The 57671-nt window shown below is 61.1% G+C and carries 47 protein-coding genes (1 of these 47 running past the window's edge); 14 read left to right on the top strand and 33 right to left on the bottom strand.

The window, feature by feature from the left end:
- From OHD58_RS21190 to OHD58_RS21140, 11 genes are all read right to left on the bottom strand, one after another.
- A protein-coding gene (locus OHD58_RS21190; RefSeq protein ID WP_263805427.1) for an NAD(P)-binding domain-containing protein crosses the window boundary here: on the bottom strand, window positions 1-1223 show its 5' portion. It extends 274 nt beyond the left edge of the window; 1223 of the gene's 1497 nt are visible here — the first part of the coding sequence; the start codon lies at window positions 1221-1223; its stop codon lies off the left edge, out of view.
- A complete protein-coding gene (locus OHD58_RS21185; protein WP_263805426.1) occupies window positions 1223-2197 on the bottom strand; it encodes a LysR family transcriptional regulator in 975 nt (324 codons plus the stop codon). Before OHD58_RS21185 ends, OHD58_RS21190 begins: the two co-directional genes overlap by 1 nt.
- Window positions 2198-2397: 200 nt before the next feature.
- Entirely contained in the window at window positions 2398-3561 is a 1164-nt protein-coding gene (locus OHD58_RS21180; protein ID WP_263805425.1) for an acyl-CoA dehydrogenase family protein, read from the bottom strand.
- 79 nt (window positions 3562-3640) lie between these two features.
- Window positions 3641-4498, bottom strand: coding sequence for a MaoC family dehydratase N-terminal domain-containing protein (locus OHD58_RS21175; protein ID WP_263805424.1), 858 nt, complete (start codon window positions 4496-4498; stop codon window positions 3641-3643).
- A gap of 212 nt (window positions 4499-4710) precedes the next feature.
- Window positions 4711-6537, bottom strand: coding sequence for an ABC transporter ATP-binding protein (locus tag OHD58_RS21170; RefSeq protein ID WP_263805423.1), 1827 nt, complete (start codon window positions 6535-6537; stop codon window positions 4711-4713).
- 6 nt (window positions 6538-6543) lie between these two features.
- Complete coding sequence (locus OHD58_RS21165) at window positions 6544-7299, bottom strand: DUF1028 domain-containing protein (RefSeq protein WP_263805422.1); 756 nt, start codon at window positions 7297-7299, stop codon at window positions 6544-6546.
- Window positions 7300-7303: 4 nt separating this feature from the next.
- A complete protein-coding gene (locus OHD58_RS21160; protein ID WP_263805421.1) occupies window positions 7304-9088 on the bottom strand; it encodes a gamma-glutamyltransferase family protein in 1785 nt (594 codons plus the stop codon).
- Window positions 9089-9109: 21 nt separating this feature from the next.
- Window positions 9110-9988 carry an ABC transporter permease gene (locus OHD58_RS21155; protein WP_263805420.1) on the bottom strand — a complete coding sequence of 293 codons (879 nt, stop codon included), beginning with the start codon at window positions 9986-9988 and terminating at the stop codon, window positions 9110-9112.
- A complete protein-coding gene (locus OHD58_RS21150) occupies window positions 9985-10932 on the bottom strand; it encodes an ABC transporter permease (RefSeq protein WP_263805419.1) in 948 nt (315 codons plus the stop codon). Before OHD58_RS21150 ends, OHD58_RS21155 begins: the two co-directional genes overlap by 4 nt.
- A gap of 56 nt (window positions 10933-10988) precedes the next feature.
- Window positions 10989-12503 carry an ABC transporter substrate-binding protein gene (locus tag OHD58_RS21145; protein WP_263805418.1) on the bottom strand — a complete coding sequence of 505 codons (1515 nt, stop codon included), beginning with the start codon at window positions 12501-12503 and terminating at the stop codon, window positions 10989-10991.
- A gap of 25 nt (window positions 12504-12528) precedes the next feature.
- On the bottom strand, window positions 12529-13284 hold the full coding sequence (locus OHD58_RS21140) for a FadR/GntR family transcriptional regulator (protein ID WP_263805417.1): 756 nt from the start codon (window positions 13282-13284) through the stop codon (window positions 12529-12531).
- A 352-nt stretch (window positions 13285-13636) separates the two neighbouring features.
- On the opposite strand from OHD58_RS21140, the gene OHD58_RS21135 reads away from it, so the two are divergent.
- A complete protein-coding gene (locus tag OHD58_RS21135) occupies window positions 13637-13975 on the top strand; it encodes a hypothetical protein (RefSeq protein WP_263805416.1) in 339 nt (112 codons plus the stop codon).
- A gap of 37 nt (window positions 13976-14012) precedes the next feature.
- Here OHD58_RS21135 and OHD58_RS21130 read toward each other — a convergent pair whose 3' ends face one another.
- The 12 genes from OHD58_RS21130 to OHD58_RS21075 form a co-directional block, all read right to left on the bottom strand.
- Window positions 14013-15050 (bottom strand): AI-2E family transporter, encoded by a 1038-nt coding sequence (locus OHD58_RS21130; RefSeq protein WP_263805415.1) that lies wholly within the window; start codon window positions 15048-15050, stop codon window positions 14013-14015.
- Window positions 15051-15175: 125 nt separating this feature from the next.
- Window positions 15176-17011 carry an SLC13 family permease gene (locus OHD58_RS21125; protein WP_263805414.1) on the bottom strand — a complete coding sequence of 612 codons (1836 nt, stop codon included), beginning with the start codon at window positions 17009-17011 and terminating at the stop codon, window positions 15176-15178.
- Window positions 17012-17100: 89 nt separating this feature from the next.
- Window positions 17101-18303: a M20/M25/M40 family metallo-hydrolase gene (locus OHD58_RS21120; RefSeq protein WP_412177265.1), complete on the bottom strand. Its 1203-nt coding sequence runs from the start codon at window positions 18301-18303 to the stop codon at window positions 17101-17103.
- 53 nt (window positions 18304-18356) lie between these two features.
- The gene (locus OHD58_RS21115) at window positions 18357-19907 is read right to left on the bottom strand and encodes an AbgT family transporter (protein WP_263805412.1); all 1551 of its coding nucleotides are present in this window, start codon (window positions 19905-19907) and stop codon (window positions 18357-18359) included.
- Window positions 19908-20350: 443 nt separating this feature from the next.
- Complete coding sequence (locus tag OHD58_RS21110; RefSeq protein ID WP_263805411.1) at window positions 20351-21628, bottom strand: TRAP transporter large permease; 1278 nt, start codon at window positions 21626-21628, stop codon at window positions 20351-20353.
- A 7-nt stretch (window positions 21629-21635) separates the two neighbouring features.
- A complete protein-coding gene (locus tag OHD58_RS21105; RefSeq protein WP_263805410.1) occupies window positions 21636-22157 on the bottom strand; it encodes a TRAP transporter small permease in 522 nt (173 codons plus the stop codon).
- The gene (locus OHD58_RS21100; RefSeq protein ID WP_263805409.1) at window positions 22157-23182 is read right to left on the bottom strand and encodes a TRAP transporter substrate-binding protein; all 1026 of its coding nucleotides are present in this window, start codon (window positions 23180-23182) and stop codon (window positions 22157-22159) included. The genes OHD58_RS21105 and OHD58_RS21100 overlap by 1 nt, the downstream gene beginning before the upstream one ends.
- 96 nt (window positions 23183-23278) lie before the next feature.
- Entirely contained in the window at window positions 23279-23647 is a 369-nt protein-coding gene (locus OHD58_RS21095; protein WP_263805408.1) for a hypothetical protein, read from the bottom strand.
- 9 nt (window positions 23648-23656) lie between these two features.
- On the bottom strand, window positions 23657-24754 hold the full coding sequence (pyrC, locus tag OHD58_RS21090) for a dihydroorotase (protein ID WP_263805407.1): 1098 nt from the start codon (window positions 24752-24754) through the stop codon (window positions 23657-23659).
- Window positions 24751-26040 (bottom strand): Zn-dependent hydrolase, encoded by a 1290-nt coding sequence (locus OHD58_RS21085; RefSeq protein ID WP_263805406.1) that lies wholly within the window; start codon window positions 26038-26040, stop codon window positions 24751-24753. The genes pyrC and OHD58_RS21085 overlap by 4 nt, the downstream gene beginning before the upstream one ends.
- The gene (locus OHD58_RS21080) at window positions 26037-26987 is read right to left on the bottom strand and encodes a dihydroorotate dehydrogenase (RefSeq protein WP_263805405.1); all 951 of its coding nucleotides are present in this window, start codon (window positions 26985-26987) and stop codon (window positions 26037-26039) included. The genes OHD58_RS21085 and OHD58_RS21080 overlap by 4 nt, the downstream gene beginning before the upstream one ends.
- Window positions 26984-27829, bottom strand: a complete 846-nt coding sequence (locus OHD58_RS21075; protein WP_263805404.1) for a dihydroorotate dehydrogenase electron transfer subunit — start codon at window positions 27827-27829, stop codon at window positions 26984-26986. Before OHD58_RS21075 ends, OHD58_RS21080 begins: the two co-directional genes overlap by 4 nt.
- A gap of 265 nt (window positions 27830-28094) precedes the next feature.
- Here OHD58_RS21075 and OHD58_RS21070 point away from each other — a divergent pair, with 265 nt between their 5' ends.
- Window positions 28095-28799 carry an orotate phosphoribosyltransferase gene (locus tag OHD58_RS21070; protein ID WP_263805402.1) on the top strand — a complete coding sequence of 235 codons (705 nt, stop codon included), beginning with the start codon at window positions 28095-28097 and terminating at the stop codon, window positions 28797-28799.
- Between the two features lie 9 nt (window positions 28800-28808).
- On the opposite strand, the gene OHD58_RS21065 is transcribed toward OHD58_RS21070, so the two are convergent.
- From OHD58_RS21065 to OHD58_RS30785, 8 genes are all read right to left on the bottom strand, one after another.
- Complete coding sequence (locus OHD58_RS21065; RefSeq protein WP_263805400.1) at window positions 28809-29738, bottom strand: helix-turn-helix domain-containing protein; 930 nt, start codon at window positions 29736-29738, stop codon at window positions 28809-28811.
- An 83-nt stretch (window positions 29739-29821) separates the two neighbouring features.
- Window positions 29822-30586, bottom strand: a complete 765-nt coding sequence (locus OHD58_RS21060; RefSeq protein ID WP_263805399.1) for an ABC transporter permease — start codon at window positions 30584-30586, stop codon at window positions 29822-29824.
- Window positions 30587-30633: 47 nt separating this feature from the next.
- Window positions 30634-31638 (bottom strand): ABC transporter substrate-binding protein, encoded by a 1005-nt coding sequence (locus tag OHD58_RS21055; RefSeq protein ID WP_263805398.1) that lies wholly within the window; start codon window positions 31636-31638, stop codon window positions 30634-30636.
- A 22-nt stretch (window positions 31639-31660) separates the two neighbouring features.
- Complete coding sequence (locus tag OHD58_RS21050; protein WP_263805396.1) at window positions 31661-32449, bottom strand: nucleoside phosphorylase; 789 nt, start codon at window positions 32447-32449, stop codon at window positions 31661-31663.
- Window positions 32440-33192: an ABC transporter permease gene (locus OHD58_RS21045; RefSeq protein WP_263805395.1), complete on the bottom strand. Its 753-nt coding sequence runs from the start codon at window positions 33190-33192 to the stop codon at window positions 32440-32442. The genes OHD58_RS21050 and OHD58_RS21045 overlap by 10 nt, the downstream gene beginning before the upstream one ends.
- Window positions 33189-34100 carry an ABC transporter ATP-binding protein gene (locus OHD58_RS21040; protein WP_263805393.1) on the bottom strand — a complete coding sequence of 304 codons (912 nt, stop codon included), beginning with the start codon at window positions 34098-34100 and terminating at the stop codon, window positions 33189-33191. Before OHD58_RS21040 ends, OHD58_RS21045 begins: the two co-directional genes overlap by 4 nt.
- Before the next feature lie 100 nt (window positions 34101-34200).
- Window positions 34201-36687, bottom strand: coding sequence for an SH3 domain-containing protein (locus OHD58_RS21035; RefSeq protein ID WP_263805392.1), 2487 nt, complete (start codon window positions 36685-36687; stop codon window positions 34201-34203).
- A gap of 192 nt (window positions 36688-36879) precedes the next feature.
- Entirely contained in the window at window positions 36880-36996 is a 117-nt protein-coding gene (locus tag OHD58_RS30785; protein WP_412177264.1) for a hypothetical protein, read from the bottom strand.
- 405 nt (window positions 36997-37401) lie between these two features.
- On the opposite strand from OHD58_RS30785, the gene OHD58_RS21030 reads away from it, so the two are divergent.
- The 3 genes from OHD58_RS21030 (at window position 37402) to OHD58_RS21020 (ending at window position 39530) form a co-directional block, all read left to right on the top strand.
- Window positions 37402-37710, top strand: coding sequence for a glutathione peroxidase (locus OHD58_RS21030; protein WP_318528278.1), 309 nt, complete (start codon window positions 37402-37404; stop codon window positions 37708-37710).
- Window positions 37711-37787: 77 nt separating this feature from the next.
- Window positions 37788-38792, top strand: a complete 1005-nt coding sequence (locus OHD58_RS21025) for a D-cysteine desulfhydrase (RefSeq protein WP_263805605.1) — start codon at window positions 37788-37790, stop codon at window positions 38790-38792.
- A gap of 15 nt (window positions 38793-38807) precedes the next feature.
- Window positions 38808-39530 (top strand): aspartate/glutamate racemase family protein, encoded by a 723-nt coding sequence (locus OHD58_RS21020; protein ID WP_263805391.1) that lies wholly within the window; start codon window positions 38808-38810, stop codon window positions 39528-39530.
- 70 nt (window positions 39531-39600) lie between these two features.
- On the opposite strand, the gene OHD58_RS21015 is transcribed toward OHD58_RS21020, so the two are convergent.
- Window positions 39601-41109 carry an ABC transporter substrate-binding protein gene (locus tag OHD58_RS21015; protein WP_263805390.1) on the bottom strand — a complete coding sequence of 503 codons (1509 nt, stop codon included), beginning with the start codon at window positions 41107-41109 and terminating at the stop codon, window positions 39601-39603.
- Window positions 41110-41424: 315 nt separating this feature from the next.
- Between OHD58_RS21015 and OHD58_RS21010 the strand changes: the two genes are divergently transcribed.
- From OHD58_RS21010 to OHD58_RS20970, 9 genes are read left to right on the top strand one after another with little or no spacing between them, the layout of a single operon-like run.
- Window positions 41425-42216 carry a GntR family transcriptional regulator gene (locus tag OHD58_RS21010; RefSeq protein WP_263805389.1) on the top strand — a complete coding sequence of 264 codons (792 nt, stop codon included), beginning with the start codon at window positions 41425-41427 and terminating at the stop codon, window positions 42214-42216.
- A complete protein-coding gene (locus OHD58_RS21005; RefSeq protein ID WP_263805388.1) occupies window positions 42209-43717 on the top strand; it encodes an ABC transporter substrate-binding protein in 1509 nt (502 codons plus the stop codon). The genes OHD58_RS21010 and OHD58_RS21005 overlap by 8 nt, the downstream gene beginning before the upstream one ends.
- A 27-nt stretch (window positions 43718-43744) precedes the next feature.
- The gene (locus OHD58_RS21000; RefSeq protein ID WP_263805387.1) at window positions 43745-44674 is read left to right on the top strand and encodes an ABC transporter permease; all 930 of its coding nucleotides are present in this window, start codon (window positions 43745-43747) and stop codon (window positions 44672-44674) included.
- Entirely contained in the window at window positions 44671-45534 is an 864-nt protein-coding gene (locus tag OHD58_RS20995) for an ABC transporter permease (RefSeq protein WP_263805386.1), read from the top strand. The genes OHD58_RS21000 and OHD58_RS20995 overlap by 4 nt, the downstream gene beginning before the upstream one ends.
- 5 nt (window positions 45535-45539) lie before the next feature.
- A complete protein-coding gene (locus tag OHD58_RS20990) occupies window positions 45540-46331 on the top strand; it encodes an SDR family NAD(P)-dependent oxidoreductase (protein WP_263805385.1) in 792 nt (263 codons plus the stop codon).
- Window positions 46332-46371: 40 nt separating this feature from the next.
- The gene (locus OHD58_RS20985; protein WP_263805383.1) at window positions 46372-47295 is read left to right on the top strand and encodes a polysaccharide deacetylase family protein; all 924 of its coding nucleotides are present in this window, start codon (window positions 46372-46374) and stop codon (window positions 47293-47295) included.
- On the top strand, window positions 47288-48832 hold the full coding sequence (locus tag OHD58_RS20980) for a gamma-glutamyltransferase family protein (RefSeq protein WP_263805382.1): 1545 nt from the start codon (window positions 47288-47290) through the stop codon (window positions 48830-48832). The genes OHD58_RS20985 and OHD58_RS20980 overlap by 8 nt, the downstream gene beginning before the upstream one ends.
- Window positions 48829-49803: an ABC transporter ATP-binding protein gene (locus OHD58_RS20975; protein WP_263805381.1), complete on the top strand. Its 975-nt coding sequence runs from the start codon at window positions 48829-48831 to the stop codon at window positions 49801-49803. Before OHD58_RS20980 ends, OHD58_RS20975 begins: the two co-directional genes overlap by 4 nt.
- Complete coding sequence (locus tag OHD58_RS20970; RefSeq protein WP_263805380.1) at window positions 49800-50846, top strand: ABC transporter ATP-binding protein; 1047 nt, start codon at window positions 49800-49802, stop codon at window positions 50844-50846. The genes OHD58_RS20975 and OHD58_RS20970 overlap by 4 nt, the downstream gene beginning before the upstream one ends.
- Before the next feature lie 223 nt (window positions 50847-51069).
- Here OHD58_RS20970 and OHD58_RS20965 read toward each other — a convergent pair whose 3' ends face one another.
- Complete coding sequence (locus OHD58_RS20965) at window positions 51070-57606, bottom strand: hypothetical protein (RefSeq protein ID WP_263805379.1); 6537 nt, start codon at window positions 57604-57606, stop codon at window positions 51070-51072.
- Between the last annotated feature and the right edge of the window lie 65 nt (window positions 57607-57671).

The following is a 57671-nucleotide window of genomic DNA, read 5'->3' as shown; positions in this document are numbered from 1 at the left end:
CCCGGCGTTCTTTCCTGGAATGCGAAATCAGCGTCCAGATATGGAAAATTCGCGAGTTCGCGGTTTTGCGTATCTTCTGGCGGCGTGTAGCGATCCTTCCACAGCAGGATCTCGCCGGCATAACCTGGCATCTCGGAGCGGGCGAGCGGATCGACCATGAAGCCGGTGCCGAGAATGAGGAAATCCGTTGCCAGGCGACTCCCATCGCTGGTTTCAATCAGGAGTTCGCCGCCCGATCTCTCGACCCGTCCTATAGCTTTGCCAAAATGGAAGTACGCGTTCTTGTGGCGGCTGACGCGCAGCGTCGAACCGCGCGGCGACGGCGTTTGCGTGACGAAAGAGTAGTGCATGAAACGCCAGCGCCACTCATCCGGCAGTTCCGGGAAGCCGCTGAGAAATCCGAACGAGCCGATGCCCATCATCTTGTTGATGGTCGGCATTTCCTTGCGACGGATGAGATGACGGACCTCCGCAGCCCCCGCCTCGAGCGCCTCGGCCGAATTGTCGACAGCGGACGCACCGACGCCGATCACCAAAACGCGCTTACCCTTGAGAGCGCTGAAATCGATATCCTCGGACGAATGCGCCCAGCACGATTTCGGCAAACCGTCGACGAAGGAAGGAATGTTGGGAGTGCCGGTACCCTCCCGGCCGGTGGCCATGATCACCTTGCGGGCGAGAATCGACGCCTCCTTCGCGCCGCTGCCGGAAAGGGCGAGGCGCAGATAGTCACCTTCGGGCAGGATCGAAGCGACCTCCACCTCATTCTCGACCGGTATGCCAAGCACTTTGCGGTACCACCGCAGATAATCCATCCACATCGGGCGGGGAATCTTGTCGAGTGCGTCCCAGGCGGCCTCGCCGAACTGCGCGGTGAACCAGGCACGGAAGGTCAATGCTCCAATACCGAAGGCGGGGCCGGCAAGTTGCTTCGGCGAGCGCAGCGTCTCCATGCGCGCATAGGTGATCCACGGCCCTTCGCGTCCCTCCGGATTGCGATCGAAGATGCGCACATTGCGCATGCCGCCGCACTGGAGCGCGAAATGGGCGACCAGTCCGCACATGCCGCCGCCGACGATGACGATGTCATGGACACGCTCGCCGTTCGCCGCACGAGGCGGCATCCACGCCTTGCCGGGCAATTCCAGCAGACTGAGGTCGTTTTGAAGCCGTTCGCGCAACGCAGTCAGTCCAGCGGCTCTGTCCGTGGCGACGACGCTCATCAAGTCACCCCTGCCCTGTGCCGGGTACCGCCGAAGATTGCCTCCGTCACCAGGTCAGTCCTGCGCGGATCGTGCTGAACCAGACCGGGGATCGCCGAAACGGTCGTCTTGATGAATTGATCGATAAAGGCCCGCGCGGTTTCCGGGAGCGGACGCGAGACCGCAGAGAATACCCCCCACAGAAATGGAATATCGACGTCGAGTGGGCGGATTTCCACCCCCTTCAGCGACACTCCATAGGCAGTCACCGGTTCGATGATGGCGACCCCCGCACCGCAGGCGGTCAATTGCATCGCGACCACGGCTGCATTGGTATCGATCACCCTTGCCGCGTTGACGCTATGCGCCTCGATGGCTTGGTCGACGCGGCGCCGAAGGCGGAACGGATTGGCCATGGTGATCAGGCTCCGTCCCTCCAGATCAGTGATGGCGATGACATCCTTCCTGGCCAGAGGATCAGAAGTTGCGAGCGCCACGACGCAGGGCGCCTGAGCGAGGAGATGCGTTTCCAGTCCTGGCTGCTCGGCCGGCAGCGATACGACACAGAGATCGGCCGTGCGGGCGAGAACCGACTGGATGCCGGACTCGGCCGGTGCGCTCCGCACGTGAAGCCGTGACGGCAAAGCGTGCTGCGGCATGCTGGTGAGCGCTTTCGGCACGAAGCCGGCAGCGAAGGCGGGAATGGCGACGATCTCGATCGGCACGGCCTCTTCGGTCGCAATAGCCCTGGCACGTTCGTGCAGCCGGCCGATTCCGGTGAGGAGGCGCTCGGCCTCCTCGTGGAAGCGGATGCCGCGCTCGGTCGGGGTTATGCGGGGGCCGTTCCGGTGTAGCAGTTCGAAGCCGATGTCGCTTTCAAGTTCCTGGATCAATCGGCTCACCGCCGGTTGCGAGCGGTCGAGCAGGCGGGCTGCTGCGGTGATGCTGCCCGCGGAAAAAACGGCAAGAAATGCTTCAAGCTGCTTTAGCTCCATCTTATAAGTTAATCATGCAATTTTTGAATGAGCAATGGAATACAATCCAAAATAAGCATGAAAGGCGGAAGGATATTCCACGCGGCTTGAACACTCGCATAGCTTGCAGTCGCTTTATTGGGGAAAGGGCAAGCCGGATGTGTCAAAGATACAGAACCGGCTTTTGGCTCTGTACGCACTACGGCGTTTGACGATCGCCATCAGAACGACCGTGGCAGCCCAAGGACATGCTCGGCGACATAGCTCAGAATGAGGTTCGTGGAGATCGGCGCGACCTGGTACAGGCGGGTCTCGCGGAATTTGCGCTCGATATCGTAGTCGCAAGCAAACCCAAAACCGCCATGGAACTGGATGCATGCGTTTGCCGCCTCCCACGAGGCCTTGGCAGCAAGATATTTCGCCATGTTGGCCTGCGCGCCACAAGGTTCCCCCGCGTCGTAGAGACGACAGGCCTCGTAGCGCATCAGATTGGCGGCCTCGATCTCCACATAGCTTTCGGCGATGGGGAACTGTACACCTTGGTTTTGGCCTATTGGCCGGCCGAAGACGGTGCGTTCCTTGACGTAATCCGACACTTTCTCGATGAACCAATATCCATCGCCGATACATTCCGCTGCGATCAACGTACGCTCGGCGTTCAGGCCTGTCAGGATATATTTGAACCCTTGGCCTTCCTCGCCGATCAGGTTCTCCTCGGGAATCTCCAGGTCGTCGAAGAACAGCTCATTCGTCTCATGATTGACCATGTTGCGAATAGGCCGAACTGTCATGCCCTTCCCCGCCGCCTCCTTGAGATCGACGATAAAGATCGACATGCCTTCCGTTTTTTTCTTGACCTGATCAAGCGGCGTCGTGCGGGCGAGCAGGACCATCAAATCCGAGTGTTGGATGCGGGAAATCCATACTTTCTGGCCATTGATAACGTAGCGATCCCCCTTCTTCCGGGCTGTGGTCTTGATGCCGGTCGTATCGGTGCCGGTGGTAGGCTCGGTAACACCCATTGACTGCAGGCGAAGCTCACCGCTCGCGATTTTCGGCAAATAGCGTTGCCGCTGCTCTTCCGAGCCATGGCGAACCAAGGTATTCATGTTGTACATCTGGCCATGGCAGGCACCCGAATTGCCGCCGGACCGGTTGATCTCTTCCATGATGACCGAAGCTTCCGTCAATCCGAGACCGGAGCCACCGTATTGCTCCGGGATGAGCGCAGCCATCCACCCCGCTCGTGTCAGGGCGTCGACGAATTCGTCGGGATAGCCTCGAGCCTCGTCGACCTTGCGGTGGTACTCCGCCGGGAATTCCGCGCAAAGCACACGAATGGCGTCGCGTATCTCAAGGTAATTGTCACCGCCGGTGGTCTGCATCTATGCCTGCTTTCGATGGCGCGGTTAACGCGCGCACGTAGTATGGCGCGGCATCAAGGATGTAGTCCAAGGGACCCGCTCACGCCAGTTGCGCTTCCGCTTGCATCGCAAGACCGTTCTCCGCGTTGGCCGCCCAAAGCTTGGCCCTGCCCTCCGCGTCCGGCACGGTGCCGCGAACGAACATCCGGGCGCCATCGAAAACAGGTGAAACCGCACGGAAAGAGAAGGCCTTCAACGCCGAGTTTGAACTGTTGGCCCGAAGAAGGTTGACGAGCAGCGTGGCGATCAGTGGCCCGTGCACGACCAACCCCGGATAACCCTCGACGGTCGTCACATATCTCCGGTCGTAGTGGATGCGGTGGCCGTTAAATGTCAGCGCGGAATAGCGGAATAGCAACGTTTCATCCGGCACTATCGAACTTTCCCAATCCGCCTTGGTCTCGGCTGGCGTCAACCGCTTGGCGGCAAACGCCTCGGCACCCCGATAGACGATGTCGTGGTCTTCGACGAGCAAGGGTTCAGATCCGCCCTCCTCCCGGATTTCATGACGGAGAGTCACGAAGATCAGTGGCCCGAGGCTTCCATCGCGCTCCTTCACACTCATGATCTCCGAGTGACGGACCACCGACATTCCTACCCGCAGCGGAGAGAAGAAATCGATCCGTCCCCCCGCCCACATGCGTCGCGGGAGGTGGTTGACTGGTGGAAGAAAACCCCCGCGTTTGGCATGGCCGTCCTCGCCCAGTTCCGATTGACGCGCGGTCGGCAGAAATAGGGTCCAGTGCGAGAGCGGAGGTGCCGTGTTTCCGAAGTCCGGAATAGCCGGATCCTCGTCAAATATCGCGGAGAACCTGCGGAGTCGCTCGACAGACACGACGTCGCGACACTCCTCAACTCTTCCGATCCAGTCGGCAAACCGGTTTTCGGATCGATCCAAACTCATCAGAATATCTCCTGTACTGTCCATCGCACGACGGGATGATTTTTATCATCGTATTTTGTCGAAGCAGACATCTGGAAATCCAGGACGAATGCGATGCCGGAGTTGCCCCCGTAACTGTAAGCGGCGGGTCAGAGTTTGGTTCGCTCGCAGCTTCGATTCAGTTCATATTCTCAGGAAAGGGCAAACCACATCTCAATCCTTGAACTTCAGTTCCTCATCACGAGATGGCCTGCGGCCACCTCGCGATATTCCCGTACGGGTGCCACATAACCCACTGGTCGAACGGGATTGCTTAATTCTTCGACGGCCGCATTCCTGCGGATGCCGCGGCGTGAGGGGTCGGGAACGGGAACCGCGGATAGCAGCTTTTTTGTATAATCATGTCGAGGATCCTCAAGGATGGCCTGGCGCGGCCCGATCTCGACGATTTCGCCAAGATACATCACCGCAACGCGGTGGCTGATGCGTTCGACCACCGCCATGTCATGTGAGATGAAGACGAAGGCGAGCCGCAAGCTCTCCTGTATGTCCATGAGCAGATTGCAAATCTGAGCCTTGATCGAAACATCCAGCGCGGACACGCTTTCGTCGGCGACGATGACCTTGGGGTCGAGTGCCAGCGCGCGGGCAATGGCGATGCGTTGGCGCTGGCCACCGGAGAATTCATGCGGATAGCGGGCTACCATGTCCGGGGTAAGCCCGACGCGCTGCAGCAGCGCGGCAACGCGCTCCTGCGCCTCGCCGCGTTCAACGATACCGTGTTCCAGCAGCGGCTCCGCTATGGTGGCGCCGATGGTCATGCGCGGATTGAGGCTGGCGAACGGATCCTGGAAGACCATTTGGATGCTGCTGCGCCTGGCACGCAGCGAAGCCGGATCGAGTGCCAAGAAATCGTCGCCCTCGAGGTGGACACTACCGGAATCAGGTTCGACCAGGCGGGTGATGGCTCGGCCTGTCGTCGACTTGCCGCAGCCGGATTCACCCACGATGGCCAGCGTCTCGCCTTGCAACAGATCGAAGGAAACATTCTCGACGGCATGCACCGCGCCGGCTTTGCCACCGAAAATTCCGCGACGAAAATCGAACCGTTTGCAGAGATTGCGTACTGCCAGGATCGGTGAGTGCTCCCTTTCGACCGTTTCACTGATTTCGCGCGGTTCGCTGATGCTGCCGGTCGCCATGTCGACGACGGGAAAGGGCAGCGGCCTTTTGCAATTGGTCATCGACCCCAGGCGTGGCACCGCGGACAGAAGCGCACGCGTATAAGGGTGTTTGCCGCGATGAAAAATTTCCTCGGTCGCACCGGCTTCGACAGCTTCGCCGCGGTACATGACGATGGTTCGGTCGGCGATCTCGGCGACCACCCCCATGTCGTGGGTGATAAAGAGAACCGACATTCCCTCTTCATCCTGCAGCGTCTTGATAAGGTCGAGAATCTGACCCTGGATGGTCACGTCGAGCGCCGTGGTCGGCTCGTCGGCGATGAGCAGTTTCGGTCGGCATGCCAACGCCATCGCGATCATCACCCTCTGACGCATACCGCCCGAAAATTGATGCGGATATTCATCGAAACGCGAGGCGGCGTTGGGAATGCGGACCTTTTCCAGAAGCCGGATCGTCTCGGTTCGAGCCTCCGATTTGGCGATGCGGCGATGCCAGATCAGCGCTTCGGAGATCTGCCTACCGATCGTGAAGACCGGATTGAGGCTGGTCATCGGCTCCTGGAAGATCATCGCGGCGTCATTGCCGCGCACCCGACGCATGTCCGCGTCGCTGAGCCTCAGCACATCCTTGCCGTTGAGCAGAACCTTGCCTTCGATGCGGCTCGATCCTTTGGCGAGTAGCCGCATGACCGACAGCGAAGTAACACTCTTGCCTGAACCGCTTTCGCCAACGATAGCCACGGTCTCACGTGGAAAGACCTCAAAGCCGACGTCGTGAAGAACCGGCTTCCATTGGCCATCGACGAGGAAGGATGTCGTCAACCCACTGACTGAAAGGACCGGCCCTGCCGGCTGCTCGCCCACCTTCATGCTACCTCATATCTTCAGCGGAGTGCCGAACGATGCCGATGGGCGGCCTTCGGCGATGCGCGCCTTTTCAAGCGCCGCAATCTTCTCGTCGATCTCGCGACGGTCCAGCATGCCGTTCGGATTGGCGCGCGTCGCCATCGTTTCAGCGACGTAGAGGTATCGTTCGCCAGCAACAGCATAGAGCCGGCGCAATTCCGCCAACGGATCGGCGTGATCGTCGGAACGGATGCTGAGCCATGGATAGTCCTGGTCCCGAAAGATCGCCAACGCAGCCGACTGCTTTCCGCGTTTGTCGCCTCCCGCATCCTCACCGGCTTGCATGGCGTCGAGAAGCCGCTTGGCAAAGGGTTTGTCTGAACCAGCCTGATAGGCTGCCAGCGTGTCGGCGATGACGGCTTCGCCTGTCAACATATTGCCGGCAACGGATACACCCTCACCGATCAGGTGCCCGGCCCAATCGATGCATTTCTCGCCCGTGAACGCCGCATTGCGACCTTCGGCGTCGATCAGATGGAATTGACGGTTGCCATGGCCTTCGTCCCCGGTGGTCAGTTCGGTCACGATGTCGGCGGGAGCGCGGCCTTCGGCCAGCAAGGCGAGACCGTCGATGCCATAAAGCGGATTGACGAATGCCTGCGTGGCGACGGCGCCGACGCCACCGCGCATATGCGGCACGAGACCGCCGACGGCAAAGAAACGGCTCGCGACGGCGATGCCCAAATGCCCTGTCTGCGGGTCGCGGGCGACAATCGAATAGGTCATCGGCTCATCGTCCCACCGCATAAGCCTGCATAAGCCGCGGCGTCGCGGCGGCGCGCAGCAGTCCGTCAGCATCCCGGCCGGCGGCAGTGAGACGGCCAACCGACCATGGCTCGGCCACTGTGAGCCGATGGCCGCGTGCGCGCAGTGCCTCCAGCACCCGAGGGTCGAAATTTTCTTCTGCCATCAAGCTGCCCGGCTCGCGGCTGCGCGGGTGGAACGAGCTCGGGAAATGCGACGTGTGAAAGAGCGGCGCATCGATCGCAGCCTGCAGGTTCGACACGTGGTGAACCCGCCGCAGGAAAAAGGAGAGCTGCCACTGGTCCTGCTGATCGCCTCCCGGCGTACCGAACGCGAGGCGGGTACCGTCCTCATGAAACGCCAATGACGGCGTAAGCGTCGTACGAGGGCGCTTTCCCGGAGCGAGCGATGTCGGCAGACCGGGCTCGAGCCAGAACATCTGGGCACGCGAATTCAGGCAGAAGCCAAGCCCGGGAATGGTTGGCGACGACTGCAACCAGCCGCCGGACGGGGTCACGGAAATCATGTTGCCATGACGGTCGATGACGTCGATGTGGACCGTGTCACCGCGCTTTTCCGACAGGTGTGCCATGGTCGGTTCATAGACGGCGCCGGTGGCGGATGATGCATCGAGCAGCCGCATGGTCCGATCCACCTGATCCTCGAAACCGGAAAGCTTGCCGGGGCGAAGATCGTAGGAAGCGTTGCCACCAATCAGCTTGCGGCGCTCGCTGGCATAAGCGGGCGACAACAGCAGTTCGATTGGAATCTCGCCGAAATTCGGATCACCGTAATAAACCTCGCGGTCCGCGAAGGCTAATTTCATGGCCTCGGTGACGACGTGCACGAATTCGTCACCGCAAGGGTCCATGGACCCGATATCCATTCCTTCGAGAATCGCCAGCGACTGAAGGAGCACAGGTCCTTGCCCCCAAGGCCCCGTCTTGGCGACTGTCCAGCCGTGATAATCGACGACCGAGGGCTTCTCGACCGTTGCCGACCAGTTGGCCATGTCGGTCGCCGTGAGGACACCCTTGTGGCGTTGCCCGCTGGCATCCTTCACTGCGGTATTCGTCACGTAACGATCGATCGCCTCGCTGACGAAGCCGCGATAGAATGCGTCCCGGGCTTTTTCTATCTGCCGCTCGCGTCCACTAACGGATTCAGCCTCGGCGACGATGCGTCTCCAGGTTTCGCCGAGTGTCGGGTTACGCAGGTTGCCGTACGGTTGCGGCGCAACGCTACCCGGCAGCCAGGTTTCGAAAGATGTCGGCCATTCCTCGCGGAAGAAATCGGCCAAGCCGCCGATCGTGTTGGCGACACGCGGCAAGGCGGGATGACCTTGCTCGCAGTAATGGATCGCCGGTTCCAGCACGTCGCGAACGCTCATCGTGCCATAATCGCGCAGCAACAGCATCCAGCCGTCGAATGCGCCGGGGATGACCGTGGCAAGCAATCCGTCGCCGGGGATAAGAGAAAGCCCCTCGGTGCGATAATGATCGATCGTCGCGCCGGCCGGTGCCGGCCCCTGGGCACAAATCACCTCAATCTTATCATTGCGCTTGGAATAGATCAGTGCGGGCAAATCGCCGCCCGGTCCGCATAGATGCGGCTCCACGACTTGCAAGACAAAACCGGTCGCGACGGCAGCGTCGAACGCATTGCCGCCACGCTCCAGAATGCTCATGCCGACCGCGGACGCGATCCAATGAGTGGAGGCGACGACACCGAACGTGCCAAGGATTTCCGGACGGGTTGTGAATGCGGTCATCTGATGTCCAACTGCAGGTTTCTAACTTTCGCGAGGGTCGAGCGCATCGCGCAGGCCGTCGCCCAACAAATTGAAGCCCATGACAACCAGGAAGATGGCGGCGCCGGGCCACCACGCCATCCAGGGTGCCTGAGACATGAAGTTCTTGGCAACGTTGAGCATGGCTCCCCAACTCGGCGCCGGAGGCTGCTGGCCAAGACCGAGGAAGGAGAGACTGGCCTCGGCTATGATGGCCGTAGCCACCGTAAGTGTCGCCTGCACGAGGATCGGCGCGAAGACATTGGGCAGGATGTAGCGCAGGAGAATGCGGGAATGACGCAGGCCGATGGCACGTGCGCCTTCGACATAGTCTTCCGTCTTGACGGCCAGCACCTGGCCTCGCGTCAACCGCACGAAGATCGGCATGGCCGAGAAACCTATCGCGATCATTGCATTGGTCAGGCTCGGTCCAAGAAATGCGGCAAGCGCTATTGCCGTGATCAGGAACGGCATTGCAAGGAAAGCTTCGGTTATCCGGGAAATCACCATGTCCGCCCAGCCGCCAAAATAACCCGCGACCAGCCCGAACGGGACGCCTGCCAACACGGCGATAGCCACCGAGAAAGCACCAGCCATGAGGGATGCTCGCGTACCCCAGATCATGCGCGACAGCAGATCGCGGCCGATTTCATCTGTGCCGAGCCAATGTGCGGGCGAAGGAGGCTGACGGACCGCCGCCCAGTCCGTCGCGTTGGGATCGACAATCGGCAAAGCCGGCGCAGCGATGGCGAGCAATGCGAAGAACAGGATAATGCCGAGACCTGCCAGCGCACCCTTGTTCGCCCTGAACTTGCGCCATGCACGGCTGTGCGAACGTTGCGCCGCACCGGCGATCGGGACAGTTTGATCGAGGGCCGTCACAGCGCGGCCCTCATACGCGGATTCAGGAGCACGTAAAGAATGTCGGCGATGAGGTTCATGAGGATGAAGCCGACGGCAGTGCACAGAACGACACCCTGAACGACGGCATAGTCGCGGTTGAATACAGCGTCGACAATCAGCTTGCCGAAGCCGGGTATCGTGAAAATCTGTTCCGTCAGAACCGCGCCTGCCAGCAATTCGCCGAACAGCAGCGCACCCAGGGTGATGATTGGCAGCAGCGCGTTGCGGAAACTGTGCTCAAGCACCACCGCGCGCTCGGGAAGGCCTTTTGCACGGGCAGTCCGGATGTAGTCCGAAGTCAGCACGCCGATCATCGCCGAGCGGGTATGGCGCATCAGCGTGGCCGCCAGGCCCGTGCCGAGCACGAAGGATGGCATGAGCATGGTCTTGATGGACTTCACCGGATCGACAAAGATGGATTCATAGCCCGAAGCCGGCAGCCATCCGAGTTGCACGGATACGAGCAAGATCAGCATGATCCCGAGCCAGAAATTGGGTATCGAGAGACCTGACAACGCGACAATGCTGGCGACGTAGTCGAACACCGTGTTCTTGCGCGTCGCCGCCAGAATGCCCATAGGCACCCCCACCAATATGGCGAAGACCATCGACATCACCGCGAGTTGGATCGTTGGCGGCAATTTCTGCGCGATAAGATGGAGCACGGGCTGATTGGTGCGCAACGATATGCCCAGATCGCCCTGCAGCGCGGAACCGAGCCAGGCGACATACTGATACGCTACCGGGTCGTTCAGCCGATATTTCTCGCGCAGATATTCGAGCACCTGCGGATCACGTTCCTCGCCGGCCATCGCCAAAATGGGATCACCCGGCAACAGCTTTTGCAGCGAAAAGACGAATATCGAGATGATCAGCAGGGTCGGCACAGCGACCAGCAGTCGTTTGGCGATAAAGGCGTACATGGGCTTTCCGATCCGGGACGGCCGCGCAGGCGATTTCGCCGCGCGGCCGCTGTCCGTCAGCCGGCGTTCTTGACGCCAACCAGGCGGATCATCCCGTCAGGCGACGGCACGAAACCCGTCACGCTTTTCTTGAAGGCCCAGATCCAGCTCTGATGGCCGAAGTAAATGATCGGCAGTTCATCGTTCAGGATCGCTGTCGCGGCATCGTATTTCTGTTTGCGAACCGCCTCGTCGGTGCTCTGACGCGCCTCGTCGAGCAGTTTGTCGACTTCTGGGTTGCAATATTTCGTGTCGTTGATGCCGCCCTTGCAGGTTACGAACTGGTGAATATTGCCATCCGGGTCGACGCGCCCCGACCAATCGGTTCGGGCAGCTTGGTAATTCCCCGCGGTCTGTTCGTCGAGCAGCGTGGCGAATTCGGTTGTTTTCAGGCTGACGTCAAACCCGGCTTCGGAGACCATCGCCTGTATCATCTGCATCACCTGCATGACGATGGGGCTGTTCGAGGCGCCGAGTTCGACCGGCAGACGGTCGACCCCCGCCTCCTTCATGAGCGCCTTGGCCTTCTCGACATCGCGCCCCAACACCGGAAGGGATTTGTTGAACCATGGGCTACTGGGCGGGAAGGGCTGGTTGCCGGCCACTGCCGTACCCTCAAAAGCGACCTTGGCGATGGCTTCGCGGTCTATCGCCAGCGAAAAGGCCTGACGCAGACGTTTGTCCTTGCCGAGCGGATTGTCGGCGCGCGGACCGTTGCCGACATTGATGTACATCGACATGTAGCCGAGGTTGACCACGTCGGCGTAGGTCAGGTTAGCGTCCGCCTTTGCGGTGCCCGCATCGCTCGGCGCCAGCCGTTCCACAAAATCGAGATCGCCGGATTGCAGATTTGCCAGACGAACGGTCGAGTCCGGGATCGGCAAATAGGTTACCTTGTCGAGGAAGATGTTGTCCTTGTCCCAGTAGTCGGCGAATTTTTCCAAGACGATCTTATCGTTCTGGACACGCTCGACGAATTTGAACGGGCCAGCGCAGACAGGCTTGCTGCCGAAATCGGCGCCGAGTTCTTTCGCCGCGGTGGGCGAAACGATCATGCCCGCGCGATCCGACAACTGGGCGACCAAGGTCGCATCCGCACTCTTCAGAGTGAATTTGACCTCGAGAGGGCCTGTGGCTTCGATCTTTTCTACAGAAGCGAGCTCGCTTTTCCGCCGCGATTCCGGAAGCGTCAAATTTCGCTCGATCGTGGCGACGACCGCGTCGGCATTGAAATCGGTGCCGTCGTGAAACTTTACGCCCTCGCGCAATTTCATGGTCAATTGCTTGCCGTCGTCCGACCATGTCCATTCGGTGGCAAGCTGCGGCACGAGCTTCAGGTCCGGGCTGACATCAACCAGCTTGTCGCACATCGCGGTGTAGACGATGCGCCCCACGAAGGTGCGCGACTGTGCCGGGTCGAGCACATCGGGATCGTCCTGCAGGCCTATCTTCAACTCAGCGGCAAAAGCAGGAAAAGCCAGGACAACTCCGGCAACTACGCTGGCGACAAGTGGCATGGTGATGCGTTTCATATCGAATTCCCCTTTTTGTTGTTTTTCAGGCATTTGACATTTCATCCAAGCAATGGGCGGAGACTGACGCTCCCACGTCCGGTCCGTCCTGATGATCGAGCGAGGTCACACGGACCAAGCTCTCCTGCAACGTCAGCAGATGCCGGCGCATTGCTTCCCCAGCACGCATCGGATCGCGGGCAGCGATGGCGTCAACGATCGCCTTGTGCTGATCGTGACTGACGCGATGTGTGTGGCTGAGCTCGCGGGCGAGCTCGCGGATCGACCGCCACAGATCGTCCTGGCGCACCCGATTGATGACGTCGAATATATTCAGGAAAAACTGGTTGCCGGCACTTTGTGCAATGAGCCTATGCAATGCACCGTCCCAGAGTTCCTGGCCATCGGCATCGACGCTGTTGGAAATCCTGGCAGCGAGATCGTACATGCGCCCGACATCGTCGGCATTGGCGCGTACCGCAGCGAGTTGCGCCAGTTGAGGCTCGACGCGCAAGCGAACCTCCATGATCTCCATGAGGTTGGTGCCGGAAGCGATCGCTTCGAACTGGCTCCAGCTCTGCGGCCTTGGTCCGGCGTAGGTGCCCGAGCCCTGGCGGCGCCACACCATGCCTTCCGCCTCGAGGACATCCAAGGCCCGGCGAACCGCGCGACGGCTTACACCCAGCCTGTCCGAAAGCGCACGCTCGGTGGGAAGGCGGCCATCCGTGCTCAGTTTTTCAGAGCGCAATAGCGCCCTCAATTGCTCCAACGCGAAATTCGAATTGTCTTGAGTTCGATCCATCGAAGTTTAATTGGTTTGGGCCAATTTGATATTGGTTCAATCCATCGCAATTTGATGCTCGCGTCAAGACCGGGGTCGAAACGGTTGACGGGTTTCTAAGGCGTTCCGGAAAACCAGCGGCCGGTCTCATCGGGCGGCATCACCGTCGCCAGAGTTGCAACGGGGTCAAGGGTCAGCCAATCAACTCCCAGACCCACCGGAAAAAGGGACACGCGGCACAACAGCTGGATTCCTTGCCCGTTTCTTCAAGCAATGGACACCATAAAGTGCAGAGGCGGCTCACGTCGTAGCTTACCGCTGCGGGAGTCCTGGTGATTGTTTCCGCTCGTCCGATTCTGGGAGAAAGTGGCGGATGTCCCCGACCGAAACCGTTATCGCAATCGCCATCGAAATGCTTTGCGGGGCGGCGGGCGCACTCGCTGTACGGTGGTGGTGGTCCGGCCTTGGACTTGCCAAGATCACAAGCGTCCTGGCCGGGATGGTCGGAGGTTTTGCCTTGACCTTCGCCGCGGCGCAAATCCCCGGCATTGGTCACCTGGTGGGACACGTTGAAACTGCCGCCGATTCAGTTATGCACGGGATCGGCGGACTTACACCAACCGTGCTGATCGGGGTCGGCGTGTCGGGGCTGCTCGGCGGCGCCATCCTGACGGCCGTTCTCGGCCTAATCCGGAACGGCTCTAAGGGTTGATTATCGGAGCCGGTTACCGTCGCCCGTTCCCAACCTACTACCGACGGTCTTTCACTTCATCCTCCGGCGCCCCCAACAGCTGGGCAAGCCATTTGGTCGCGGGAGACTGGGCGCAGAAGGTCAGCACGGCGATCGCTATCGGAACTCCGATAAAGGCACCGAACAGCCCCCAGAGGAACATCCACAGGAAGACAGAGAACAGCACGAGAAAGGGCGACATCGCCAACGCCTTGCCCGCCACGCGCGGCTCCACATAACTGCCGATCGCGAACTGGATGAGATTGAGACAGGCAAAAACGAACAGGGCGGAATATAGGGATTCGAACTGCGCCAGCGCGTAGAAGGTCGGCAGCAGCGTTGCGATGAACGGGCCGACGAAGGGGATGAAATTCAAAGTAAAGGCGATGACGCCCCACTCCGCCGCAAGCTGCAGACCGAGCGCCAGGGCAAACACGTAGACCATACCGCCCGTTGCAACACTCATGATCGTCCTGATCCACAAATACCGGCGCAGCTTGGCGGCGGTCTGCTCGCCGCCAGCGATCAAGACGCGCGCGGCCTCGCTGCTGACGATGCCGGGAATCTTGCGTGCCAGCGGGCCGACCTCGAGCAGGCCGAGCAGCACGTAGATCAGCACCACGATCCAGAATGAGATCATCGTATTCAGCCGGGCCGAAACGCCCTGCATCGCTCCCACGATCCAGCGCATGTTGAAGTGCTCGGCCCACAGGCCGGCAACGGCGATCCCATGCGTCTCCAGCCAGGCGGTCGCCTGTTCGTAGAGTCCTTGCAGCCGAGGCGTCTCCGCGATGAGCGAACGTCCGATCCGACCGAAGCCCCATGCGACGACGGACGCGAACACGATGAAGACCAGCACGATCAGTGCTACGACAATGGCCAATGCCAGAAGTTGCGGCAGACGCGTCTGCAGTCGCTCCTGAAGAGGCCAGACGATTGCGATGATGAAGAGAGCACAGGCAACTGGCGCAAAGATCGCATCCGCGAAATAGAGACCGGCCAGCAGTAGAATTGCGCAGATGATGCCTAGCGGCACCGAAACCGTGCGGGCGTTCATTGGTATGGCCGCCGTTGCAGGCAAATACCGGACATCGCTACCTCTGGCCGTTAATTTTCATTTTCAAAGCCAAAGCGATTGCCCGATCGTTAACCGTCAGTTCTATCCAAGCGTGTCGTGCCAGCTCAGAATCGCCAGATCAACGGCACTATGAACACAGCCACGACAAAGAACCAGAGCAGCAACGGTAGACCAAGCTTCCAATAATCGCCGAAGGCGTAACCGCCGGGTCCCATGACCATCAGGTTGGTTGGGGTTGCAATGGGAGTAAGGAAAGCCGCCGCCGCGGCGACCGCCGTGCTCATAAGCACCGGGCGGGGCGAAATACCCATGGTTGCCGCAGCCGCCACCCCGATCGGGATGACGATGAGAGCGGTCGCGGTGTTGCTGATGAGTTGCCCCATTATGGCAGTCAACACGAACAGGCCGGCGAGCAGGGCGATAGGCCCGGCGTCGCCGACAAGCGACACCAACTGCTCCGCCATCAGTTTCGCGGCGCCCGTTTGGACCATGGCGGTGGACAGCGGCATCATCGCTCCGACCAGGATCACCGTCGTCCAATCGATGGCGCGGTAGGATTGCTCGACGCTCATGATCCTCGACAGGACGATCGCTCCGGCAGCGAGCAGGCCGGCTACCGCCGGCGGAACGATGCCCGTGGCGAGGAGCACGACCATCGCCACCAGAATGGCAACGGCCTGGCGGGCACCCGGCCCCATCGGCACCGCCTGACGACGCACCAGTTCGGGCGAATTGACAACCAGGACATCCGGGTCCTGGAGGCGTTGGTCGAGAGCTTTCCACGTTCCCTGCAAGAGCATCGTGTCGCCGGCCTGCAACACAATACCTCCTGCATCACGTGTTGCGTTGGTGGCGGCAATCTCCGCTCCGGCGCGCTGCACCGCAAGGACGATCAGGTCACCGCTCTCGGTGACCATTCCAGGGAAAACGTTCTGGCCGATAAGGCCGGAGCGTGGCGGGATCACCACCTCCGCGAGACCCGAACTGCGGTTGAACAGCGTGCCCTCTCCGTGGCCGGGCGCCGCCGCCTCGCTGAACGCAAGGTGTTTGTCCGCAGCGAACGCGGCGGCCGACTCCGCGTCGCCGCGCAGCAGAAGGTGATCGCCCTCGGCGATGGCAGGTCTGCGCAGGGGGCTGGCCGTTTCGCCCTCCTGAACGGCGACGAGGCGCAGTTCGGGATAGGCGGCCAACTCGATCGCGGATGCGGGCACACCGATAAAGGGCGAACTTGCGCGCACCCGCATCTGGTAGACGCCACTGGCAAGGCCGTATTGTTCGACGAGCGTCTTCGCATGGCGGCTGAAGTCCGCAGGCATGGTCGCGCCATTGCGTTCGGGCAGGAGCCGCTTTCCGAACAATATGATGATCGCCATCGTTCCTGCCAGCAGTGGCAGGCCAACAAGCGCGAATTCGAAGAAGCCGAAGCCGCCCACGCCAGCGTCGCTGCCCGCATCCGAGGCCAAGACGTTCACTGGCGAACCCGTCAGGGCGAGCTTCGAACCGGCATGCGCGGAAAAAACGAGCGGCATGAGCAACTGCGCCGAATTTCGCTTCAGACGGACGGCGATGACGACCACCACCGGCAGGAGTGCTGCAACGGCACCATTGACGCTGATCAGCGCCGTAAGGACCGCGACCATGCTCATCGTTAGCATCAGCAGGCGAGTGCGGCTCTCTTCGCCCGCGCCACGGATCAGAAGCTGCCCAGCCCAGGCGGTGACGCCGGTCACGTCGAGTCCCGCGCTGACAATGAAGAGGGAGGCTATGAAGAGTACCGCGGGATCACCAAAGCCCCCGAGGGCCTGATCAATCGTAAGCACGCCGGTTGCCCACAACGCCGTCGCGGTCGCCATCGCGACAACGACGACAGGCAACCTGTTCCAGACGAAGAGGACGACGACGGCCGCGATGATGATGGCGGTGTATGCTATGGGGCTCAATCGCTTCGTTCCTCACCGGCCCTTGTTCGAGCCACCCAGATTTTATCGCCGACATCCGAACCGACTGCCGCCGGGCCGCGGCATGACTGCTAGTCTTCCAATGTTGCCATAAGTATGCCGAGACGGCAGCCTTTCTCGTACTCGGCAAGGTTCACATATTCCTTGATCGTATGGATCTCGGCCTGGCCCGCACCGATGGTGATGGTGGGGATGCCATGTTTGTCGAGCCAGTTGGCGTCGAGGCCGCCATTCGAGAATAAGGTCTTCGGCTCGATACCGAGAATGCCCAGCGCCTTGATCGCGCGCTTCACTACCGGGCTGTTTTCGTCGAGCTTGAACGGCGGATAGGACGTAACGTGGCTGTATTTGACCTGAGCCGTGTCACCTTCATGGTCGGTGACCGCAGCTTTTGCCTTTGTGAACGCCTCTTCATATCCTTTGGCAATTGCCTTGGCGAACGATGCTTCAGGGCTACGTGCCTCTCCCTTGATGAAGGCGTAGTCGGTGACGACGTTGGTTGCATCGCCTGCAGGCTTTCCGTCCTTTCCGCCAAAAATCCCGACATTGCTGGTTCCGCGGCCGTCAGGCTTGACGACTTTGCCGAACCAGCCCGCGTTCTGCGCCTCCGCCAGGGCAATGGCTCCGACCAGCGTTGCCGATATGCCCTTCTCGGGCGCAACGCCGGCATGAGAAGCACGGCCCTTGATCTCAACTTCCCAGTTTTCCTGCCCAACCGCGCCTATGATCAGGTCCGAAGCGAGCTGGCCATCGACATTGATGCACATGGTCGGGCCGCCGAGTTCGGCGGGATTCAGCTCGCGCGCTCCATGAAGCCCACTCTCCTCCCGTACCGTGAAAAGCAGCGTGATCGGCGGATGCGGCAGTTTGTGCTTGATAAGCGTCTCGGCAAGCACCACCAGAAGGGCAACTCCAGTGCGGGCGTCGCCTCCAAGTGCTGTCGTGCCGTCGGAGACGATGCGATCGCCTTCTTTTCGAGGCTTCGCCCCGGCACACAGCGGCACGGTGTCCAGGTGGGTCGAGAAGAGCAGCCTCGGTCCGTTGCGCGTTCCGGGCAGATCCACGATGAGATTGCCGGTCTCGGTCGGCAATGGGATGCGCGTATTGGCGTCATCGAAGCGGATTGCCGAAGCCGGCACGCCCACGGCTTTCAACGCGTCACTGACGGCCGCCGCGATATTGGCCTCGGAGCCGGTGACGCCCTCGACCGAAAGGAACTGCATCAGGTGCGCTTCCGCACCGGCTACGTCGAGGGGAATAGAGGAGGTGCTCATCATATTCATCCTGTCAGTTGAACGTTGATCGCTTCAGCTTGCCGCACGGACTCTCACAGCCCCCAGGGCAGGCCGAGCATCTGCCAGACCGCGAACAATACCGTCCACAGAACGAACATCCACACGACATAGGGCAGCATCAGCGCCACTACGGTGCCGACGCCAGCGTTCCTGTCGTATCTTTGCATGAAGCCAACGACGAGCGCGAAATAGGCATTCAGCGGGGTGATCGCGTTCATCGGCGAATCGCCGACGCGATAGGCCGCCAGCACCGCCTCCGGCTCGACACCGAGCTTCATCAGAAGCGGGACGAAGACGGGCGCGAAGATCGCCCACTTTGCAATGGCGCCGGTCAGCAGCAGATCGATGATCGCCACCACGACGATGAAGCCGAGCAGCAGCGGCAACGCGCCGATATTGGCCGCCTGCAGGGCACCCGACAGGCTCAGCGCCATCACCGTGCCGATATTGGTATAGGTGAAATAGGCAACGAACTGGCTCAGCACGAAGAACAGGAAGATCGTGCCGCCCATGTTCTTGATCGACTTCTCGATCGCCCCGATGACTTCCGTCAAAGTGCGCAGCGTGCCGGCGCCGATGCCGTAGCACCAGCCGGTCACCAGGAAGATCAGCATGATCAGCGCGATCAGGCCGTTCATGAACGGCGAGTTGCCGATTAATTCGCCGGTATCGGGGTTGCGCAGCGGCCCCCATGACGGGATCGTCAGGAAGCAGAAGACGATGATCAGGCCGATTAGGCCGAGCCCAGCGTAGCGCAGGCCGCGAGATTCCAGCTCGGAGAGCGTTGCGCCCTGTTCGGTGGTCGTGCCTTCGGCTGCCAATGCGGGATCGTAGGCGCCCAGGCGGGGCGCAATCATGCGATCGGTGATGAACGCCACAACCACGGTCAGGAAGATAACCGATACGATCGAGAACCAGATATTCGAGGCGAGTCCGATCGAACTGTCGGGGTCGACGAGACGGGCGGCGTCGTTGGTGAATTCGACGAGGACCGCATCGAGCGGCTTGATCAGCATGTTGACGGTGAAGGCGCCGGCCACGGCGGCAAAGCCCAGAGCCAGGCCCGCGAGCGGATTACGCCCGACCGCCAGGTAGGCGACACCGGCAAGAGGGATCAGCACCAGATAGCCCGCATCCGCAGCGATGCTCGAGAGGATACCGACAAAGGACAGGATGTAGGTGAGCGCCCAGGCCGGAGACACGATCACGAGCTTTCGGATCAGCGCCGTGACCAGCCCCGATTCCTCCGCCACGCCGGCTCCGATCATCGCTGCGATCATCAGTCCGACCGCCGTAAAGCTCATGAAGTTTGGAATGAGCGACGCATACAGGAAGCGTATGCCATCCGCATTCAGTAGACTGCGGATCTCGGTGGTCGCGGTTTCAATCTCATGTGTCTCCGCATTGATGCGCTCGAACGTCACCGCGGCGCCGAAAGCGCTTAACAAAGCTGATAGCGCGATGACGATTGCAATCAGGATCAGAAAGATGACAACCGGGTGGGGAACCATGTTCCCGACTTTCTCGACGCCGTCGAGAAATCTTTGCATCGCCGTTTTTGGGGCCGCATTCACGGTGGACATCTCTGCCTTCCCTTCCAGTTGGACCGGCTGCAGCGCGTCATGGCGCCAGAATCGCCCAGGGCAATGCTCAGATTAAACGACTTTTGAGCTTAACCCTCTATGGCAGCGAGTCATGAGCACAGAATCCAAAGCCTTGGCGCTCTGTCCCGAAATTGGTCGACAATAATGGGAACAGGTCAAAGCCGAAGACTGCAAAGGCCGCTTCTACGACCCGGACAAACCGTGGGGCCTCCACACGCGTCAGGCGTATCTCTTGAGGGCCTGGCAGATGCGTTCCAACTCGCCGCCGATGAGGGAGACGCCAATCGCGCCCAGGCTTACGCACTGGTGACAAAACGTGCCCTGCGCGATGTGTTGCGGCTGCAACTCCGCACCGACGTCGACCTGTTCTACATCAGCAAGCGAAAGCCCGTGGTCGGCGCCGCTGACTCTCGTCTTCCTCGCTAAAACATCAGATTTGGAAGGAAGGTCGACAACCAGGGAACATAGCTGACAAGGATCAGCACCAGGATATTGACGGTGATGAAGGGGCCGATTCCTCTGACCACATCTTCCACCGGCCGATTGAGCGTAGCCGACGTCACTGCCAGATCCAATCCGATGGGCGGCATAATCATTCCGGTACAGACGTTCAACGTCACGACCATACCAAAATGGATGGGATCGATCCCCAAGGCGGTTGCGACGGGGAACAAGGTCGGCAGGAAGATCACCATGATCGAATTCGGATCCAGAAACATCCCACACAATAGGAACAGAACGTTGACCCCCATCATGAACACGACCCAGTTCACGTTGTTTTCTTGGATTAACGCCAGCAATGTCCGGTCAAAGCCCGCGAGCGTGATGAAGTAAGCAAGCAGCGCACCCATGGCGAGCAAGATGAAAATGACGCCGGTTGAGATCGAGCTATCTCGCGCAACAGAGAAGACGTCGCGCCAGGAAAGCGAACGGAAGATAAAAACCTCTACTATGACCGCATAAACGGCGGAAACAGCCGCGGCTTCGGTCGCCGTGAATACTCCGCTGAAAATGCCAACGAGGATAATGACCTGCATCAGCAGGGCCCAGAAGGCGTCGACGAAGGCAGACCAACGTTCGTTCCACGCCAGCCTCGGCGCCCCCGGAATTCCCTGTCGGTAGGCCGTCAGCGCAACAAGCACCATGAACCCCAAGCCGAGCACGATGCCGACTACCATGCCTGCGGCAAAGAGTGCCGCGATCGATGTGCCGGTAAGCCAGCTATAGACGACGAAGGTGATTGAAGGGGGGATTAGGAGCGCACATTCCGCACTTGACGCGATGAGCCCCAGGCTGAAGCGGTCGCTGAAGCCGGACCGCCGTAATTCAGGAAAGGCAACGCGGCCCATGGCTGCGACGGTGGCCGGCGCTGAACCGGCAGCAGCTCCGAACACCATGCAAGTGACGACGGTTGAATGCCCAAGGCCGCCCTGTCTGTGTCCGACCAGCGCGCGAAACAACCCTGCGAGTTGGGCTGCCATACGGCCCCTCGCCATCAGATCCGCGGCGAAGATGAAAAACGGGATCGCCAGCAACGTGACCACCTCCACGCCGCCCACCAGGCGCTGTCCGATGATCAGATCGGGCATGGTAGGATAGAAGAGGTACTTCGTCAGGATTGCTGGAGCGCCGAGAACGAGGAATATCTCGGCGCCAATGGCCAGCAGCATGACCGCAAGAAGAAAAAGCAGGACTACCATGTGACCATTACAGGTGATGCATGGGATCGATCTCGCGCTCGAAGCGATCTGACCAGCCCAGCAGTTCAACAAAATACTGCAGCGCCAGCAGCATGAACCCAACCGGAACGACCCAGTAGAGCCAAGCCACTGAGATGCCGAGTGTCGGGCTTGCCTGGCCGCTGCGGGCGACGAACAACGTGATCTCGAGACCGACCTTCACCATGTACACGCTGATGAGGAGGCCGAGCATGTTGATGGCGGCCTTAGCGATCCTGCGCGTTGGAGATGGCATGCGCGACAGAAGCATTCGCATGCCGATGTGGCGACCCGACTCAAGGCCGAGACCAAGCGCCAGAAAAACGATCCAAACCAGGCCAAACAGTGAGATCTCGTCGATCCAGGCGAGACGGGGAGCAAGTGATGGTATGACCTCGCGCACCAGAACGTTCGCAGTGTAACCGAACGTCATGGATAGCATCAGCAGACCGAGCAATACCCCCTGCAAAGTCTGCACCCGCCTCAGGAGAGCGACGATCCGGCCTCCCATCAGCCGGCGAGCTTCTTGATCTCGGAATCGTAGATCTTCAGCACCTGTTCGCCTTCGACGCCGGCAAGGGCCTGATAGGCATCGCGAGCCTTGGCCACCGTCGCGTCGCGCAGTTTTTTGCGCTCGGCTTCATCCGTAATGCGCACGTTGACATTTGCACCTTTGATGATTTCGAGAGACTTCTCCATCGCCTCTTCCTTCATCTTCTCGACTTCGGGCCGAACCTCATCGAAGGTTTTTGCAATGATCGCCTTGTGACCATCGGGCAGCGTCGTCCACCAAGCTGGATTGAACAGGACGAAATCCTCCATCGCGCCGTGTTCGGTGACTACGAGGTTCTTCTGGACCTCGTGGAATTTCATGGTCGTAATGGTGTCCAGCGGGTTTTCCTGACCATCCACGAGGCCGGTCTGCAGGGATGTGTAGAGCTCACTGAAGTTGATTGCGACCGCAGTCGCGCCGACGGCGGCAAACTGGTCGATCAGAATCTTTGAATCCATGACGCGGAATTTCTGACCTGCCAGATCCTCGAGATTGTCGAGCGGCTTGTTCGATGTCAGGCTCTTGCGTCCATTCGGCCACTCAGTGAGGGCGTGCAGACCGCGGCTGTCGAAGCTGTCAAGCAGGGCTTGGCCAAATGGTCCGTCTCGCAGCTTCTGGGAAATTAGGCGATCCGACGGAAAGAGATAAGGAACGTCGAGGACCGAAACGACGGGATTGAACCCACCAAGAAACGCAGCAGGCTGAACGGTGCATTCAATCGCCCCGAACTGAGTCCCCTCAATCATCTGCCGCGCATTGCCCAACTGTGAAAGCGGATAGATCGTAAATTCCACCTCACCATCCGTACGCTCTTTCACTAGCGCACTGACCTTCTCCAGGCCTTTGTGACGAGGCTGTGTTGGCGCCTCCAGATGCGCGATCTTGGCGGCGTATTTGGCCGCTTGGCCGAAAGCGATATTCGGCATCAGCCCGGCGGCCGCTGCTGTGGCAGCCGATTTCAGAATTTTTCTACGGGATATCATCAGTTCGCCCTCTTATCATTGTCTATTTTTTGAGATTAATCCACAATAAGATTACCGAGTCAATCGTGTCTGCCCGGCCCCCGGCAGACACGCAGTTCAACAGTCAGGGACGAGTTCTGTGATCCCGACCAAGTTGAGCAGCCCTAGATAATCCTCCCACAAATCAGGCTTCAAAGCGGCTACCCGTCTCAAGTGGCTAGCCAACGTTTCGAGAGCATCGCTTGCAACGGAAACGTCCAGCGGCTCGCCATCAAATGTATCGGCAAACCGCCCAGCCATATCGCCAAGAAGCCTGAGGAGCGCTGCGTGACCTTGATGTTCCAACCGCAACGCCGAGGTTCTTCGCTGAAACTCATAAAAGGTCCCGACACCTCCCTTCTGGGTGGCCAACCAATCGCCAAGTTTAGCGAGATCACGCTGCCATCTGGCATCGCTCAGGGGAAGAACGGGTCGGTTGTTACTCATATACGACTCCTAAGTGTTGTCTGGCCTGGCAACTTCCTTAATCGACCATGCGAGCCTTTCGCCGCCGCGAAATGTGACAACGTCGCTTCCACCTATCTCGATCGCGCAATCCACAACATCGTCCGACCGCTCGAGCGTGATTGTGCCAGCATTGAGCGGCAACCCGTAAAACTGCGGACCGTTGACCGTAGCGAAGGCTTCCAACTGATCCAGGGCGTCCTCTTCCTCGAACACCTGCGCGTAGGTCTGAAGTGCGGTCGCGCCACAGAATATGCCTGCAGAACAGCACTCGGCCTGCTTTGCCTCCCGCAGATGCGGGGCAGAGTCGGTGCCCAGGAAGAAGCATGCGTCTCCCGACGTGGCGGCCTTTCTGAGAGCCTGGCGATGGCGTTCACGCTTGGCGACAGGCAGGCAGTAGTAATGGGGGCGCAGGCCGCCTTGGAAGAGCGATGTGCGATTCAGCAAAAGGTGATGCGGCGTTATGGTAGCCGCAAGCCGGGGGGCGTTCTCACGCACGGCTGCGATGCCTTCCTCCGTCGTCACGTGTTCGAGAACAATCTTCAGGCCGGGGTGCCGCCTCATGAGCGGGATCAGGACCTTATCGATGAAGACGCTCTCGCGGTCGAAGATATCGATATCCGGATCAGTCACCTCGCCATGGACGAGGAGCGGCATGCCGATCCTTTCCATTCGCTCCAGCACCGGTGCGATCCTGGCAAGATCCGTGACCCCATGGGCGGCATTTGTCGTGGCCCCCGCTGGATAGAGCTTGCACGCCACCCAGATCTCACGACGAAAACCGTCTTCGACATCGTCCAGCAGCGTCGCATCCGTGAGATAGCACGTCATCAACGGCTGGAAATCCAAGCCTGCCGGCCTCGCCATCAGTATCCTCTCCCGGTAAGCCTCGGCGGCGGCGGTGGTAACGATCGGCGGCATAAGGTTGGGCATGACGATTGCGCGAGCGAACTGTGCGGTTGTGAAGGGCAGGATCGCTTTCATCATGTCGCCGTCGCGCAGGTGAACATGCCAGTCGTCGGGGCGCCTCATCGTGAGGCTCCGGATGGCCGGTATCTCAAGCTGGCCGAAGATGCTTTCCGGGCTCATTGCATCGCTGCCTCGCGGATTGCTGCGTGCATCACATCCACACCAGCGATCAGGTCCGATATTTCCATCGCTTCGCGCGGGTTGTGGGAACCATTCTGGTTGCGCACAAAGATCATGGCGCTAGGAACACCGGCGTTCGCGAACACCGCCGCGTCATGGCCGGCACCGCTCGGAATGGTTTCCGACGGCAGACCGAGTGCTGCTGCCGCCGTGGTTAACCGCTCCACCCAACCCTTGTCCATCGCTGCCCCGGCCGCCTCGACCCTTTCGTCAAAGCGAAATGCAACACCGCGCTCCTTGGAGACAGCGGCGCACTCGGACAAAAACAGATTGTAAGCCGCCTCCAAGGTGGCCCTGCTCTGGCTGCGTATCTCGAACGCAAATCGGACGATCTCGGGAATACGGGCTATGGCGTTCACCTCCGAGTCGGTTGATACGATGCCGGAGGTGAGCACGAGGTCATGACCGCGTTCGAGTAGCGTACGCCAATGCGAATCAAGATTCGCGATCAGATCGCACATGCCAAAGACTGCATCATGACGTAGCCAGCGCGGCACCGCGCCCGAATGGCCCGCCTCGCCGACGCACTCGACCGCGCGGTGCCGGATATTGCCGCGAATGCCAGTTACGATGCCAACGGGCAGATTGCGTGCGATGAGGACCGGGCCCTGTTCGATATGGAGCTCGATCCAGGCAGCGATCGAACTTGGCTCGAGAAGGGCTTCCCCACGGGCGATTCTGTCGACTTCAACGCCGACCGTGCGCATACAGTCCCCGAGCAAACGACTATCATTCTGCGCCGCGATCCGCAGGTCGGAAGGCTTTAGCGCTCCAAACAGGCAGCTCGAGCCGAGATAAGGTTTGCCAAACCGGGCACTCTCCTCGCCGCGAAGAGCAAACAGTTTAACGGTCCGGCGCGGGCGGATGTTCTCCTGCTTCATCCGGGCGAGCACCATGAGTGCGGCCACGACGCCGGCGGCGCCGTCATAATTTCCTCCCTGCGGCACCGAATCGAGATGGGAACCGCATGCAATGAACGGCAGGTTTTCGTTCGTACCGGGCAACGTGGCAACGAGATTGGCGGCAGCGTCCCGCTCGGTGGTCAGCCCTATCTGCAAAGCTTCGGCCTCAATGATGTCCAGCGCTTCGGATTCCTTGTCACTGTAGGCAAGCCGGCTGATGCCAATACCGTCGAATGCCGAGCGCTTCAGTCGTTCGAACAACTGCGTAAGCCTGGCGAATTCTGCCGGCCTGGCGTGCGGCTCGCGGATTGCGGACGCGGTCATTGCGCCGGCTCCATCCAGGCCATGTCCGGCTCGTCGCTCTCCTCCACGACCAGTCCGCCAACGAGATCACTTGCTCTCGGGATGTCCCGGTGCAGACAGAACTGCTTTATTCCATCGATTATCCGAACCATGGCATCAGGCTGGATGAATGTGGCGGTACCCACCTGCACCGCTGTCGCGCCAGCCAGCATAAATTCCGCCGCATCCTTGGCAGTGGCGATGCCGCCGCATCCTATGACCGGTATCGCGACAACCTTTGCGCACTGATAGACTTGTCGAAGGATGATCGGCTTCACTGCCGGCCCTGACAGGCCTCCCAGAATGTTGCCGAGGCTTGGCCTGAAGGTCTTCAGGTCGATTGCCATCGCAAGGATCGTGTTCGCGACCACCAGGGCGTTCGCTCCTGCCCTTTCGGCTGAACGAGCGACAGCAGCGATATCGCCGGTATTGGGTGTGAGTTTCACCCATAGCGGAAGTCCGGTTGAGCTCCTTAACGCCGACGTCACGCGCTCCGTCGATTCCGGTGTCATCGCAAAAGCTTTCCCATCCTCTTCGATATTGGGGCAGGAGATGTTCGCTTCGATGGCGGCAACACCAGGGATGGAGACTGCCCTGGCAAGGTTGGCGAAACCCTCCACGGTCGGAGCCGAAATGCTGACAACAAGCGGCGTGGAATAGCGCGCGTAAAGCGGCAGCATATGTTCCACAAAGTGATCGAGCCCCTTTGACGGAATCCCGATCGAGTTGATCAGCCCGCTAGGCTGCTCGACAACCCTGGGCAGCGGGTTGCCCGTTCGCAGTTCGTGCGTAATGGTCTTTGTGACAAGCGCACCCAGCTTCTCGAAGTCGACGACATTATCGAGGCCTTCAGCGAATGTGCCTGATGCCGGCATGACCGGGTTGCGTAACCTCAGCGTTCCGACAGTGACGGACAGGTCGACGCTCACGGCATAGCCTCCGCGAGGTCGAAGACCGGGCCGTCCCAGCAGACGCGGCGGCTGACGATGTCACCGTTCATGTTGAAGTCGCGCACGCAGCAATGGCAAAGCCCGATACCGCAGGCCATCTGCTGCTCCATCGCGATCTGACCGACGAGGCCGAATTCCGCTGCGAGCCGCTGCAGGACCCGCATCAGGCGGCTGGAGCCGCAGGTGAAAAAGGCATCGCAGCCCCGGCCGGCGATCAGCCCGCGAAGGATCTTCTCGACGTTCGCTGGACCGCTGGTGGCTTCTGAATCCGTCACGCCAACGACATCGGCGCCGCAGTTCCGAAACAGATCGGCGGAAACCAAAAGGTCCGGGCGTCGCGCGCTCAGGATCGCGGTGACATGAATGCCGGCTTGGGCGGCCATTGATGCGAGCGGTGCCAGTGTCGCCAGCCCGGCTCCGCGGCCGACAAGCGCGATGCTGCGCCATGACAGGTCGAGTTTGAAACCGACACCGAGAGGGCCGAAGATATCGAGAGGATCGCCCTGAACCAGGGTTTCAAGTCCGCGCGTGCCTGCCCCAGTCACCTTGTACAGGAATTCGACTTCCGGCGGTGCCTTTCGCATTCCGTACACGCTCATGGGCCGGCGCAAAAACGGCTTTTCGCCGGCAGATTCCGGACAAAGAAGCTGGAAGAATTGGCCCGGCTCGGCCGAGGCGGCGAGCGCGCTGCAGGACATCACCAGCCGCCGATATTCACCGTTGACTGCCTTGTTGCTGAGCACAACAGCAGTTTCGGTCGAGACAGTGGGCCGCCAGTCCTCTTGTGCATCGTGGTTAGTCAGCGTCAAATTCTGGAGCATCCTGCGACCGTCGCGAAAAAAGACAGCCTTACACAAGGCAATCTCAATTGCAAGACTTAGTCTCTTTTTTGCGACAGTTGTCGCAATGATGAGGATTTGAATCGAAACGGGCATCTTTTACGGTGGAGAATTCTGTACCGCGGGATAACAAGGATTGACGAGCAGGCCCATCACCGACAGAAGGGGCCGTTTGCATCCGACAAGCGCCCAAACTCGACACCACCATGCCGGTGGTCGCCGACGCACACCTGGTGGAGAACGACCGATGCCCAGCCTCTATACGCCTGTCGACAAAGAGACGATCGCCAAGGAGGCAGCCAAGATGCTGCTCGAAATCAAGGCCGTCCACTTCTATGACGAGAAGCCATTTTTCTTCACATCCGGCTGGGCGAGCCCGGTCTACATCGATTGCCGAAAGATCATTTCCTACCCGCGGCTGAGATCATCGCTGATCGACTTTGCGGCTGCCACCATTGTGCGGGACATCGGCTATGAATCTATCGACAGCGTCGCGGGAGGTGAAACCGCTGGCATCCCGTTCGCCGCCTGGATTTCCGATCGGCTTATGCTGCCGATGCAATATGTAAGGAAAAAGGCCAAGGGGTTTGGCCGCAACGCCCAGATCGAGGGCGAAGTCGCAGCTGGCGCACGCACCCTGCTGGTCGAGGACCTGGCCACCGACGGACGTAGCAAGATCAATTTCTGCCAAGCTCTACGCAACGCAGGCGCCAACGTCGACCATTGCTTCGTACTGTTCTACTACGACATCTTCCCCAAGAGCCGCGAACTGATGGACGAGCTTGGCGTTCACCTCCATTATCTTACCACGTGGTGGCATGTACTGGAGGTCGCGAAATCGAGCGGTCACTTCGAGCCGAAGATTCTGGCTGAGGTTGAGCAGTTTCTCAACGAACCTGCCAAATGGTCAGCTGCCCATGGCGGAATTTCGGATTTCGGCAACGAAGCCTGAGTGGACAGCTTAGGCTGTCCTTGAACTCCGTCGCTTGGTCGACCTAGCCGTAGCGGCAATGCCTGATCGATCCAGCACGGTGTGCAACAGGGTGGCGGCTTCCCTGCCCTTGCGCGCACGTCGCCACAAATTCTCGACGAGTGTCTCGTAGAGCCGCACCGGCTCGATGTCGGCAGTCATCATCGCGACGCCCGAGCGGATATTGGGCAGATCGCCGCCTAGACGGAATGGACTGACGCCCAGATAGGTCTTATCCGCGGTGCGGAACAGCTGGAAGGCGGTATTCGGAAGAACCTCCTCGATCAATCCGATCTGAATGCCCATCGGCTCGCTTTCAATCAAAGTGATCAGGTGCTCTACCTCGAGGCGGGCGGCCTTGCGACGCTCGCCAAGTTCTGTGCCGGACAAGTCGAACCGGCCAACGATTCCAAGTTTCAGCCAGCGCTCGATCTCCAGCAAATTGACGAAATTCACGACGCTCAACCGCCGCCGCTGGCTTGCTTGCTTGCGCTCGTCAAGGATGGAAATGATGGTGTCTATCTCCTGCTCAGCGCTCTTGGCAGAGATGTGGGGGGGCAGGGATTCCAGAAGCGTCCGCTTGAGGTATTTCGGAAACGCGTCCGAGGTCAGCAGGTAGGACAAGGGAGGGAAATGCGCCACCACCTGGTCAGCTTCACCCTCGACCTGACGCATGCGCTCGAAATAGCTGATCGGATTGGCATAATATTCCACGCCCGCACCAAGCAGGGACGCCACGGTCGTATTGAGCACATTGGCCAGCCTTTCGAGCGTCTCGATCTTGACCACGCCGCCGGTTTCGATGCGATAGACTGCGGCGCGCGAGATACCCAACTCGTCGGCGATCGCATCCGCGGTGAGGTCCCGACCCATTCTGTATGCTTTCAGACGTCGACCGATTTCCTCGAACTGGCTTGTCATCGTAGCTCTCCGGCGCGGTTAACCGTCTCATTATTTAGACGATTATCGCAGTTGCAGAAGTATGCAAAGTGCCGTGCGGACTCCTATTCGAGCAAAAGGCGATCGCGCGCAACGGCGCTTTCATGCCATCTCAACATTCTGCGCTCTGCCTGATCGACAGCCAGGAAGAGCCCATAGCCAAGCAATGACAACAGAAGAACGCTGACAAGCACGAGCCCGATGTCGGCGGTTTCTTGCCCAAGGCTGAGCAGATAGCCAAGCCCGGCGCGTGCGCCCATGAGTTCGCCGATGACTGCCGCAGTGACAGCCAGCGTGACGCCTACTTTCATGCCTGTGAACAGCAGTGGCAGCGATTGCGGGAGTTCGATCCGCCAGAGCCGCCTCCATCCATTCAAGCGCAGTATCTTCGCCAGCGCGAGCATATTGGGGTCGATCGAGCGCAACGCGCTCAGCATGTTGGACAGCACTGGGAAGAAGGTGACAATGGCCACCAGAACGATCTTCGGCGACGCCCCGAGCCCTAGCCAGAGCAGGAGCAGCGGAGCAATAGCGATCTTGGGGGCCGTCTGGACAAAAATAATGACAGGATCGAGAACAATTTCGAACATTGGCAGCCGGACGAACAGTACCGCGATTGCGATGCCAGCCGCCGTCCCGATGACAAATCCGATCACGATCTCCATCAATGTTACTGGAATGTGGCTAAACAGGCCTGCCTGCGTTGTCAGGAACCAGAATTTCGCTGCGAGTGCCGGAGGCGACGGCACGAGATATTCCGGTACTCCGAGCAGTGCCACCGCCAGCCACCACAGTGCAACAAATATCGCGAATGAAATGACGGCGCGCATCCGGTGTCTCCGGGCGCTCCGGTCTTGAGATCGGAGCGCCATGCAAATCAGAGGTCTGAGGGCTTTTCGACCACGAGGTCGGCGGCCGGAAACGATTCCGGTATTGCTTTGTATTCGGCGGCGACATCGATCGTCTTCTGCCACGATTCGACATTTCCGTAGCCGAACCCGTTCTTCTCGGTATCTGTGCTCTGCCAGAGGGTCTTAATGAAGACCTCCTTGATGATTTCGGTTACCACCTTCTCCTGCGGCGCAAAGGTTGGCGCGTAGTCCCTTATCGCCATCTGGACTTCCTTTCCGGCATCACCCTCGACAATATGCTTCAGCGCCTTGTCGAGGGCGGTGACAAAACCCTTCACTTGCTGGGAATTAGAGGCGAGATAATCTTCCGAAGTGACGAGCACGTTACCGTGGCTCGGAAGAAAATCGTCTGCGGCGATCATACCAACGTCCAAGCCTTCGGCCTTCAACGCATAGTAGCGTAGCATCGAGAAGACGATGGCATCCACCTGGTCGGACTTCAGCGCATCGAGGATCGCCCCGGTTCCAACGATCTCGACTTTCACATCATCAATCGACTTGCCGGCCTGGCTCATCATGACCTGAAGCTGGATATAGTTCGGGCTTCCATAGCTGGTCACGGCCACCTTCTTGCCGACGAGGTCGGCCGGAGACTTGATGCCGCTTGCATCCTTGAACAGCACTGCACCGATCCCGCGCTGATAAGTCGAGTGGACAACCTTCACGGGAATGCCGTTGGCGCGGGCAGAGATGACCGCATCACCGTTCGGAAAGCCAAACTGGACATTTCCTGCCGCGACATTGTTCAGGATGTCGGCGGCATTGGCATAGAGGAATTCAACCTCCAATCCCTGTTCCTTGAAGTAGCCTTCCTTCTGGGCGACGTACAACGGCAGATAATAGGGTACTGCCGCGCCGTCGATCTGTATGGTCACCTTCTCGTCGGCCCTGGCGGTGATGGCGCCAACGAACAACGTCATCATTAGCAGCGGGACGATCCATACTACGTTGAGCCTTCCGTGGATCTGCATGACTTTCTCCTCTGTCGGTTTGTTATGGGTTCGGCGCCTTGATCAGGTGCGCCGCACTTTGCGCACCGATGCTGATTAGGTCGTGCTGTGTCTTCTCATAATCTTCGAGCCAGCCATCGCTTCGCCGATGCGCATGAACCGCAAGAACCGCCCCGGCCCGTACGCCGCAGACCGCAGCAACTGCGAGGATCACCTCGGACTCCATCTCAACGGCATCGGCACCCGCGGCCGCGAACTCGTCCAGCAGGGACGAATTTCCCTGCCCTGCTGCGAAAACCGGCCGGCCCTGCGCGCGGTAATAGCCGTCCGCCGTCAGGCACCGGCCGCGCCGGGCCGGAACTCCAAGAAAGCCGCATGCCTGAACCAGGGCTTCACTGATCTCGGTGTCGGCGCAGACCGGCATATCCGCATCCGGCGCATAGATAGCGGCTACGCCACTGTTGCGTACTGCCTCATCGATGATGAGAAAATCCCCGAGAGCGAGATCTTCCGACAACGCGCCGCAACCGCCAGTGCGGATCAGGAATTTCGCCCCCATGCCGGCAAGTTCGACCGTGGCGATTTCTGCCGATGCCCCGCCAATGCCCGTGGAGCAGACGCCTATGAGAACATCGCCAAGATAACCGCAGCCCATGCGGAACTCCCGATTCTGGCCCACGATGACGAAGTCGTGGAGCACCGAGGATGCGAAGTCGACGCGTGCGGGATCGCCGGGCAGCAGAAACGCTTTCGGCACCGTCTCTGGACGCGGCAGATGTGGAGGCCGCCCCCCGCGCCACGGCCAAGCTGCGGATCTGTCCATCATCGCCATGAAAGCAGCCATTTCTCCAGTCCGGCCACAGTCTGGTAGATAAGAATCCCAAGAAGCGATGTGATCAGGACCATCGCGAAGAGCATCGGCGCTTTATAGGTTGTACCGGCGAACACCATGAGATAGCCGAGCCCCTGGGCGCCAGACAGCCATTCGGCAAGGATCGCGCCAATCGTTGCCTGCACCGCGCCTACCTTCAATCCAGCGAAAATCTCCGGAACTGCCGAAGGCAACTCGATCCGCACCAAGCGATCCCGCTTTGAGAGATTGAGGACGTCACCGAGGAACCCGAAATTGACTGGTACGGAGCGAAGTCCGAGGATCGTGCCTGCCATGACGGGGAAGAAGACCAAGGATACGACGAGCACGATCTGGGAGGTAAGCCCGAGGCCGAACCAGAGAATGAACAGGGGCGCCAGGGCGATCTTGGGAGCCGTCTGGAAGAAGAACAGATACGGTCCCACAATCCGCTCGAGGCGTGGGCTCTTGCCAAGCACGAAGCCGAGCGCGAAACCAAGGGCTGATCCAATGCCGAAACCGGCCGCAATGATACCGAGCGTGTGTGCCAAATGCGGCCAGATCGTCCCGTCGCGGAAAAGTGCAAAAGACGCCCACCAAACATCCGACGGGGCCGGAAGCACGAAACGGGGAACGTCGAAAAGACGAACGTAACTCCACCATATCGCAATGAGCAGCAACGGCGTTGCAAGCATGAAGAGCGCACGCAGTGAACGAGTGCTCATCTCAGTTCCCGCCGCAGAAGAGACAGCCAACGGTGGAAATCGGGGGTGTCCTTGAGCATCTCGCTGCGGTCGGAGCCAAGATCGAGCGTGTGGAGCGCGCTGATCCGGCCGGGGCGGGGGGACATGACAGCGACGCGGTCGGATAGATAAACCGCTTCGTCGATCGAATGCGTGACGAAGACGACCGTGGCGGATGTCTCGGCCTTGATCCGGAGCAACTCATCGTTCATCCGGTCCCGGGTCAGAAGATCGAGAGCGCCGAATGGTTCGTCCATGAGCACCAGTCGGGGGCGATAGACCAGAGCGCGAGCAATCGAAGCCCTCTGGCGCATGCCTCCCGAGAGTTCCTTGGGAAGAGCTCTGCCGAAGTCCTTTAACCCGACCAGTGCCAGCATGTCTGTTGCGCGTGCGTTCGCCTCGGCCCTGGCGACGCCGAACACGTCGAGCGGAAAGCGCACGTTGTCGTGGATGCTAAGCCAGGGAAGAAGAACCGGCTCCTGGAAAACGAAGCCGATATCCGTTCCCCGCGACGGCGCACCGTCCCGCCAGCGGATCGTTCCATCGGTTGGTTCCTCGAGTCCGGCGAGCAACCTGAGCAGCGTCGACTTGCCGCAGCCGGACGGACCGATCAAGCTGAGGAATTCGCCGTAGTGCACGTCGAGTGTCACCGGCGAGAGAGCCTCGACCTTCGAGCCTTCTCGCGTTCGATAGACTTTCGTCAGCGAATCCACGCCAACAAGAGCCGATGGTTCAGATTGCTGTTTCAAATTTCTTGACTGCACGCCGATTTGTCTCATTATTGAGACATCAAACTTGCAAGTATTCCGGCCGGAGTCAAACGGAAACGGATGCGACCGCCCGGTGCTGTCACCTTGTTTGACTCTGCCCTGCACGGGACGATCGATCAACTATCGACGGCGGCTGTGTCAGCGCTGGACGTAACGGCTCATTCCCTGCAACGATCGAAACATTCTTGCCGAAACAACGTGACAGCTCCAGAGAAACGCCTCAACGGCGGCGCAAACCGCCACCTCCCCCAAAATTGCCACCACCGTGAAACTCGGGGATGCGTCTGACCGGCGAACGTTCCATCGTGCGGCGTTCGAGCGCCCGCTGATTGCCGATCTGGCGACCTGCCCGATCGATACCCAGATGTTCGGGCGCCTGCTGGCGAGCCCGCGCTTCGTTGCGTTGCGGCAATATTTGGCTTGTCTCGGGCCGTTCATTGGCCTTGTTGGCGGCATCGGGGCGATTGTCGGTAAAATGCCCGCCGGTCTTCTTGAGGTTGTCGTTCGAGGGGCTTTCGACCGGCGACCAATCGCCGCCGTTGTGCCTCTGCCACTGGTCATCCTGGCGGCGGTAGACGTTGCCGTCGCGACCGGCATAGATGTCGCCGCCCTTGCCCTGCGTGACGAAGCCGTGGTCCCCGTCCGAGGTGCGCCAGCGGACGCCTTCGCCGCCCGCGGTAGTCATTCCGCCACGGACGCGCGCCCAGTCGGAGCCATGCTTGACCCCCGCCGTGCCCCACGAGCCATAGACATTGTGACCCCCGCGAGCCACCGCGGCGTTGCCGGTGCGCGGGTTGTAGGCGGCAATGAAGCCGCGCTCGCCTCGTGGGCCTTCCGCGACGCCGCCGCGAATATAGGTTCCGGTGCGTGGGTTGTAGGCAGCGCCGCCGGCCACCCCGCGATAGGGGCCGTAGGCATAACCGTAGCGGCCAAACGTGCCGCGGACCGGATTGTAGAAAGCGCCGACGCCGTAGGTCACCGGTCGTGGATAATAAGGCCAGTATCCGTGATGCCAGCCATAGTCCCAATAGTCGACATAATTCCAGCCGGTGCCATAGACGAGCGCATCCCAGGCAAGATAGGCGCCCAGGTAGCCCATCGTGTAGCCCAACCAGACGGCATCCTTCTCGGTCCTGTAAACGCGAACGTAGGTGACATTGTAGACGGGCGAAGACGGCGGGATCTTGTAGACCTCGTCAGGTACGGCGGTCGCCACTACGAACGGACCAGCGGGAGAGCCCCCGACAAACCAGACGCCGTCCTTCAGAACATAATATTTGGCTCCGACCTGGATGACCTGTTCATTGGTGTTGACCGCATAGCGCAGCGAGGTGTCCTCGATCGGTTCGAATTTGGGGGCGCCGCTGTAGACGACATCGACCTTGACCGAACCATCCGTCGAGACACGTGCCATCTCCGGGATACTCGCCTTCAGACGGGCTTCGGCGTTCTCCGACGTTCCCGGGACTGACGAGCGGACGGTGTAATACGGGGCATCCTCAGGGATATTCTGGAAATCCTCGGGCAAGTTTGGCGTCGCGAAGACCCATGGGCCGTCAAGCGAGGCGGATGAAAACCAGCGCCCAGAGAGAAGCGTGTACCATTTTCCGTCCGCCTTCCGGTAGAAAACGTCGCTTTCGCTATTGGACGCCCATTCGAGATCCGTGCCCGGGACCGGCTTCAGGACCGGCTCGCCGTCGAATTGGATGAGTTCGGCCGGCCTGTCCGAATAGATCACTTCCGGCGTCTTGCCTCCTTCCGGAACCGTAGGCGGAATGGCTGCCCGGGCATCTTTCCAGTTCTCGTCGTCCGGCAGTTTCGAAAATGCGTTGGGCAGGTTCATGACAGGCTGCCACGCGGCGTCGAGGCTCTTTGCTGTCAGCCAGGATTTTTCGTCGCGCAGGTAATAGCTGCCCTCGGCGTCGAGCTTGAAGAGGTCCCAGTTAGTGTTCACCACGAAGGATAGCCCTTCGACACCCTTGACCGGAGCGGCGACTGCCTTCCCGTCGGTCTGGACCAGGATCGCTGCGGTCTTGCTGACGAAAATCGGGGGCGGATCGGATTTCAGCCCCGAGACGTCATTCATCCGCTTGTAGTCGGCCAGGCTTGCGGTCATCCTTTCCTCGGTCAGCGTGATGGGTCCGGTCGGCAGCAGCTTGCCGACATCGAGCGCAAGATCGGTGATCTGGTTTCGGTCCAGCGCCGAGAAATTCAATTCGGTGGTCTTAATATTGCTGACGACGACCTCGCCGGATTGCTTGTCGACAACGGTGTCTCCGGTCAGGCCGATGACGCCGAAGATGGGCTTGCTGTCTTTAGCCGTCTTGTATTCCGTCGCAACCAGGGCCGTCAGGGCCATGAAATTTTTCCAGTCCGTGACCTGCGGTTGATAAAGAACGATCTCAGCGCCTTCGTCGGTGGTATAGCTCCGGGGCCAGCCTGGCCTCTCCGTATCGGCCTCGCTCAGATATTTGCCGCTGACGAAGCCGTTTTTGCCGCCGTAAGCGATGGCGCACCAAGTGCCGCCGGCGTCGCATTCGCTGAGTTCGACCTGCGAGCCATTGGGAATGGTGCCCAGACTCTTGTAGCTGGTGCCCGGCCCTTCCCGAAAGTTGACGTTTTCGGTCGTGACTGCGGCACCGGCCCATGCCGGGGTGGCAGCGACCGTTACCGTGAACAACAAGACACCCAGTTTGTTCATATCCATGGCTTTCGGCTTTGTTGGTCCTCAGCGGCCGTGTTGTACGGCCACTGCGAGCTTTAATGACAGCTTCGAGCGGGTCAGTGGGACAGTCACCAAACACCCTGAGCCGCCATACGCAATTTCCAACGCATCCTTGCGCCTGGAGGAAACCGGCGGCGAGTACGTTACCGTAACATTTGCAGAGGGCAGAAGCAGCTAAGCTTGCCATCCAGCGCCGTGGTTGAAGACGCTGGCATGGCCAGTCGACGCGCCCGACAGCGGCATCATGGATTCATAGGCAGCCTGCGCATCCGGCACGTTCAAGGCGTTCACATTGGATGAGCGTCATGGCAAGCCGTGGCGGCGCGCCATCTGTCCTGGGCTCGCGCGCCGAGCGTGAATTCGGCCGGCGATCCGGTCTTTATGTCGGCATTGCAGATGAAGACCCCGTATGGGCAGCCCGGAGGACGATCTGGGTCGGCGAGCAGCAGGCTAGCGTCTCGGCATTCTGCATGACAACCCGGCAGAACGGTTCAAGGCGGGCTGTCAAAGCGGCGACTGACGACTAACCCGGGACGCAATGGTGATGTGTAGAGATCCGGCCTGGGACGCGCAGTTCCACGTCGAGGTCAACCAATTGGGTCATACAGATTTGCCGCCGCGGAAATAGCTTTCCTTGACGGGAACGACGAAGCCACCAATGTACGGAGGTGATCCTGCCCGCAAGGAATTTTGCTTATGACAGCCTCGATATGTGACATTCCGTTCAACTGCGCCGACGGCTTGACCATAAGCCTTGGTGAATGTGCCGACGAGGTACCGCTAATCGTCAACGTCGCCTCCAAATGCGGCTTCACCAAGCAGTATGATGGGTTGGAGGCGCTCGACCGGTCGTATCGCGACCGGGGCCTCATGGTGCTCGGTTTTCCGGCCAATGACTTCGCCGATCAGGAACCTGGCACAGATGCCGAAATCCAAGAATTCTGCCGGCTGACCTATGGTGTCGAACTCCCGGTGTTCGCCAAGACCGCGGTGACGGACCCCTGAAGCACCCGCTCTAGCGGCGACCCGCCAGTCGTTCCGGCCGCCCAGACTTCCACAGGACAGAAAGACCCAGCCCGATGATGAACCTCGCCCGTTATCCCCGCGTCACACTCGGCCACCTGCCGACGCCTCTCGAAAAGCTCGACAATTTGACGAAGGAACTGAACGGCCCGGAAATCTGGATCAAGCGCGACGACTGCACCGGCCTTTCGACCGGTGGCAACAAGACGCGCAAGCTGGAGTTTCTGATGGCGGAAGCCATCGCCGAGGGTGCGGACACCGTCATTACGCAAGGTGCCACGCAGTCGAATCATGCGCGCCAGACCGCGGCGGCGGCGGCGAAGCTTGGGCTCGCCTGCCATCTCCTGTTGGAGGATCGCACCGGCAAGACCGACTTCGATTACAAGGAGAATGGCAACGTACTGCTCGACCGCCTGCACGGTGCGAAGCTGGAACGCTCTCCGGCCAATCCCGACATGAATGGCGAAATGGAAAAGCTCGCGGAGCGGCTGCGCGCCGAAGGCCACAAGGTTTACACGATACCGGGCGGTGGCTCGAACCCGACCGGCGCGCTGGGTTATGTCAACGCCGCCATCGAGCTGATCTACCAGGCGAACACCATAGGCCTCAAGATCGACCACGTCGTGCATGCCACCGGTAGTGCCGGAACCCAGGCCGGACTGGTAGCCGGCTTGGCCGGCATCAACAGCGGCGTGCCGGTGCTCGGCATCGGCGTGCGCGCGCCGAAAGCCAAGCAGGAAGAGAACGTGTTCGCGCTGGCCTCGCGGACCGCCGAGAAACTTGGCATTCCCGGCACCGTCAAGCGCGCGGACATCGTCGCCAATTGCGACTACATCGGTGAAGGCTACGGATTCCCCGCCGCAAACACGATCGAGGCAATCCGCACTCTGGCGCGCACCGATGCCATTCTGCTCGACCCGGTCTATTCCGGCAAAGGCATGGCCGGACTGATCGATCTGGTGAAGAAGGGTTTCTTCAAAAAGGGCGAGACGATCGTTTTCCTCCATACCGGCGGATCGGCCGGGCTGTTCGGCTACCCGACGGATTTCCTGACCAACGCTTGACAGGCATTGAGGAACATGAGCTCCCATTTCCCGCCTGCCCATCCAGTCGTCGGTATACTCGGCGGCATGGGGCCGGCGGCAACAATCGATCTGATGCGTCGCGTCATGGAAGCGACACCGGCCATCGACGACGCCGATCACATCCATATGCTCATCGACCAGAACCCGAAGGTTCCGTCGCGCATCCAGGCCCTGATCGAACGCACCGGCCCGAGCCCCGTGGACGAACTGGTGCGCATGGCCAGAAACCTGGAAGCGGCGGGCGCCACCTTGCTTGCAATCGCCTGCAATACCGCCCATGCGTATGCCGGCGACATCGAGGCGTCCATCACCATCCCCTTGCTCGACATGGTCACGCTCACCGCCGGAGAAACCGCAAGCAGACCGTTGAAGCATCGGCGCGTTGGCATGCTGGCCTCCACGGCCGTCCTTCAGCTTGGGCTCTATGAGCGCGCTTTCGAAGCTTATGGTATCGAAACGCGCTATCCTCGGCGCGCGGAGCAGGAACAGGTCCTGCGCCTCATCAAGGCGGTCAAGGCCGGTCGCGATCTGGATTTGCACGATGACTTCAATCGTCTTGCCCGGCAGCTTCTGTCCGTCGATCTCGACCTGCTGGTCGTCGCCTGCACCGAACTTTCCCTGCTCGTCAACGGTTTAGACGCCGATATCGAAGTGATTGATTCCCTCGACGTGCTCGTCTCGGCGATCGCACGGCAGGCTTCGACACAGGCCGGCTGAGGAATGGCATGGAGCCGTGGACACCTGCGCAAGAGCCAGGCAACTGCCCGGCTCTTGCGCACTCTCTTGGCTATTCGCCGGACCAGCCGATACGGTTGACGAAGATGTTCTCGTTCGGCGTCGGCGTGAATTCGACGCCCTTGGCAGCGCCGTAGATCACCGAGGCCTGGTAGAGCGGGATCACGTAGTTCTGCTTCGCCACGATCTCGTGCACGGTCTTGTACAATGCGATGCGCTTGTCCGTGTCGATCGTCGAGCGGGCCGCGTCGAGCGCCTTGTCGACCTCGGCGTCCTTGATGTTGGCCCAGCCGCTGGAAGAATGCAGGATCGGGTACATGATGCCGTCCGCGTCCTGGCAACCGCACGACCAGCGGCTGAAGGCCGACTGGGGAATGCTGTCCGGCCCCGATTGCATGCGCTGCAGCCAATTGCCCATGTCTGTCATCTCGATCTTGGGGTTAAGGCCGACATCGGCGAGCATTTGCTGGATCGCCTGGACGACGCGCTGGTCGTAGACGGGCGCGGTCAAGATGGAGAACTCCAGCTTGGCCTTGTCGCCAACCTCGGCGACGAGTTCCTTGGCTTTTGCCAGGTCATAGGCCGGAGCCTCGATCCCCTCCACCCAGCCGACATGCGCTGGAGAGGAGAGTTCTGGAACCGTGCGCTCATAGCCTCCCAAAATGCCGTTGACGATGCCCTCCTTGTCGATCGCCTCGGCTATCGCCAGTCGCACGCGCGGGTCGTCGAGCGGCGGCTTGCTAACGTTCATGGCGAAGTAGGCGACGCGCTCGGTGCGCGCGGAGACCACCTTGGCCTCGCTGGAGGCCTTGACCTGGTTGGCGAGGTCGCTGTCGATGTTGGTGACCAGATCGCTGGTTCCGGCAAGCAGGTTGGCAACGCGTGTTGCCGCATCGGGAACCGCCCGGAACGAGACCTTCGGGAAGGCCCCTTTCTGCCCCCAATAGTCGTCGTTGCGTGTCACCACCACCTCGACGCCGCGCGTCCAATGGTCGAATTCGTACGGGCCGCTGCCGACCGGGTGCAGGTTGAACGCGTCCTTGGATTCGGTCTCGACGACATGCTTGGGCACGATAGAAAGCTTGGTCAGTTGTGCCAGCAGAACCGGATACGGCCCCTGGGTGGTGACGACCACCGTGGTCGGGTCTTTCGCGACCGCATCGGTGATCTGGTCGAACTGGCTGAGCTGCGGGCTGGCGAAGGTGGGATCGGTGATGCGCTTGATCGAGAAGACGACGTCGTCGGCTGTCAGCGGCTTGCCGTCGTGGAATTTCACGTCGCCGCGGATTTTGAACTCGACCTCGGTGTCGGAAAGATATTTCCACTCCGTCGCGATCTGCGGGGCGATCTTGCCTTCGTCGTCGCGCGTGATGAGGTTATCGAAGATGTTGCGGTAGACGTTGAAGCTATCGGGGTTCCACTGGACATGCGGATCGAGCGAGTTCGGCTCACCGACGAAATCGATCACCAGCATGTCCTTGGCGAATGCCGACGACGACGGAAGCGTGAACGCGGCCGCCGCGCCCATCAAGGCGGCGAACATCAATCTGCGTGCTCTCATGACTATTCCTCCCAGTTGGACTTTCCAGCGCCGATGCCCTGCGTGGAAACAGTGTCTGCGCTCCCCGGTGCGGACGGACGACAGGCATCCTCCATCCTCCATCCGCCATCTGACATCTGACATCTGACATCTGACATCTCAATTGAAGTATCTGGAGCACCAGTTTTCAAGATTGACATGTCAGCGGCAGGGATGCAATCGTGAATCCCCGATCATCGTTCAGGTCTCCCTTGAATGATGCATTCCCGCACGGTTCGGCTGACTGGCAAGACGCCGATGCGTCGGTCCGGGCTTTCGGTGGAAGGAAGGAGGATTATGCTCGACAACGACGCATACGCATCGCCCGCACCGACCGGCGGCAAGGGCGAAGCCGCCGAGCGCGCGCTGAGAAGCGCGATCGTCCACTGCGTGCTGGCTCCCGGTGAGCGCCTTTCGGAAGCTCGCCTGGCGCAGGAGTTCGCACTTGGCCGCGGCGCCGTCAGGGCGGCTCTGACCCGTTTGCAGGCAGCAGGTTTTGTATCGGCCAGCGCCCGCAGCGGCTGGTCGGTTTCTCCGATCTCCGCCGGCGAAATCCGCGAGGTCGTCTCGGCCCGTCGCCGGCTGGAGCCGCTTCTCGGCTCGGTGGTCGTTGGCGAAGGGGATCGCGTGCGGCTGGAGCGGCTGGCCGACATGCATGTCGCACTGGCGCAGCGCGACGATCCGGGCGGCGATGTGCTGCCGACCATCCGCCGTTGCGAGCGCGACCTGCTCGATCTGTTGGCCGATCGTCTCGGCATGCCTGTGATCGCCGGCTGGCTGCGCGACCTGTGGGACCGTTCCGGGCGCCTGGTTCACTTCTTCGAGGCGCGCGGCCCGGCGCGGCTCGCGCCGGCGGACCGGCCGGGCTTGATCCGGGCTCTGGTCGTCGGCCGCCACGTCGAAGCGGCGCAAGAGGTCACAAACGCCGTCGCGGCCCTGGAAACGTTTCTGCTTGCCCGATTCCTGGAATCGGAAGCAGCTGTCGGCAAGCCTGCCGGCCGGCGTGTGCCGCTGAAAAGAAGCCCGACAGCCGCTTCTTCGAAGCAAACAAAAAGCTCAACCAGAACAGGGACACTCGACGATGCCTAGGATCGATCGCCTGCTTGCCGCCGCCTCACTGTGTCTTGCACTGTTTGCATCGCCGCTTATCGGCACGACCGCCCACGCAAAGGATGCACTGATCGTCGATCTCGTCAGCGAGCCGTCGTCGCTCGATCCGCAAAAGCAGTGGAATCCTGACAGCTACTACGTCTACCGCAATATCTTCGACAACATGCTCACCCGCGACGACGACGGCAAGATTGTCCCGCAGATCGCCACCGCTTGGAAATACGCCTCCGACACCGAGGTCGTCTTCACAATCCGCGACGACGTGAAGTTCCATGATGGCGCCCCGCTGACGGCCGAGGACGTCGCTTTCAGCGTCAAGCGTATCATCGATCCCAAATTCGCCAGCCCGCAGCTTGGCCAGTTCAACAAGATCACCTCCGCCGAAGTGACCGGCGAGCACGAGGTCACGCTCAAGACCGACGGCGCCTATCCGGTGCTGCTGGCGCAGCTCGTCAAGCTCTCCGTCGTGCCCAAGCATGTGGTCGAAAAGGTCGGCGACGACGCCTTCAACCTCGCGCCGATCGGGTCCGGCCCCTACAAGTTCGACAAGTGGCAGCGCGGCGTTTCTGTCACGCTCGCGCGTAACGACGACTACTGGGCCGACAGAGGCACCTTCACCATCGCCGAATTCCGCGCCGTGCCGGATGCCGCCACCCGCGTCGCCGACCTGCAGTCAGGTGCTGCCGACCTCGTGGTCAGCCTGGATTCGGACCTCGCAGCCCAGCTCAAGGGCTCGAGCGCGGCCAAGCCGCTCATCGCGCTCACCGAGCGGGTCGCCTATGTGAAGCTCAATCCGACGCTTCCGCCATTCAACGACGTACGCGTGCGCCAGGCGGTCGCCCATGCCATCGACAAGCAGGGACTGGTGGATGGCATCCTCGGTGGCTTTGACAAGCCCGCCGACCAGATGGCTACGCCCTCGCATTTCGGCTATGTCGAAGGCATCACGGGCAGTGCTTACGATCCTGAACTGGCGAAGAAGCTGATTGCCGAAGCCGGCGTTTCCGGCACCCATCTCGCCTTCGCCACCTCGCCCACCTTCGACCAGCGCATCGTGCAGGCCATCGCCCAGATGCTCACCGACGTCGGCCTTCCGGTCGATCTGCAGCTCACCGACATGGCGACCTATCTGAAGCATGTGCAGAGCGATCCCGACAAGCAGCCCATGATCTCCTTCGGCCGTTGGTCGTGCGCCTGCCAGGATGTAGACGGCGTGCTGTTCCCGCTGCTGCATTCGTCAAGTTCGTGGTCGTCGCTTCAGAATCCCGACATCGACAAGCTGCTCGATACGGCCCGCAACACGCTGGACGAAAAGGCCCGGCTCGACGCCTACAAGAAGGTCAGCGAATTTATCGCCTCGGACGTGCCGCTGGTCCCGCTCTATCAGGCCGCCGCCATCTATGGCGCCGCGAACGGACTGAAGTGGCAGCCGACCGCGAATGAGAGCATGTTCCTCAATCGCATGAGCTGGGCCGACTGAGGCCCAGGAAAGAACGGAACGCAGCTGGTGTCGGCGTTTTTCCTGAAACGGACCCTCCAGGCCATCATTGCGGTGATGGGCGTCATCACGCTGATCTTCTTCCTGCAGCGTCTTTCGGGTGACCCGACCCTGTTGCTGGTTCCGCAGAACGCGACCCAGGCCGACATCGACGCGCTGCGCCATTCGCTGGGCTTCGACCGGCCGCTGGTCGTGCAATATCTCGACTTCATGCGCAACCTGCTCTCCTTTGATCTCGGCCGTTCCTTCGTTCAGAACGTCGACGTCACAACGCTGATCTGGAGCCGCCTCCCCTACACGCTGATGCTGGCCGGTGGCGCGCTGGTGGTCGCCTTCGGCATCGGCATACCGCTGGGTGTGCTGATGGCGGTGCGGCGCGACAAGCCCGAGGTCAGGCCGATGATGGCGCTGGTGCTCGCCTGCCAGTCCATGCCGACCTTCTGGAGCGCCATTCTGATGATCCTCGTCTTCGCCGTCTGGCTGGGCTGGCTGCCGCCGTCCGGCGCGCGCGAGCCGGCGAGCCTGATCATGCCTTCGATCGCGCTCGGCATGCTGTCGATGGCAACCTTCGCCCGCGTTTCGCGTACCGCTGTGCTCGACGAACTGGAGAAAGACTATGTGCGCACCGGTCACGCCAAGGGTCTGCCTATGCGCCGTATCGTCATGCGTCACCTGCTGCGCAATGCCTCGATCCCGGTCGTCTCGGTCGGCGCCCTGGAAATCGCCAACCTGCTCGCCGGCGCCGTCATCACCGAGACGGTGTTCGCCTGGCCGGGCCTCGGGCAGCTCACAGTGCAGGCCATCAATGCGCGCGACTTCCTCGTCGTGCAGGGCGTGGTCCTGCTCGGCTCCGTCACCGCAATCGTTCTCAACCTCATCGCCGACCTGCTCTACAGCCTGATCGATCCGCGCATCCGCGTCGGCGGAGACACGGCATGACGGAGATTGCCGCGCCCCGCCGCGCTTCCATTGCCCCGAGGCGTATCCCCTGGCCGATCGTTCCCTTCGCAATCATGCTGGCGGTGCTTGTCGCGATGACAGTATTTGCGCCCTATGTCGCGCCACTCGATCCCAACCAGCAGAACCTGCTCGCCCGCCTGAAGCCACCGGGCCACGTCGCGCGCGGCGTCACCTACCTACTCGGTTCCGACGAACTGGGCCGCGACGTGCTGAGCCGCGTCATCTACGGCGCGCGCGTCTCGCTCTCGGTCGCCTTCGCCTCGGTCGTGCTCTCCGGCATCTTCGGCAGCTTGCTTGGCATGGTCGCCGCGTTCTACCGCGGCTGGATCGAGATCATCATCATGCGCATCGTCGACATCGTCTTGTCGATCCCGGCCATCCTGCTCGCCATCATCACGGTAGCGGTGGTAGGCCCCAGCCTCTACACCGTCGTCATCGTGCTGGCGTTCACCCGCTGGCCCCGTTACGCGCGCGTCGCCTATGGCCAGACGCTGTCGGTCGCCAACATGCCCTATGTGCGCCTGTCGCGCTTCATGGGCGCCGGCTGGCCGCGCCTGCTCGGACGCCACATCCTGCCCAACATCGCCGGACCTTTGATCGTCGTCGCCACGCTGGAATTCGGCTTGATGGTGCTGTTCGAGGCAGGCCTGTCCTTTCTCGGCCTTGGGGTGCAACCGCCGACATCGAGCTGGGGCGCGATGCTTTCGGTCGGGCGCAACTACGTCGCGACCGCCTGGTGGATCGCCACGTTCCCCGGCCTCGCCCTCTTCCTTCTCGTTCTCTCCATCAACCTGATCGGCGATTACACGCGTGACCGTCTCGATCCACGTTCCAGGTAGTATCCATGAACTTCGAAAACGAATTCGCCGGCAAGAAGGTCGTCGTCACTGGTGCCTGCGGCATCATCGGCGGCTGGATCGCCGAGGCTTTCCGCGACCACGGCGCGTTTCTGTGCCTGACCGACCGCGACGAAGCAAAACTCTCAGCCCTGAACAAAAAATTGGGCGCCGCTGACGACAGCTTTCATCTTGCCGCCGACCTGATGGATGCCGGTGCGCTTTCGGCCTTCGCCGCCGAGGTCAAGAAGCGTTGGGGCGCGCCCGACATCGTCGTCAACAATGCCGGCATCTATCCGTCCGGCTTCCTGCTCGATATCAACGTCGAGGACTGGGACGCCATCATGGGCGTGAACCTGCGTGCGCCCTTCATCCTGTCGCGCCTCTTCGCCCTGCAGATGATCGAGGCCGGCAAAGGCGGCTCGATCGTCAACATCTCCTCGGGCGCTGCGCGCAAGATGCGCACCACCGTGGTGCCCTATTGCGTGTCGAAAACGGCGCTCGATCGCCTGACCAAGGGTTTTGCGCTGGAGCTTGCCGAGTATGGCATCCGCGTCAACGCGGTGGAGCCCGGCTTCATGGCCGGCAGCGACACAAGCCCTCTGCCCGAGGAGCACGTCCGCACCGTCACCTCGACGATTCCGCTCGGCCGCCCCTCCTCGCCGAAGGATGTGGCGAACGCGGTGCTTTACGTGTCGTCGGAAGCCGGCGGCTATGTCACCGGCGCCACGCTGACGGTGGATGGCGGCAATTCGATCGGTTCGCTGGCGGTGTTCCAGGCGAAGAAGAAGGCGTTGTGAGCGGCGGCGCAAGACGCACGAGGATGGACAGGAAATCAGCATGACAAGTTCTCCAGGTAAAGGGTACGCGGTAGAATCGCCGTGGCCCGCTTATGAATGGCCGCAAGGCAAGCGCTCCGCGGCGTTTCTGTCCGTCGATGTCGACGCGCATTCGCCGTTGCTGTGGTCACTGCGCGATGCTGTTCCCGAACGCCTCGGCGGCATGGAAATCCGCCGGTTCGGGCCGCGCACGGGCCTCTACCGTTTGCTCGACCTTTTCGGACACTACGATTTCAAGGCAAGTTTCTATGTACCTGGCTTTGTCGCCGAGACCTGGCCGGAAATCCTGCCCGCCATCGTCGGCGCCGGCCACGAGATCGGCCTGCACGGCTATTTCCATGAGATCGTCTCGGATGTTTCCGACCGCGAATTCACCGAAGCGCTGGAGGCCAGCCTCGACCTGTTCGTCCGGCAGGCCGGCGTGCGCCCGGTCGGATTCCGCTCGCCGGCCTGGGAGATGACGCCGCATATGCTGCGCGAGGTGAAACGCATTGGTCTCGCCTACGATTCGTCGCTCTCCGGCTTCGACCACCCTTACGAGATCGACGGCGTGACAGAAATCCCCGTCCAATGGGCGACCGACGACGCCATCTTCTTCAAGTTCGAAGGCGGCGGACGCGACAAGTGGCCGTTGCAGTCTGGCCACGCCGTTCTGGAGGACTGGCTCTCGGAATGGCGAACCCTCCACCGCTTCGGCGGCCTGTTCACGCTGACTGTGCACGACTGGATCTCCGGCCGCGCCCAGCGCATTGCGCTACTGGAAAAGCTTCTGGAGGCTATTGCCGCCGAAAGCTCGGCCTGGGTGGCGACCGCCGACGAAATCGCTGACCATCACAAGAATTCGCCGAACAGCGGCCGTTTCAGTGTCGAAGGTGCTGTTCCGCAGCCGATCGGTCCGCGCAGATTTGGGCAAGCCGATGGGTGAGCACTGGAAAGTACGCAAACTCGAGCGGCGGACCGACAAGGGGCTGGTCGCCTGCCAGAACTGGCTCGCCGCCGAGGCCGGCGCAGCCGTGCTGGCGCGTGGCGGCAATGCCATCGACGCCGCGGTTACCACCGCGCTGACGCTGAGTGTCGTCGAGCCCTGGCTGTCGGGCATCGGCGGGGGTGGCTTCCTGCTGAGGGCGGACGGGCGCACCGGCGTGGTCGATGCGCTCGACTTCAACGTCACCTCGCCGCGCCGCCTCGACCCGGCCGACTATCCCCTCGTCCAGGGCCGCGACGGCGACTGGTTCGACTGGCCCTCCGTACAAGGCGACCGCAACCTGATCGGCTATGGCTCGATCTGCGTTCCCGGCACCATCGCGGGCCTGGCAGCAGCACTTGAGCGCTTCGGCACGATCAGCTTTGCGGAAGCCTTGCAGCCGGCGATCGAACACGCCAGGCAGGGCCTTGTCCTCGACTGGTATACGGTGCTCTGCCTGGCGATCGACGCCGAAGGGCTCGGTCGTTTTCCGGCATCGTCCGAACTTTTCCTGAGGGAAGGCCGCGCCCCGCGCGTTCCGGAACGCAGCGGCAAGGCAACCCTGCCGATGCTGCGCAAGGCGGAAACGCTCGAACGCCTTGCCTGCGCCGGCGCCCGCGACTTCTACGAGGGAGAGACCGCCGGTCTTATTGTCGCCGAACTTCGCGATGGCGGGTCGCCCATTGCGGCCGACGAGATGCGTGATTATGCGCCCAGCTGGTGCAAGCCGTTCGAAACCGACTATCACGGCCTGCGCATCCACGCGATGCCCGGCCCGTCGGGCGGGCCGACGATGGTCGATGCGCTGTCGGAACTGGACAAGACCTTGAAGCCGAGCGGCGATGGTCTTTCCGGCCAGACAGCGCTGGCCTTCGCCCGCGCCATTCGCCGCGCCTCGGAAAAGCGCCTGCGCACGCTCGGTCACGCCAGCGGCGAAAGCTGTACCACGCATGTCAGCGTGGTCGATCGCGACGGCACCATGGTCGCGCTCACCAACACGCTTCTATCGCGCTTCGGCTCCAAAGTGGTGCTGCCGTCGACCGGCTTCCTGCTCAACAATGGCGTCATGTGGTTCGATCCGCGACCGAACCAGCCCAATTCGATCGCGCCTGGTGTGCGCCCGCTCGCCAACATGTGCCCGTTTGTCGCCACTGTCGACGGCAGGCCCCGCCTGGCGCTGGGCGCGGCCGGCGGGCGGCAGATCATGCCGGCGCTGGTGCAGGTTCTGTCCTACCTCGCGGTCTTCGGCATGTCGCTGGAAGATGCGCTGCACGTGCCGCGCATCGACGCCAGCGGCGTCACCATCCGGGTCAACCGGCTGGCCCGGCCGGACGTGGCGACGCGGCTGGCGGAGGAATTCCCCTTCGAGATCGTCGAGGATACGCTCTACCCGGTGAATTTCTCGGTGCCGTCGGCGGTAATGCGTGTCGACGGCGAAAATGTCGGCATGGCGCATCCCAACCACCCCTGGGCGGCAGTCGGGGTCGAGGGCGCATGAGTAGAAATGTCCTCACCGTCGAGGATCTGAAAGTCACCATCCACGGCCAGCCGGTCGTCGACGGCGTCGGCTTCCATGTCGCCGAAGGCGAGATCCTGTCGGTCGTCGGCGAATCCGGCTGTGGCAAGTCGATGACCGCCTTCGCCGTCATGGGCCTGCTCCCCGCGGTGGCCAGGCTTGAATCCGGTAGCATCAGGCTGGGCGACGTCGACCTCACGACACTAGCGGAAAAAAAGCGCCGCAAGCTGCGCGGCGACGACATCGCCATGATCTTCCAGGAGCCGGTCGCCTCGCTGAACCCGCTGATGAAGGTCGGCCGCCAGATCGAGGAGAGCCTGATCGTTCACAGGAATCTCGATTCCGCCGAGACGCGCCGCGTTGCCATCGCCATGCTGGAGGAGGTCGGCATTCCGGAGCCCGCGCTGCGCTTCGAGCAATATCCGTTCGAGCTTTCGGGCGGCATGTGTCAGCGCGCCATGATCGCCATGGCGCTGATCTGCCGGCCGAAGCTCTTGATCGCCGACGAGCCGACCACCGCCCTCGATGTCACCATCCAGGCGCAGATCCTGGAATTGATGAAACGGCTGCGCGACACCACCGGCACCACCATCCTGCTGATTACGCACGACATGGGCGTGGTAGCCGACATGGCTGACCGCGTCGCGGTGATGTATGCAGGCCGCATCATCGAGGAGGCGCCGGTGGATGCCATCTTCACACGGCAGGAACACCCTTACGCACGCCTGCTTTTGTCCACCATTCCGCGCCTCGACGGCACGCCCAAGACGGTGCTGCCGACGATCGAGGGTACAGTGCCGGACATCGGCGAGTGGCCCGCCGGCTGCCGCTTCAATCCGCGCTGCCCCTTGGCCGACCGGCAATGCGTCGAGCGTCATCCACCCTTGGCTCCGCGCGCCGACGCTGGCGCCGCCGCCTGCTGGCACAGCGACAAGGTAGGAGCGATGCTGTGAGCGAAACGCTGCTCGCCATGCGTAATCTCAAGGTGCATTTCCCCATCCGCGGCGGCCTATTCGGCCGCCCTGTCGGCTGGATTAGGGCAGTCGATGGCGTCGATCTCGACATCGCCGTCGGCCAGAGCGTCGCGCTGGTCGGCGAATCCGGCTGCGGCAAGTCGACGCTTGGCGCAGCGATCCTCGGTATGCAGCGCCCGACCAGCGGCACAATCAGCTTCGAGGGCAAGCCGATCTTTCACGGCGAGGCCGAGTCGCTGCGCGCCCTGTCCCGCGATGTCCAGATCGTCTTCCAGGATCCCGTCTCGGCGCTCAACCCGAAGCTGACGGTGGGCGAAAGCATCGCCGAACCGCTCGCCATCCATGGCGTCGGCAATGCGAAGCAACGCAAGCAGCGCGTCGGCGAGTTACTGAAACTGGTCGGCCTGCAGCCCGGCCATGCGGCGCGCCGGCCGAACGCCTTCTCCGGCGGCCAGCGCCAGCGCATCGTCATAGCCCGCGCACTGGCGCTCAACCCGAAGCTGCTCATCCTCGACGAGCCGGTCTCGGCGCTCGACGTGTCGATCCGCTCACAGATCCTCAACCTCCTGCTCGACCTGCAGCAGCGCTTGCACCTGTCCTATCTTTTCATCAGCCACGATCTTTCCGTGGTGCGCCACTTCGCCGACCGCGTCTTCGTCATGTATCTCGGCCATATAGCCGAGACCGGAAAGGCCGGAGACGTTTTTGCCACGCCGATCCATCCCTATACGGAGGCTCTTCTCAGCGCCGTGCCGCTGCCCGACCCGGCCGCGCAGCGCAACCGTCGTCGCATCGTGCTGAAAGGCGACCTGCCGAGCCCATCCAATCCGCCGAAAGGCTGCGCCTTCGTCACTCGCTGCCCGCTGGCGCAGCCGATATGCCGGGAGGTACCGCCGCCGCTGGTCGCTGTCAGCGACGACCATCAGGCCGCCTGCCATGTGCGTGCGCCTCAAAGCGGCATCGCCGCGTCGAGTGCCCAGGTTATACCGGCCGGGTCCGGCAAGCACGGAGAACCGATATGATGCGGCTCTGTCGCAAAAAAACGCTTCGGTAAGTGCGGGCAGCTACAAGGGTTCTGTCGCAATCAGCGGCAAGGCGCAACGGTCGTACGTGTCAGTCTGCCGACGCTGGCTGCACCCCTTCAGCATAACGGCGGGGCCAGATGGCTAATGAAATTGGCTAGCAACCGCCAATTTCTCGTCGTCTGGCTCAAACCGATCAGCGTGAAAAGCTGCCTGCTCGCCCTCATCCCTGCGTCGACAGGAAATCGATGATCGCGGACACCTGTGCTGGAGACAGGTGGCTGCCTTCCCTGCCCCCGATCGTCTTCAGGGTGTTCTGACGGAACTCCCTCACCGAATCGGAGCGTTCCGGATGGGCCTGCCAGTTATCGAGTAGGGGGGTTAATGCCTTTGTGCCGCCTTTGGGCCATACCACGCCGTGGCCAGTCCGACCCCTGTTCACAATGTCGGCCAGCCAGTTGGGGACTTGAACCTGGGTCTCGCCGCCATGCGACTGCATAATGGTAACAGTCTTAAGGTCCTGTGCATGCCTTGCCCCAAGGATGCGCGGCGTCGCATCGGGGGTGTTGCGGGTCTTGTGTGCAACACGGATCTCACCGCTCAACGTACGCAGTATGCTAAGCGGTGTTACGGAAACCGTCTCGCGTCTCGCCGCCCTCGGATTGCCGTGTTGGATCGCCCGGTAGAACCCCTCCCCCGGATGGTAGTGCGGCTGCGGTTGCATCCTTCGCGGCAGCTTGCCGCTTGCCCTTAAGCGATTTTTCAGCGGCCAGGAGGCTCGGTTAAGCCAGTGGTCCACTGTGAGGTGCCTGTTAAAGACCACGTCCAGATTCATTTGCGAGGGGTTCATGACGTTACGCCGCCGGCCTGCTAGATCGGTGATGTGCAAGCGGTCAGGATCGACCTTCACCCGCGACAGACGCATTCCGCTGCGCACGCTGCCATCCACGAAGATCAGGCTTTGCTCCGGATCATGAAGCCCGTGCATGCTGGTCAGATCGGGGTTGGCCTGCAGCGCCTGCATCAACCCTGCTGGATCGTCGGTGACCAGTTGCACCTGGATGCGGCTCTGCCCGAGCGCTGCCTGAACCTGCTCGACGAAGGGCTCGGAGACCCTGGCTCCCTGGGGCAGACCGTCGATCTCGATTTCCGGTCGATCCTCGAAGCCGGGTCTCAGAGCGATCACCGCCACCTCAGGCGGAAGCTCCTGCGGGTTTACTAGAACCTCCGGAATGGCCGCGGGGTCATAACCAAGCTTTTGCAGAATCATAAGCCGCGCCCAGAGCGGCAGGCTGACCTTGGTTTCCGACATGACCTTGTTGAAGGGAATGCCGTGAGTGAGTTCGCGCACCACCCCCCGGCGGGCACCGAAGAAGTCCCTTTCACCCGACTGAAGCCGCGTCGCGTCACCGGTTCGCAGTTCGAGAGCCACGGACAATTCGACGACCGTCCGGCTTGAATCGTCTGCATACGCCCCGATCTCCTGCCATCTGACCGCCTCGCCCCTGAACGGAGACGCCTCGGGGTACCCCGCCAGAATCGTCTCGATCTCATTCTGAAAGGTGCTGGCCTTGAACTGAAATGCCTCCTGTACGAAATATCCGGTCAAAGGGCTAAGCGGCGCATTCTTGAATTCCCAACCCCGGACAGATTTGTTCGGCTTGCCCAAGCCGGTCTTTGTTCCCACAGCTCTGCCTACGGAGGAAATCGTGGGGCCGGTGGCGACATCCCCGGGGATGGGAGCTTTGATTCTCCCCGCCGCACCTATGCGGTTGTCCCCAAGGACGTTGCTGATCGCCTGCCGCACGCGCTGTACCCGGCTTGGAGAATCTTGCGGAACGCGGTTGTCCCCCCTGCCGAAGAAGCCGACCTCGCCTGAATGTGGCACGACGAGATAGGTGACGTTATTCGTTTTGTCGTAGTGTACCAGTCCATTCTCGTTTTCCGGAGCCAGACGTTGAAGCTCTCCATTTTCATTTTGCCTGTAGGTGCGGTTCGTTGCTTCGTCATAATGCCAGTCGGAGCCTTCGGGCGCTTCATGCACCGCGTCTCTCTGTGAGGGTTTCCAGATGCCGACACCAGCGGTGTTGTCTCCCCTGCCGAACAGATCGAAGCTCCCCTCCGGCTGCCGCACCAGCGTGACATTAGCGTCGGCATTATAGTAAAGCGGGGCATCAGCAGGAGGCTGAAGGGCCTCGAAACGCTGCCGCTCAACGTTATAAACGTATTCCCTATTGGTCGCGCGGTGAAAGACGCGGGCGCCGTCTTCGAACTGCAACGGCGGCGTTCCGTCATATTGAGACCGGCCGAAGGTCCGGCGTGTAACAGGATCGAAGAACAGTAGCTCGTTTTCATGCACCTGCGTGATGCGCACCTCGTGTGTCTCCGGCTCAATGTCGCGGACCGCAACGCCCCAACGTTCGCCAACGGGTTGCATAGTGTCGTGCGGATCGACATCGTGGTTCGCGATCGTCTGGGCGTCCCCGGCCTCCAGCGCGCTGTAGACAAGCACGACCTCTGCTTCTTCCCGTGTTTGGAGATGTTGCGTGTCGAGACCGTGCAGTGAATCGCCGGCTGGATGAACCAATGAAATCTCGCCATTTGGATCAGCCTCAAAAACCCGCCGCGTGGTCACGCCGTTTGCGTCCACAACGAAGGTTCGCGGGTTGTCGCCATTGTCAGGTGTGGGCGTCCTGGTTGGGAGGGGTGGATTGCTGTTGTTGCCGAGGCCGCGCCGCGACGCCGGTCCGCTGATGGGAGGGTGCCAGATATTTGCAATAATGCCCGCGTCATCGAGCGCCCGCTGCAGAGCCGGTGACGGGGGCGCGCCCAGAAATACCCACCGCGGCTCGTATCCAGGAACAGCGCCTCTCAGCGCGATGTCCTTGTTGATCTGCTCTTGTATCTGTTCGGTCAGGGCGACAGTTCTCATGGTGGGCTCGCCGTCCTCGCTGGTCCAGCGCCCGTACGCTTTAATCTCGACGGCAAGGGTTTGGCCGGTTTCTGGATCAACAACCGCCACATCGACATATCTGCCGCCGCTCCCGTGAACCGGATTGGGACCAGTCGGATCGGCCGGCACAGGGAAATACACCTGCGGGGTACCGCCGTACAATTCGGCGCCGAACTGCTCGGCGTTGGTATGGAAATCCGGGTGGCGCAAATTCTGCAGAGAAACATAGGTACGGCTTGTTGCCGGCGAGGCAGTCAGCATCGGACGTTCAGCGGCGGCCGGCAATTCGATCGGTCGGCTTCCCGCCGGGAGGCTTTGCCTGAAGGTCCGGCTCTCCGAATCCCAGACAAAGCGTGCGGACACGCGGTCCCCGTCCGTCATGGGCGAGCGTGGCGTGGGCCCGCCGTCCGGGTGCTGACGCGTCCCCTCTTGCGACGCGCCGGCCGCCTCGCGGACAACGGTCTCGCCCTGGATAACCGGGTGATCGGCGTCGTGGAAAACCACCTTGTCCGTGGGCCGGTACACCCCGTCGGGACCTTGCTCATGCACGACCATCGGTCGGCCTGTGTCTCCAGCGGTGATCGCGGGCCGCCCCGTCGTATCACTCGGCGGCGGGATCACGCCGTCTGGCACCAGGCCGTCGGAAGTGCTGTGCCGCGCGTTCTGACCGTTGCCGCCGGTTTGCCCGGATCCCGGTCGGACCGATAGTCCCCTGATGCCCATACCGGCGCCGAATACACCTGCGCCGAAATTGAGTACGGCATTGGCGAACTGCAGCCCGTTCATCTCACCGCCATTGACGACGATGTCGTAACCGGAAACGCCGACCAGCGGCACAGCGGCGGCCAGTGTCGTTGCGTTGATGCCGTAGGCAATGCGGTTGGAGATGGCTCCTGACTGCATGTATCGGCCGACGTCGTCGGCGTAGGCACTGGTCGCTTTCATCCCTCCGATGCTCGCCATGAAGGCGGTTCCACGCGGAATGCCTGCACGAATAAGCCCGCCCGTGCGCAGGAGGCTCGAGCCGAGCGGCAAGGCGGTCGTTGCTATACTCGCGAGGTTCATGATCGACTGCGTGTCATCCCAGTCCCCGCCACGGCTGATGTGTTCATTCTGGTTGATGACCGCGCGCGTGCCGAGATAGGCACCACCCGCCAGGGCGATCGGCGCCGCAATCGGCGCCGCCGGCGTGAAGGACAGGACGGTCGCGATGCCGGTCCCGATGCCCACGATCGGATCAATCGCGGATTCCCAAGCCGAGAGCACGCGGGCCTGCTGGGCGTCGATCTCGATCCGGCCGTCTTCGCCCGGCGTCATGTCCAGATCCTTGGCGTAGACGACCTGGCCGTCATCGCTGAACTGCTCGTTGTTGTGACGAAAATCCTCTATATCCGTGTAGCGCTTGCCCGTTATGTCCACATAGACCGTCTCGCCCTCGTCGTTGCGGACGCCAAACAGCGTTGTCTGGCTGGTGCCGTTCTCGTCGACATAAAATATCGGGATCTTGGAGACTTCCGGCGTATCGCCACCGAACTCGCGGATTCCCTCTGCCACGGATTCGACGATATCGGAATGATCCTCGTTTTCGGCGTCAAGGCCGAGCGAGTCTCGGATGGTCCGTTCGAGATCATCGCCTTCCTGGGCATGGAAGGAGCCGTCGAAGCCGTTCTGGTAGAGGCTCTGGAACTGGGGCTGGAAATCGGCATTCAGCACGTTTTGCCTGTCGTTTTCCAGGCGCTCATCCTGCACCAAATTCGGCATGTAATAATTTTCAGTATTCTCGGCGGTATCGCGCTGGCCCGCGGCGGTTCCATTCAACTGGTCGCGGAACACCTCAATATTTCCGATCTCGGTGTTGATGGCAGTTAAATCGAGCGTGCTCAACGCGAGTTCCGGTGCAACCCAGCGACTCTCGGGATTGTACTCGCCGTCATCCGGCGTCACGTCTATTTGCACCTGAATCGGTATTCCGCTCGCGATGACCGCGTCCAGATTGCCGGCCTCCAACTGCTCCTTGCCTTCAGGCGAGATCATGATCGTCTGACCTCGCCATTTCATGCTCACGGGTTCGACGCCGTCCGGGAAGGCGTCGTCAGGCAATTCGGTCGTGCCTGGGCCATGCTCGGCGAGATCGCTCACGAACTGGCTCTTGGCTGCGGTGAGGCCTTCGTTCAAGCCCTCAAGCGCGGTGTCTGCGTTCGATGCGATGAGCTCGTTCAAATCCGCGGCAGCATTTTCACGTGCCGCGATGAATGTCTGGCCATGCGTGTAGATATCGACCTCTTCGGGAACACCTTCTGGATGCTCGTTCCAGGCGCTGTTCAGCGATTTACCCTCCGGAACACCGGTTGCGACATGCTCGTTCCAGGCGGTATTCAGCGACTTATCGATCCACGACCCCGGCGGATTGCGCGACACTTCCGGATTGAGATCTTGATCAAACACGCTCAGCCGGATCGACTGGCCGTACCGGGAGTGGTGCGACGCCGGGCGGTCGATGTTGTACTCCTCGACATATTGCCCACGATCGTAATACAAATCGATCATCGCCTGACCGTCGGCGGTCACATAGACCCGCGCATACATGTCGTCGCCGCCGCCGGAGTTGCCCTCCGCCCACTCGTCGAACATCTCCCGCATCATTCGAGCTGACTCGGCTTCAAAGCTGCGCAGGTCACTCTCGGCGCGCAGGTAATTCGCGTTGGCTTGCCCCAGCGCGACGCGATCCTGCGCCAGGTCGCGCAGGTTCAGCAGGTTCTGATGATCGGGCGATTGTGTGTCGACGCCGGCCTGTTCGTTACGGGTGATCGCAAGCTCGATCGAACCCAAATCGCCTTCCGCGATCAGCCGGTTGTACTCACCAAACAAGGCTTTGACTTCGGCATGTTCGGCCCGGGAGTTTGCATAATCCTCCTGCTGGTAGGCGTCGGTGTGGATGTTTGAGCCTTCCGCGATCGCCTGGGGTGCGTTTGGATCCGGAGCGGCTATCGGAGGATCGAGTTCGCGATTCGCTTCGATGGCCGCGTCGAGCGTCGAACTCGCTTCTTCGTAGGCGCTCCTCACTTCGGTTGCATCGTCGAGAACGGTCTGGGCCGCGGTCAGCGCCTCCCGTGCGTCCTCCAGCGAACCCTCGGGCTCCTTGAAGTCGATGGAGTAGCCGTGCGCGTTCAAGACCTTATTCAGGGTGTCTTCGGCCCCGGCCTGAGCGCTGGCGTGATCGGGGTCGAGCGCATAAACGTCGCTTTGCGCATTAGACTGATCGATGACCGCGGAAAGTTCGCTGATTGTCGCTAAGGTTTCCGAATCCGCCATCAGGGCTTTCGCCACATCCGGATGGACCCAGCGCACCACGCCCTGCCAGTCGACAGGCACCCAATCCGCTCCAGCCCCCTGGGGACGCTCGCCATAAAGGTCGAGCACCTCGCCCTCCTGATCTATCACCGGTTCGGCCAGGAGGCCGGCGCCGTGTTCCTCGATCACCTCGCGGGTTGCCGCCGACACTTCTCCCAGTCCCTCGACAGCTTCGAGATCTAGGCCTGCTCCCTCTTGCTCAATGCCCTCGCTGGCGAAGACACCATCGAGGGTATTGAGGACAGTCTCGGCCTCGCGAGCCTCCTGGGGGTCGCTGCTGTTTGGATTGACCTGCGTCAAGAGTCCGGCCAGATCCGCTTCCAGGCTGCCGGCTTCGAGCTCTACCTCATAGCCGTACTCTTGATTGGCAACCGTGACGGTGCCGTCCGGATTCTCGGTTACCGTATAGCCATTGAATGTCACGTTGACGGTGGTCTTGGTGGCGCCTTCGATCACCACGGTTTCTCCGGGATGAATAAGATCGGGGTCGCGCGGTGAGGTAAACAGTTCGGGATTGCTCT

Source organism: Mesorhizobium sp. ZC-5, from assembly GCF_025753855.1.
Taxonomy (GTDB): domain Bacteria; phylum Pseudomonadota; class Alphaproteobacteria; order Rhizobiales; family Rhizobiaceae; genus Neomesorhizobium.
This window is presented reverse-complemented; position numbering and strand designations above follow the sequence as displayed.

What these genes read in the sequence shown, in the direction of transcription:
- OHD58_RS21185 (WP_263805426.1), bottom strand. Translation starts at nt 2,197, where the DNA reads ATGGAGCTAAAGCAGCTTGAAGCATTTCTTGCCGTTTTTTCCGCGGGC.
- OHD58_RS21180 (WP_263805425.1), bottom strand. Translation starts at nt 3,561, where the DNA reads ATGCAGACCACCGGCGGTGACAATTACCTTGAGATACGCGACGCCATT.
- OHD58_RS21170 (WP_263805423.1), bottom strand. Translation starts at nt 6,537, where the DNA reads ATGAAGGTGGGCGAGCAGCCGGCAGGGCCGGTCCTTTCAGTCAGTGGG.
- OHD58_RS21165 (WP_263805422.1), bottom strand. Translation starts at nt 7,299, where the DNA reads ATGACCTATTCGATTGTCGCCCGCGACCCGCAGACAGGGCATTTGGGC.
- OHD58_RS21160 (WP_263805421.1), bottom strand. Translation starts at nt 9,088, where the DNA reads ATGACCGCATTCACAACCCGTCCGGAAATCCTTGGCACGTTCGGTGTC.
- OHD58_RS21150 (WP_263805419.1), bottom strand. Translation starts at nt 10,932, where the DNA reads ATGTACGCCTTTATCGCCAAACGACTGCTGGTCGCTGTGCCGACCCTG.
- OHD58_RS21145 (WP_263805418.1), bottom strand. Translation starts at nt 12,503, where the DNA reads ATGAAACGCATCACCATGCCACTTGTCGCCAGCGTAGTTGCCGGAGTT.
- OHD58_RS21140 (WP_263805417.1), bottom strand. Translation starts at nt 13,284, where the DNA reads ATGGATCGAACTCAAGACAATTCGAATTTCGCGTTGGAGCAATTGAGG.
- OHD58_RS21135 (WP_263805416.1), top strand. Translation starts at nt 13,637, where the DNA reads ATGTCCCCGACCGAAACCGTTATCGCAATCGCCATCGAAATGCTTTGC.
- OHD58_RS21130 (WP_263805415.1), bottom strand. Translation starts at nt 15,050, where the DNA reads ATGAACGCCCGCACGGTTTCGGTGCCGCTAGGCATCATCTGCGCAATT.
- OHD58_RS21120 (WP_412177265.1), bottom strand. Translation starts at nt 18,303, where the DNA reads ATGAGCACCTCCTCTATTCCCCTCGACGTAGCCGGTGCGGAAGCGCAC.
- OHD58_RS21115 (WP_263805412.1), bottom strand. Translation starts at nt 19,907, where the DNA reads ATGTCCACCGTGAATGCGGCCCCAAAAACGGCGATGCAAAGATTTCTC.
- OHD58_RS21110 (WP_263805411.1), bottom strand. Translation starts at nt 21,628, where the DNA reads ATGGTAGTCCTGCTTTTTCTTCTTGCGGTCATGCTGCTGGCCATTGGC.
- OHD58_RS21105 (WP_263805410.1), bottom strand. Translation starts at nt 22,157, where the DNA reads ATGGGAGGCCGGATCGTCGCTCTCCTGAGGCGGGTGCAGACTTTGCAG.
- OHD58_RS21100 (WP_263805409.1), bottom strand. Translation starts at nt 23,182, where the DNA reads ATGATATCCCGTAGAAAAATTCTGAAATCGGCTGCCACAGCAGCGGCC.
- OHD58_RS21095 (WP_263805408.1), bottom strand. Translation starts at nt 23,647, where the DNA reads ATGAGTAACAACCGACCCGTTCTTCCCCTGAGCGATGCCAGATGGCAG.
- pyrC (WP_263805407.1), bottom strand. Translation starts at nt 24,754, where the DNA reads ATGAGCCCGGAAAGCATCTTCGGCCAGCTTGAGATACCGGCCATCCGG.
- OHD58_RS21085 (WP_263805406.1), bottom strand. Translation starts at nt 26,040, where the DNA reads ATGACCGCGTCCGCAATCCGCGAGCCGCACGCCAGGCCGGCAGAATTC.
- OHD58_RS21075 (WP_263805404.1), bottom strand. Translation starts at nt 27,829, where the DNA reads ATGCTCCAGAATTTGACGCTGACTAACCACGATGCACAAGAGGACTGG.
- OHD58_RS21070 (WP_263805402.1), top strand. Translation starts at nt 28,095, where the DNA reads ATGCCCAGCCTCTATACGCCTGTCGACAAAGAGACGATCGCCAAGGAG.
- OHD58_RS21065 (WP_263805400.1), bottom strand. Translation starts at nt 29,738, where the DNA reads ATGACAAGCCAGTTCGAGGAAATCGGTCGACGTCTGAAAGCATACAGA.
- OHD58_RS21060 (WP_263805399.1), bottom strand. Translation starts at nt 30,586, where the DNA reads ATGCGCGCCGTCATTTCATTCGCGATATTTGTTGCACTGTGGTGGCTG.
- OHD58_RS21055 (WP_263805398.1), bottom strand. Translation starts at nt 31,638, where the DNA reads ATGCAGATCCACGGAAGGCTCAACGTAGTATGGATCGTCCCGCTGCTA.
- OHD58_RS21050 (WP_263805396.1), bottom strand. Translation starts at nt 32,449, where the DNA reads ATGGCGATGATGGACAGATCCGCAGCTTGGCCGTGGCGCGGGGGGCGG.
- OHD58_RS21045 (WP_263805395.1), bottom strand. Translation starts at nt 33,192, where the DNA reads ATGAGCACTCGTTCACTGCGTGCGCTCTTCATGCTTGCAACGCCGTTG.
- OHD58_RS21035 (WP_263805392.1), bottom strand. Translation starts at nt 36,687, where the DNA reads ATGGATATGAACAAACTGGGTGTCTTGTTGTTCACGGTAACGGTCGCT.
- OHD58_RS21030 (WP_318528278.1), top strand. Translation starts at nt 37,402, where the DNA reads ATGACAGCCTCGATATGTGACATTCCGTTCAACTGCGCCGACGGCTTG.
- OHD58_RS21025 (WP_263805605.1), top strand. Translation starts at nt 37,788, where the DNA reads ATGAACCTCGCCCGTTATCCCCGCGTCACACTCGGCCACCTGCCGACG.
- OHD58_RS21020 (WP_263805391.1), top strand. Translation starts at nt 38,808, where the DNA reads ATGAGCTCCCATTTCCCGCCTGCCCATCCAGTCGTCGGTATACTCGGC.
- OHD58_RS21015 (WP_263805390.1), bottom strand. Translation starts at nt 41,109, where the DNA reads ATGAGAGCACGCAGATTGATGTTCGCCGCCTTGATGGGCGCGGCGGCC.
- OHD58_RS21010 (WP_263805389.1), top strand. Translation starts at nt 41,425, where the DNA reads ATGCTCGACAACGACGCATACGCATCGCCCGCACCGACCGGCGGCAAG.
- OHD58_RS21005 (WP_263805388.1), top strand. Translation starts at nt 42,209, where the DNA reads ATGCCTAGGATCGATCGCCTGCTTGCCGCCGCCTCACTGTGTCTTGCA.
- OHD58_RS20995 (WP_263805386.1), top strand. Translation starts at nt 44,671, where the DNA reads ATGACGGAGATTGCCGCGCCCCGCCGCGCTTCCATTGCCCCGAGGCGT.
- OHD58_RS20990 (WP_263805385.1), top strand. Translation starts at nt 45,540, where the DNA reads ATGAACTTCGAAAACGAATTCGCCGGCAAGAAGGTCGTCGTCACTGGT.
- OHD58_RS20985 (WP_263805383.1), top strand. Translation starts at nt 46,372, where the DNA reads ATGACAAGTTCTCCAGGTAAAGGGTACGCGGTAGAATCGCCGTGGCCC.
- OHD58_RS20980 (WP_263805382.1), top strand. Translation starts at nt 47,288, where the DNA reads ATGGGTGAGCACTGGAAAGTACGCAAACTCGAGCGGCGGACCGACAAG.
- OHD58_RS20975 (WP_263805381.1), top strand. Translation starts at nt 48,829, where the DNA reads ATGAGTAGAAATGTCCTCACCGTCGAGGATCTGAAAGTCACCATCCAC.